This window comes from Rahnella perminowiae (assembly GCF_019049695.1).
Classification (GTDB): Bacteria; Pseudomonadota; Gammaproteobacteria; order Enterobacterales; family Enterobacteriaceae; genus Rahnella; species Rahnella perminowiae.
Genome location: NZ_JAFMOT010000188.1, coordinates 114350 through 172020 on the forward strand (window position 1 = coordinate 114350; position 57671 = coordinate 172020).

The following is a 57671-nucleotide window of genomic DNA, read 5'->3' on the forward strand; positions in this document are numbered from 1 at the left end:
CTGATGTGCCACTATCGCCAGCCTGCTTTCCTGCGGACGCAAATGCAACTGCTGCAAGGCCTGACGGATACGCGAGGTGAACGCCGTAAAGGATTCCCCCTGTGGCACCTCGGCCTTTTGCCAGTCCTGACACCAGGCCTGATAGCCTTCTGCCTGTGAGGCTTCGAGTTCATTGTGATGACGCATTTCCCACTCGCCAAACGCCATCTCCTGCAACAATGGCTGAGTCTCTATCGTCAGTTCGCGCCCGTGGGCAATGATACCGGCCATATCACGGCTGCGGCGCATATCGGTATGGATCAGGGCATCCAGCGGCGTAGCAGCCAGCTGACGCGCCACATGCTGCGCCTGTCGCTCCCCCTCCGCAGTCAGCACAATGTCGCTGCTGCCACAAAATACGCCGTTAACATTAGCCTGAGTTTGTCCGTGCCGTATCAGATACAGTTTCATTATTGAGTCCCTTTTCTCAGTGCCATAACAGGAAAAACAGGAAGAGCAGTTCGCTCAACTCGCACGCTGCGCCCAACGTATCGCCGGTCTGGCCACCGATACGCCGGGCGATAAAATACCGTAAGCCCAGCACACCTGTCAGTGTAATAAGTAGTGCAGGCAGTGTCGTGAATCCGCCGACAATCAGCGTCAGAAAGGCCATCAGCAACAAGGTGATATAAAAATGCCCCTCGCTGATTTTACCGATAAATAAATTGCCCATTCCCGACTCGCGGGCATAGGCCTGACGGTACATCATCACCGCCATCATGCCACGCCCGACCACCGGCGTGAGGATAAGACATGTCAGCACTGGCAGTCCGTCGGCGCTGAGCTGATAAATCAACGCAGTACGAAGCAGAACAGCCACAATCAGTGCCAGTGCGCCGTAGGTGCCAATGCGGCTGTCGCGCATAATTTCCAGGATCCGCTCCCGGCTGCGCACGGAGAATAAGCCGTCGCAACTGTCAGCCAGCCCGTCGAGATGTAAACCGCCGGTCAGCATGACATGTACGATGACAACGGCAATCGCCGCCGGTAGCGCCCCGACGTGCGGCAGCAGAAACAGCCACACCAGCGCGGTCAGTAACCCGATGACCAGCCCGACCAGCGGAAAGCACACAATACCGCGCGCATACGCTTTCAGTCCGATGCCGTCACACCAGCGTTCCCTGACCGGGATACGGGTGAGAAACTGCAACATTGCGAGAAACAGTCGCCATAAGGCCATAATAAATTCCCTTTCCTTCATCGTTTTATTCCGAGGTTTTCACCGGAACCGGGATGCCGGATACGATCAGGTAGACATCGTCCGCCGCAGCCGCCAGTTGCTGGTTCACCCGCCCGGCGATATCACGAAAACGTCGCGCCAGCAGGTTATCCGGCACAATGCCCATTCCGACTTCATTGGTGACGATAATCACTTCGGAGTCAGCCTGTTGCGCAACTTTCGTCAGTTGCGTGGTTTGCGCAAAAATATGCTGCTCTATCGCTTCAAAATCCATATCTTCCACCGATGTTTCACCGGCAATATCAAACAAAAGATTGGTCATCAGCGTCGTGATGCACTCGATAATAATGGTCGGAAACTGTACCTGATGCTCGAGGATGATGTTTCCCAGATCCCGGTAACTTTCAAACGTATGCCAGTGAGCCGGGCGTTGTTGCTGGTGATAACGGATACGCTCCGCCATTTCCGCATCGGTTACGACCGACGTGGCGATATACAATACTTCGCCCCCGCGTTTCTCTGCCACCTGCTCGGCAAAACGGCTCTTGCCGCTGCGGGCACCTCCGGTAATCAACATCATAATCGGCTCCTTGCGTTGTATTCATAAACAGGGTGTGTAACAGAAGATGGCTACGCCCTGAATTTTGAGCAAAAAAAACCGCAGTCACAGACTGCGGTTTATGAGCATAGACACAAGTGCCTCGCTTGTCAGCGATTAACCCCGTTTTGCCGGACCGGTAGTTCGACGGGCCGGTGCAACCTGAGTGTGGCGCTTAACAGCACGACGGATCTGGTTGGCTTTTACACGGCGACGGTCACGCTCAACCGGCAACTTACTGACGGTTTCTTCGGTCATGTCGACCAGTGTACGAAGATAGTTAATATCCGGCAGATCCAGCTCTTTGTAGCCGCCGCGAGGCAGGCCTTTAGGCAGGTTCAGATCCCCATAACGTACACGGATCAGACGGCTTACCTGTACGCCAACGGCTTCCCACAGACGACGAACTTCGCGGTTGCGCCCTTCTGTCAGGGTCACATTGTACCACTGGTTCAGACCTTCACCGCCCTGGAACTTGATCGAGCGGAATGCCGCAGGGCCGTCTTCCAGCTGCACACCACGGCTCAGTTGTTTGATTTTTTCATCATCAACCTGACCGAAAACGCGCACGGCATATTCGCGCTCAACTTCACGACTCGGGTGCATCAGGCGGTTAGCCAGTTCACCGTCGGTAGTGAATAACAGCAGACCCGAGGTGTTAACGTCCAGACGGCCTACTGCGATCCAGCGGGAACCGCGCATTTTTGGCAGACGGTCAAAAACGGTCGGGCGCCCTTCCGGATCACTGCGTGTACATAACTCGCCTTCCGGCTTGTAATATGCCAGCACGCGGCAAACGGTGTCCTGTGATTCCATCACTGACAGAACGTGGCCATCGAGACGAATTTTGGTGCCGCCGGTGACTTCCACGCGGTCGCCCAGCGTAGAAATTTTACCGTCGACGCTGACGCGGCCAGCCTGAATCATCGCTTCGACTTCACGACGTGAACCGTGGCCCGCACGAGCGAGGACTTTTTGCAGTTTTTCGCTTTGCCCTTCGGTGCTGTCCAGCGCGTTCTTCGGCTTCTGGTATTTCACTTCTTCTTCGTCACCGTTTTCATCAAACAGTGCTTCAGCTTTGGGTTTTGTCCCGCGCGGTTTCAGCGGCGCACGAGGCTTTTCACCACGGGCATTTTCCGGACGGCCGGGCTTGCCTGTACGTGGTTTTTCAATACGGGAATTTTCGATACGTGAATCGCCGCGGCCTGCGTCAGAACGTGGTTTGTCTGAACGCGGCTTGTCGCTGCGTGGTTTATCAGTACGTGGCTTTTCGCCGCGTTTTTCAGCCCGTGACGGCTCCGGACGGCTTTTTGCTGCGCCGGAATTTCTGCCACTTTTTGGCTTGTCACCAGATGGACGTGACCCTTTGGCTTTGTCGCTGGTGTGTTTCTGGGAATTATACTTCTCGCTCATTGAGCAGCCTCATTTGTCGCCTTCACAGGCGTCGGGGGGAGCCGGCAGCACGACGTTGACCCTCGTCTGCCCGCCAAAATTCAGTTATTACGTATTATTACAATGACTTATAAAAAAGCCAGCCCGCCATTATACACAGTTATCCGCAATTTGTATCCTGCAATGGTTTGTACGGGCTGTTTATTTTTCCAACAATCGTTACCGGAAAGGCGCGGGATCCCCCGCGCCTTCACGCACCACTTCCGGCGCCGCTTCGGTCAGATCAATCACTGTAGTAGGCTGCTGGCCGATAGAACCGCCATCGATCACCAGATCCACAACTTTACCCAAATGATCTCTGATATCTTCAGGATCAGATTCTGCAAAATCATTGCCCGGCAGCATCAGTGTGGTAGACATCAGCGGCTCGCCCAGCGCTTCCAGTAAGGCAATCGCAATCGGATTGGAGGGCACCCGCAGGCCAATCGTCTTACGTTTTTCGCTCATCAGGCGGCGCGGTACTTCTTTGGTGGCTTTCAGGATAAAAGTGTAATTACCCGGCGTGTTGTTTTTCATCAGCCGGAAAGCCGCGTTATCAACATGCGCGTAAGTCGATAGCTCAGACAAATCCCGGCATACCAGCGTGAAGTTATGGTTACTGTCTAACTGACGGATACGACAAATACGCTCCATGGCGTTTTTCTCTTCCAGACGGCAACCGAGCGCATAACCGGAATCTGTCGGATAGACGATAACCTGCCCTTTGCGCAGCAATTCTACGGCCTGATTAATCAGGCGGGGCTGCGGGTTTTCCGGATGGATATAAAAATATTGACTCATTGTTCCCTCTTAATTCTTCTTCTGCGGTCGTGCTTCAGACCGGTTCAATTTCAGGCTGTTCTCCCGGGGACGGCCAGTGTTGCCAGACCGGCTCTGCGCCTGCAGGAAGCCAAAGTTTTCGCCCCAGTTCAATCCACGAGCAAGGCTGATGGAAATCAGACCCCTGCGAGGCGAGCAACTGGTAATCACGGGCATAAGCCGCAAGTTGAGCACGCTCATTCGGTGCCTGCTGACATTGTGCGACTTCCATGGCATCGCCGCCTTGTTCGGCAAAGAACGCCAGTAAGCGTTTCAGCCATTTTGTGGACAGGTCATAACGTCCCGGGTGGGCGACCACCGCCTGTCCGCCAGACTGATGAATCGCATCAATCGCTTGTTCTATTGTACACCACTGTGGCGGAACGTAGCCGGTCTTGCCCTTGGCGAGGTATTTTTTGAACACCTGCGCAATATTGTCAGCCACGCCAGTTTCCACCAGATAGCGGGCAAAATGTGCACGGGTGACGGCGCCGCCATCGGCCAGACGTAATGCCCCCTCCCATGCCCCCTCGATGCGCGCTTTCGCCAGGCGTCGCCCCATTTCCCGGGCGCGCTGCTGGCGTAATTCCGCCTGTGCTTTCAGTAAATCCACCATCGCCTGATGGGCCGGGTCGATGCCCAGCCCGACAATATGAATCTCATGATTTTCCCACAGCGTAGAAATCTCGACACCGTTTACCAGTTGCAACGGCAGATGATTATCAGCTATCGCCTGCGCCGCGCGCGCCAGCCCTTCCGTGCTGTCGTGATCGGTGATCGCCAGTACACCGACACGCATTTCTACAGCACGCGCCACCAGCGCTTGCGGTGTTAAATAGCCGTCAGAGGCGGTGGTATGGCTGTGGAGATCGTAAAGAGTAAAGGCGGAGCGGGTTGTCTGGTCGTCTGCTGAAGGCAAAGTGTTTGTTGGCAAAGTCATCGTCACGTGCGGATTTAACCTGTTTCTGAATGCAGTGCATATCATAACGCGTTAGGACTTTACACGTTAGGGATGATTTCACCCGGCCATTACGCACTGTTACGGTGCTTTAACACTTTTTGCACCCTACAGGCGCACTGATGTTGGGAATGATGGAAAAAGAGGGTTGACTTTATACCGTTGAACTAGTTTACTAGTACGCAAGTTCACGGAGCAGTTCAGCAATGAACGGCGTGACAAACCGATTCAGAAAGCTTACGTTTTAAAGACGATAGCTTCTATAAACAAACAAGAGTGTCTGATGATGAAAACTCACATGATGGCGGTTCTCAGCTGGTGGCGTACTTCCCCTTGGCGGGCGGAGTAATCACGCATAGCTGTCATCAGACGCTGCAAGATTCCCGAAGCCCGCATAATGCGGGCTTTTTTGTGGCCGCCTATCAGAAATCCGTTTCACACAAACGTTGAAAAAATTTCAGGAAGCAAAATGACTATTCAGAAACCGCGTTTAGAATTGCTGACCGCAGAAGGATGTTACCGCGGCGACCCGACGGCCATTTTTCACCAGTTGTGTGGTGCCCGTCCGGCGACCCTGCTACTGGAGTCCTCCGAAGTGACCAGCAAAGAAAATCTTCAGAGCCTGCTGATTGTTGACAGCGCACTGCGTATCACTGCACTCGGTTCCCGGGTTTTAATTCAGGCACTGACGCCAAACGGCGCGTCATTACTCTCACTGATTGACGCCGCGTTACCGGCTGAAATTCGCAACGATGTGCGTCCGAACGGACGCGAACTGCGCTTCCCGTCCATTGACCAGATGCAAGACGAAGACGCCCGTCTGCGTTCACGCTCCGTGTTTGATGCATTGCGCAGTATCCTGACCTCGGTGGAAACGCCCGCTGATGAGCGCGAAGCGATGTTCCTCGGCGGTCTGTTTGCTTACGATCTGGTCGCTGGTTTTGAAGATTTACCGGTATTAGAATCCGACCAGCGGTGCCCGGATTTTTGCTTCTACCTGGCAGAAACACTGCTGGTGCTGGACCACCAGAACCGTTCATGCCGCTTGCAGGCCAGCCTGTTTACGCCGTCACCGGAAGAGAAACAGCGTCTGCATACTCGCCTTGAACAACTGCAACACCAGTTACAATTACCCCCTCATGCCATTCCGCACCAGAGCGTGCCGGAGATGCAACTGAGCGTAAATCAGAGTGATGAAGAGTTTGGTGCTGTGGTGGAGAAGATGAAAGTGGCGATCCGCGCCGGTGAGATTTTCCAGGTCGTCCCTTCCCGTCGCTTCTCACTGCCGTGCCCTGCCCCACTGGCAGCGTATGAAACACTCAAAAACAACAACCCAAGCCCGTACATGTTCTTCATGCAGGACAACGATTTCACCTTGTTCGGTGCCTCTCCGGAAAGCGCACTGAAATACGATGCGACAAACCGTCAGATTGAAATTTATCCGATTGCCGGGACACGTCCGCGTGGCCGTCGTGCTGACGGTTCACTGGATTTGGATCTCGACAGCCGTATTGAACTGGAAATGCGTACTGACCATAAAGAACTGGCCGAACATCTGATGCTGGTGGATTTAGCACGTAATGATCTGGCGCGTATCTGTGAGCCGGGCAGCCGTTATGTCGCCGACCTGACCAAAGTTGACCGTTACTCTTTCGTGATGCATCTGGTGTCCCGCGTCGTCGGCACACTGCGTCATGACCTGGACGTCCTGCACGCCTATCAGGCAGTAATGAACATGGGCACGCTGACCGGCGCACCGAAAGTTCGCGCCATGCAGTTGATTTCAGCCTCCGAGCAAACCCGTCGCGGCAGTTACGGCGGCGCAGTCGGTTATTTCACCGCTCACGGTGATTTAGACACCTGCATCGTAATCCGCTCGGCCTATGTCGAAGACGGCATCGCCACCGTACAGGCGGGCGGCGGCGTGGTTCTTGATTCCGTTCCGCAAGCCGAAGCCGACGAAACCCGTAATAAAGCCCGTGCTGTGCTGCGTGCCATCGCCACCGCCCATAATGCGAAAGAGGTATTTTAAGATGGCCGATATCTTACTCATCGATAACGTCGATTCCTTTACTTACAACCTTGTCGATCAGTTGCGTTCAAGCGGCCACAACGTGGTGATTTACCGCAATCAGATCCCGGCTGACGTCATTATCGAAAAACTCAGTCAGCTGGAAAAACCGGTGCTGGTGCTTTCGCCGGGACCGGGTACACCTTCCGAAGCCGGTTGCATGCCAGAGTTGCTCAAACGTCTGCGCGGTCAGTTGCCGATTATCGGTATCTGTCTCGGCCATCAGGCGATTGTGGAAACCTACGGTGGTTTCGTCGGGCAAGCCGGGGAAATCCTGCACGGTAAAGCCTCGGCAATTACGCATGACAATGAAGCGATGTTTGCCGGCATGCACAACCCGCTGCCGGTCGCGCGTTATCACTCGCTGGTGGGCAGCCAGATCCCCGACGGGCTGACCGTCAACGCCCGTTACGGCGATATGGTGATGGCAGTACGTCACGAAGAAGATCGGGTTTGTGGATTCCAGTTCCACCCGGAATCTATTTTAACTTCACAGGGCGCCCGTTTGCTTGAGCAGACACTGGCCTGGGCTTTGGCGTAAGGAGAACTGTCATGCAAACGCAAACTATTCCCGGCATTCTCGAAAACCTGTTTCGCGCTCAGACGATGACGCAGGAAGAAAGCCAGCAGCTATTTACCGCCATCGTGAAGGGCGAACTCGAACCGGCGCAACTGGCCGGGGCATTAATCAGCATGAAAGTGCGCGGCGAACAACCGGCTGAAATCGCCGGAGCCGCCAAAGCGTTACTGTCGCACGCCGAGCCGTTCCCGCGTCCTGATTATGCGTTCGCGGACATTGTCGGCACCGGTGGCGACGGCACCAACAGCATCAATATTTCCACCGCCAGCGCATTTGTCGCAGCGGCCTGCGGAGCCAGGGTCGCCAAACACGGCAACCGCAGTGTATCCAGCCGTTCGGGTTCTTCCGATTTACTGGCCGCGTTTGGCATCCGTCTGGATATGCCTGCGCAAGAATCACGGGCCGCGCTGGATGATCTGGGCGTGTGTTTCCTGTTTGCGCCGCAATACCACACCGGTTTCCGTCATGCGATGCCGGTACGTAAATCACTCAAAACCCGCACCCTGTTTAACGTGCTGGGTCCGCTGATTAACCCGGCGCGTCCGCCGCTGGCACTGATTGGCGTATACAGCCCTGAACTGGTGCTGCCGATTGCAGAAACATTGCGGGCGCTGGGTTATGAACGTGCAGCAGTGGTTCACGGTGGTGGGATGGATGAAGTGGCGATCCACGCAGCAACGCTGGTTGCGGAGCTGAAAGACGGTCAGATAACCACTTACGAACTGACACCACAGGACTTCGGTCTGGATAATTATCCGATTGAATCCCTGCTGGGCGGTGAGCCGGAAGAAAACCGTGACATTCTGGCACGCTTATTACAAGGTAAAGGAGATCCGGCCCATGAAGCTGCGGTAGCCGTCAATGTGGCGATGTTACTGCGTCTGTTCGGTCAGGAAGATTTAAAGCAAAACGCACAACAGGCTTTGGCCGTCATGCGCAGCGGTGAACCCTACCAGCGCGTGGTGGCACTGGCAGCAAGAGGATAAGTGATGCAGCAGGAAACGGTGCTCCACAAAATTGTTCGCGATAAAGAAATTTGGGTCGCGGCACGCAAAGAACAGCAACCACTGGCCAGCTTTCAGAATGACATAACACAGAGCCAGCGCAGTTTCTACCATGCCCTGCAAGGGGCAAGAACGGCCTTCATTCTGGAATGTAAACAAGCTTCTCCGTCGAAAGGTAAGATCCGCGAGAATTTCGATCCGGTAGAAATCGCCAGCGTGTATAAAGACTACGCTTCCGCCATCTCCGTTTTAACGGACGAGAAATACTTCCAGGGCAGTTTTGATTTCCTGCCGCTGGTGAGTAAAACCGTCACACAGCCGGTGCTGTGCAAAGATTTTATTATCGACCCGTATCAGATCCATCTGGCCCGTTTCTATCAGGCCGATGCCATTTTGCTGATGCTCTCCGTGCTCGATGATGCTCAGTACGTTCAGCTGGCGGCCGTGGCACACAGCCTGAACATGGGTATTTTGACGGAAGCCAGTAATGAAGAAGAACTGGATCGCGCCGTTAAACTGAAAGCCAAAGTCGTCGGTATCAATAACCGTGACCTGCGCGATTTATCCATCGACCTTAACCGCACCCGTGAGCTGGCACCGCGCGTACCGCATGGTGTCACGGTCATCAGTGAATCAGGTATTAATACCTACGGACAAATCCGTGAACTCAGCCGCTTCGCCAATGGCTTCCTGATCGGCAGCGCCCTGATGTCAGAACAAGACCTGAGCAGCGCCGTGCGTCGCGTGCTGCTGGGTGAAAACAAGGTCTGTGGCCTGACCCGCCCTCAGGATGCCAAAGCCGCGCACCAGGCTGGCGCTATTTATGGCGGATTGATTTTTGTACAAGCGTCACCGCGCTTCGTAACCCAAACGCTGGCGAAAGAAGTACAGAACGGTGCGCCGCTTAAATATGTCGGCGTATTCCGTGATGAGCCAGTCAGTAAGGTGGCAGAAACTGCGCAGACCCTGAATCTGACCGCCGTGCAACTTCATGGAGATGAAAGCCAGGCGTATATCGACGCACTGCGCACAGCATTGCCGCAAACGGTTCAGATCTGGAAGGCGCTGAGTGTCAAAGACACCGTTCCGGCACGCAACCTGAATCACGTCGACCGCTACGTGCTGGACAACGGTAAAGGTGGCACCGGTTATCGTTTCGACTGGAGCACGCTGGCCGGGCAGGATTTGAGCAATGTGCTGCTGGCTGGCGGACTAAGCGCTGATAATTGCGTCCAGGCCGCGCAGCTCGGTTGCGCAGGGCTGGATTTCAACTCCGGTGTTGAAAGCGAACCTGGCATCAAAGATGCTGAAAAAATTACCGCCGTATTCCAGACATTGCGGGCGTATTAAGCCACACGCAATGACGCAAAAATTGACAGACAGGACGCAATAACATGACTTTACTTAATCCCTACTTCGGCGAATTTGGCGGCCAGTACGTCCCGCAAATTCTGATGCCTGCGCTGGCTCAGCTGGAAGAAGCTTTTGTCAGTGCGCAGCGCGACCCTGAGTTTCAGGCTGAATTCATTGATTTACTGAAAAACTACGCAGGCCGTCCGACGGCGCTGACCCTGTGTAAGAACCTGACAGCAGGAACCAAAACCAAGCTTTATCTTAAGCGTGAAGATTTGCTGCATGGCGGCGCACATAAAACTAACCAGGTGTTGGGTCAGGCATTGCTGGCCAAACGCATGGGCAAAACGGAAATCATCGCCGAAACCGGTGCAGGTCAGCATGGCGTGGCATCGGCACTGGCCTGTGCACTGCTCGGCCTGAAATGCCGCATTTATATGGGCGCAAAAGACATTGAGCGTCAGTCGCCAAACGTATTCCGTATGCGTCTGATGGGGGCTGAAGTCATCCCGGTGCACAGCGGTTCTTCCACGTTGAAAGATGCCTGTAATGAGGCGCTGCGTGACTGGTCCGGCAGCTATGAGAAATCGCACTACATGCTCGGGACGGCAGCGGGTCCCCATCCGTATCCGACCATCGTACGTGAATTCCAGCGCATGATCGGCGAAGAAACCAAGTCACAAATGCAGGAACGCGAAGGCTGTCTGCCGGATGCCGTCATTGCCTGCGTCGGCGGGGGGTCTAATGCGATCGGTATGTTTGCCGATTTTATCGACGATACCAGTGTGAAGCTGATTGGCGTCGAACCCGGCGGTCTGGGCATTGAAACCGGCCAACATGGTGCCCCGCTGAAACATGGCCACGTGGGCATTTACTTCGGCATGAAAGCGCCAATGATGCAAACTTCAGAAGGCCAGATTGAAGAGTCTTACTCTATTTCTGCCGGTCTGGATTTTCCGTCCGTTGGTCCGCAACACGCCTTCCTCAACAGCATTGGCCGTGCAGAATATGTCTCAATCACCGATGATGAGGCGCTGGACGCGTTTAAAGAATTGTCCCGCCATGAAGGGATTATTCCGGCCCTGGAATCCTCTCATGCGCTGGCTTACGCGCTGAAACTGATCAAGGAAACGCCTGAAAAAGAACAGATTCTGGTGGTTAACCTGTCCGGACGCGGCGACAAAGACATTTTCACCGTACACGACATCCTGACTGCCCGGGGAGAAATTTAATGGAACGTTATCAGCAATTATTCAAGCGTCTGGAAAGCAAAAAAGAAGGGGCGTTTGTTCCTTTCGTCACGCTGGGCGATCCGGGCGTTGAGCTGTCACTGTCAATTATCGATACGCTGATTGAAGCCGGTGCCGACGCACTGGAACTGGGTGTCCCGTTCTCCGATCCTCTGGCTGATGGCCCGACCATTCAGAATGCAAACCTGCGCGCGTTTGCTGCGGGTGTGACGCCGACACAATGCTTCAATATGCTGGCACGCATCCGTGAAAAACATCCGGATATCCCGATTGGGCTGCTCATGTATGCCAATCTTGTGTTCCACAACGGCATTGAAACCTTCTATCAGCGTTGCGCTGAAGTGGGTGTTGATTCGGTGTTGGTTGCCGATGTGCCATTTGAAGAGTCTGCGCCATTCCGTGCTGCCGCGTTGCGCCACGGCATCGCCCCTATCTTTATCTGCCCGCCAAATGCTTCTGATGATTTGCTGCGTGAAATTTCGTCCCATGGCCGCGGATATACTTATTTGCTGTCACGCGCAGGTGTGACGGGGACGGAAAAACGTGCACTGACGCCGTTGAATCACTTAGTGGATAAGCTTCGTGAATACCATGCAGCGCCGCCTTTACAGGGTTTCGGTATCTCCGAACCTGCGCAGGTGAAAGAAACGCTGGCTGCGGGAGCTGCCGGGGCTATTTCCGGTTCAGCGACCGTGCGCATTATCGAAAACAATCTGCATCAGCCTTCCGAAATGTTGGCCCAGCTTTCCCGTTTCGTCAGTGAAATGAAAGCGGCCACACGTCCTCAGTAAATATTCTCTGACAGAACCTCAGCCACAGAGTGACTAAGGTTCTGTTTCTTTTAATTTCTTACTATTTTTAACCCCGCTTAATTTGTATTACTCCTTTTAATAATCCACACTAAAATTACTCTGTACATCAATGATATTTTGCACGATGTGAATATCGCTGATTCCGTAAGAGTTTGTTTCTTTTGGTTTTATAACAAATCATGGAGAGTTATTTATGAAGCTATTCAAAACATTGTCCGCGTTCTGCATGGCAGCGGTTGTGGTCATGGCTGTTGCCGCTTGTGCGCCGACTAAAAAATCAGAAGGAACAGGGGGTTATATCGATGACACCGTCGTGACAACCAAAGTTAAATCTGCACTGCTGGCAGATAAGAGCATTAAATCCACTGAGATCAGCGTAGAGACCTTTAAAGGCCGTGTGCAGTTGAGTGGTTTTGTGACATCAACAGCGGATGCAAACCGTGCAGTTGAAGTCACTCGCGGCGTGGCCGGTGTGCGTTCTATTGAGAATGACATGCGGCTGAAATAGTCAGTAAGTCTCTAAACAGAAAATCGAAGAGGCGCCGAAGCGCCTCTTTTTTGTGCCGTCTTTTTAAAGATCAGAAACGATAGCCGACGCCAAACATAAAGACCCATGGGTCGATCCGGGTGTTGATGTTTTGCTGCTCGCCACCGGCTTTGAATTTAACTTCCGTATCAATATCCATCCACCAGACAGACATGTTAATCAACCAGTTATCGTCCAGGTTGTAATCGAGACCGGCTTGTGTGGCCACCCCCCAGGAATCTTTGACACTTAAATCTGAAAGCCCGGCATCACGACCCGTCTGGTTGAAATCCGTGTCATAAAAGGTGGTGTAGTTGATACCCACACCGAGGTACGGACGCAATTTATCCTGCCGGTCACCAAAGTAATACTGTGCCATCAGAGACGGGGGTAACTGTTTCACTTCTGCAATCGTTCCGGTACTTTGCAGACCGACTTTGTGTTGGAACGGTGTCGCTGCCAGCAACTCCATGCCGATATTGTCCGTAAACATGTAGCCAAGGGTTAACCCCATCTGCGTGTTGTTATTGATATTAAAAGAACCCAGGCCCAGTACATTGTCCGAACCTTCGGTCGGACGAACCGTGGCTGTCCCTACGCGAAAAATCACATCCCCTGCCTGATGTGCGCTTGAGACTGCCGGAAATGCCGCTGCTGCGACTAATGCCCAATATGCTGCTTTCATTGTCCCTTCCCTTAGTGTGGATTATTTATCAACGGCGCGCATGATACCTACTCTTTGGTATGGTTTGATCAATGCGGGATCACATCTTTAAAACAAAAAGTAAGAAAATGCATCTTCCGCAAAGCGATCTAAATCTATAAAAACAAAGGAATTGATCTGAATCAAAAATGAGGAGATTTTGATGTTTTGTTAACACGTGATATTTCAGTTGCTAAAAAAAATAGCGCTGAGTAATTTGCTTACTCACTGTTGGTTTTGGTTGGGTGCCGTAAGGAGTCGGTAGCTTCCAAGATGGGCGAAATTAACAATCCTTGTATGACCTGTGGCGCATGCTGCGCTTATTTTCGCGTTTCATTTTACTGGGCTGAGTCTGAAGAGGCTGGCGGATGTGTTCCGCAGGCATTGACAGAACAGGTCACTCCTTTCCTGAGCTGCATGCAAGGCACAAACAGTAAAACGCCGCGCTGTGTTGCCCTGGAGGGAGAAGTGGGACACGCGGTTTCCTGTTCTGTTTACCTCAACCGGCCCACACCGTGTCGCGAATTCGATCAGTCAGGGTTGAATGGTGTCACCAATGCCGCCTGCGATCGTGCCCGGGCTCAATATGGTTTACCTCCTCTGAATGTCGATTTGCCGACCATTGATCTCACCCACCTCAGTTGCGTTCCGGCAGAGATTCATCGACAGGTCTGATAGGAAAACAGCGCAAAACTATCGGCGGGAGGCATTTAAAGGGTACAATCCCCGCCTTATTGATTTTTGCTTTTTGCCAAGGAGCGTCCATGTCTATCACGGCCAGTACATTGTACCGTGACAGTTATAATTTTTTGCGTAATCAGATGAGTAGCGTTTTGGCGCTTTCGGTTCTGGCCGCACTAATCACCGTCATATTAAGCTGGGTGTTAAGTCCCTCAGCTGAACAGATCGAGGCTATCGGGCAACTGATGAGCAACATCACCGGCATGAACGTCGGCGATATGATGGGATACATTGAACAGCAGGTAACTCCGGAGCAGCAAAGCGCGATTTTCCGTTACAGCCTGGCCGCTTTGCTGTCAACGCTTGCCGGAAACGTTATTCTGGTTGGCGGTGTCCTGACGTTGATCCAGCTGGTTTCCCAGGGCATTCGCGCCAGTATCACGCAAATTATGACCGCGTCGCTGCCTGTCTTGCCACGTCTGGCCATTTTGTTGTTTATTTACAGCATCATGTTCCGTATCGGCCTGGCGCTGCTGTTTGTTCCGGCCTTCCTGATTGCGATTGCATGGTCAATGGCACCGGTTATTTCCTGTAAAGAGAATGCGGGCGTGTTCAAAGCGATGCGTCTGAGCACCCGTCTGGCCTTCAGCCATGTCCGCCTGGTTGCCCCGGCCGTGATGCTGTGGATCGTTGCCCAGGTCGTACTGATGTTGTTTGTTGGCGTGCTGAGCGCGTTGAATCCAATGATTGGGGCAGTGATACTCGGCGCACTGAGTAATATTATCAGTGCCTTCATGCTGATTTATCTGTTCCGTCTTTACATGAAATTACATGCTTAACAGAGACATCACTTTTTCAGGGGCGCTGCGGCGCCCTTTTCTTTTGTCCGCGAAATGATTCCGGTATAGTCATACCATACGTAAAACATGGAATGAAGTATGAAGCAGCTCCTCGATTTTCTTCCCCTGATTGTTTTTTTTGTGGTTTATAAGCTTTACGACATTTTTGTCGCTTCTGGCGCATTAATTGCTGCCACTGCGTTAGCGTTAGTCATTACCTGGATTCTGTATCGCAAAATCGAGAAGATGACGTTAATCACCTTCGCGATGGTCGCTGTTTTCGGCACCCTGACACTGGTTTTCCATAATGATGAATTTATCAAATGGAAAGTGACAGTTATCTATGTTCTGTTCTCCGGCGCACTACTGATTAGCCAGCTGGTGCTGAAAAAGCCTTTAATCCAGCGCATGTTGGGCAAAGAACTGACTTTGCCGGATCACGTATGGAATAAACTGAACGTCAGCTGGGCCATCTTTTTCCTGCTGTGCGGGCTGGCTAATATTTACGTGGCATTCTGGTTACCGCAAAATATCTGGGTTAACTTCAAGGTCTTCGGCCTGACCGTGCTGACATTGGTCTTTACGCTGTTAAGCGGTGTTTACATTTACCGGCATATGCCGGACGATGAAAAAAAATAAGCATTCTTCTGCACGGGCCTTTCTTTGAAAGGCCTTACTTATTATTAAGCCCCACATGATTCGGGTGACTGAATGCAGCCAACACGTCTGCGGCCTGAAATATGGCGGGCTTTGTGTGAAGCCACTTTATGAACGAAAAACATAGCTTACCCAATGGTGAAATGGTGTTGCGTACGCTGGCTATGCCAGCAGACACCAATGCGAATGGTGATATCTTTGGCGGATGGCTGATGTCACAGATGGATATGGGCGGTGCGATTCAGGCGAAGGAAATTGCCAAGGGTCGCGTAGTGACCGTACGCGTTGACGGCATGACGTTTCTTAAACCGGTGGCTGTCGGTGATGTGGTGTGCTGTTATGCACGCTGCATCCGTACCGGTAACAGCTCGATCACCATCAATGTGGAAGTATGGGTGAAGAAGGTCTCTTCTGAGCCTATCGGTCAGCGTTACAGAGCCACTGAAGCGGTATTTACTTACGTCGCTGTGGATGACGAAGGAAAATCGCGCCAGTTGCCTGATGGTCGCAGCAATTTCAGTGTCGATTCCGAGGGTGTTTCTCAGGATTAAGACGGTTTTACACTACCGTTAAGTAAAAAGGTCGCCTCCCGGGGCGACCTTTTTTGCATATAAATCACAGGTAATGCCAGCTTGCGGCTTATTCGACAGCAGAACCGCCTTTAATTCTGAACACCAGGTTCACAACAAGATTACTGGCAGCCTTCGGTTCATAGCGCCATTTGCTCATCGCCTGTTTCACTTCGCGCTCAAACATATTGCGCGGCTCAGCGGAAAGAACACGTATGTTCTGCACGCGGCCATCACTGTCCACATCAAACTGCACGCGGACACGCCCTTCGATACGTAAAGCCAGTGCACGCGCCGGATAAGCCGGTTCGCCTCGTTGCAATGGCCGCGGGCCGGTATCGCTCTGCGCATTGGCAGATGCCGGTGGCTGGCTAACAGGTTTCGTGAACGGCTGGTTGCTGGTGACGGGCGCAGTTTTTACTGTTTGCGTCGGCTTTTCGACCGGCCGTTCAACAGGCTTCACCTTCGGTTTAACAACCGGCTTCTTCACCGGTTTTGGCTTCGGCTTAGGGGGTTGCGGAATGACAACAGCCTCAGGCGGCGGCGGTGGTTCTGGCACGACTTCAGGTTGCGGTTCCGGCGCCGGTGGTGTCGGTTCAGGTTGTGGCGGTGGCGGCGGCGGTGCAAAGTCGGCCGGATTGACCATCGTTACGCTCATCACCTTTTGATCCTGGTTGGGCAATTTGATGGACTTGCCCACCGTCATATACAACACACCGGCAATGACTGCGACATGTAAACTGACAGCAAGGACCACCGGCACTGTCACCTTGCGGATAAATCTAAACTTTTTTAGCGGCATAATGATTCATTTTCCCCGTGAAGCCGCAAGTTTAAATGTAAATAGCAATCATATTCAACACCGAGATGACAACTATTCTCAAATAACCTCTGGTTTGATCCTACGCAAAGCGCTTTCCCCGGACTTCAGGTTTAGCTATGTTAATTCTGCAAAATGGTCAGGCAGCATCTTGTTGCCTAAAATTGCTCAATAACCCCCCTTTAAAGGTGACTCATGCTTTACGTTATTTATTCTGAAGATGTTTCTGACTCGCTGGAAAAACGCGCTGCGGCACGCCCTGCTCATATCGAACGCCTGAAAAAATTACATGAACAAGGCCGCGTGCTGATTGCGGGCCCGACGCCGTCCATAGACAGCGAAGATCCAGGTGCGGCCGGAATGACCGGTTCCGTACTGATTGTCGAATTCGAGACGCTGGAAGATGCCAAAGTGTGGGCGGATGCCGACCCGTACGTTAAAGCGGGTGTATATAAAGCCGTGACCGTCAAACCATTCAAACGCGTATTTTGATGTTTTACGGGCAGTTTACCGGGCTGCCCGTGGTTCTCCGCACCTTCCTGCCCTCTCTTTAATCAACTTTACTTTTGCTTACGTCAGTTGATTGTCTAAATATCCGGTTACTCAAACAGTTACCTGCGGCCTTTTCCTTTAACAACAGAGCGGAGAATCCGATATGCAATGTCCGGTATGTAAAGAAAGTCAGTTAGTGATGTCCGAACGTCAGGGCATTGAAATCGATTATTGTCCTGACTGTCGCGGTGTATGGCTGGATCGCGGTGAGCTGGATAAAATCATCGAGAAATCTGCTGCGTCACAGCCCACAGAACGGCCTGCAACGGCACGCTACGAAGAACATGACCGTCGGGATGATCATCGGCCGCAAGGCAATTACGACAACCGCGGGCATTACTCGTCTCAAAAGCCCTATAAAAAGAAGAGCTTCCTTTCAGAGCTTTTCGACTGATTTCTGTCATCCCACGCCATGACATCACACCTCATGGCGTGATTCCCCGCATGCCGTCACATTGTATTCATCGCTTCTGTGTTAGAATGTTTACCCCTGCCCATGAGGTAAGCATTATGTCATTCTTCGACGGACTGAAGTTTCTAACCAGCACGACCACGAAGGTCACCTGCCCGGAATGCGGTTATGTTTCGGAACAGATAAGCGCGAAGGTGCGCAAAAACTCCACTCTGGTCTGCAAAAAATGTGGTGCGCTTTTTCAGCCTAAATCCCGCTAATCAGGCATTCCATTCGTAGTTCACGGCATACAGCGCAAGACGCTGGTGCTGCTGATGATGGATTTGACGGATACGATAAATGTGGCGATAGCGCCTTGACTGCCCTTCCAGCCAGCGACTTCTCCTGCGTTGAGACTGGCGCAACATCCGCCACCGGCCGACTTCATTTTTACTGCGTTTCATTCACTTGTGTCCCGTAATGCCCGTGGCTGCTTCTTTAACGAAAGCGCTTCTTTTACAGAAAGTGTCTTAAGCGGAAAAACTGCGGAACATTATAGGCCGATGACGTTGTGATCCAAGTCTTGTTTTCCTCCTGCTTCCACGTTATCAGCTAACATTGATATCAGGACGATGACCCTTTTATTAACCGGAAACATATTACAGAGGTAGCTGATTGATTAGCAGGATAAAGTTAGTTAAAAGGTTTCTCCTTTCACGTACACTCATGCCGATGGCTTGCGAACAGGACTTTTCGCCTTTATGACAACATTTTATACGGTAATCAGTGGCCTTCTGGTTTTCGGTTACTGGTTACTGATTGCCGGCGTCACCTTACGCATTCTGATGAAGCGCCGCGCAGTTCCGTCAGCCATGGCATGGCTGTTGATCATCTACATCATTCCGCTGGTCGGTATTATTGCCTATCTCTCATTTGGGGAATTGCACTTAGGCAAACGCCGTGCTGAACGGGCAAAAGCCATGTGGCCTTCCACTGCCCGCTGGCTCAATGATCTCAAAGACTGTAAGCGTATTTTTGCCACTGAGAACAGTGAAATTGCCGCCTCACTTTTCCAGCTCTGCGAGCGCCGTCAGGGTATTGCCGGCGTAAAAGGCAATCAGTTGCAATTGCTGACCACCAGCGATGACGTGCTTCACGCAATGATGCGAGATATCGGGCTGGCGCGCAGCAACATCGAAATGGTGTTCTATATCTGGCAGCCGGGCGGTCTGGTTGATCAGGTCGCGGAATCTCTGATGGCGGCTTCACGCCGTGGTATTCATTGCCGTCTGATGCTGGATTCTGCGGGCAGCGTTGCCTTTTTCCGCAGCCCCTATCCGGCAATGATGCGCAACGCCGGTATCGAAGTCGTTGAAGCGTTACAGGTGAATCTTTTCCGTGTGTTCCTGCGTCGTATGGATCTGCGCCAGCACCGTAAAGTGGTACTTATCGACAACTATGTCGCCTATACCGGCAGCATGAATATGGTTGACCCGCGTTACTTTAAACAAGATGCTGGCGTTGGCCAGTGGGTTGATTTGATGGCCCGTATGGAAGGCCCTGTCGCGACCACGATGGGCATTGTATATTCGTGCGACTGGGAGATTGAAACCGGTAAACGTATTCTGCCGCCGGAACCGGATCTCAACCAGATGCCGTTCGAGCAGGAGAGCGGCCATACTATTCAGGTGATCGCTTCCGGTCCGGGCTTCCCGGAAGATATGATCCATCAGGCGCTGCTGACCGCCACCTATTCTGCACGCGAACAGCTGGTTATGACGACGCCGTATCTCGTGCCAAGTGATGATTTGCTGCACGCAATTTGTACCGCAGCGCAGCGCGGGGTGGATGTCAGTATCATTCTGCCGATGAAGAACGACTCAATGATGGTGGACTGGGCAAGTAAGGCTTTTTTTGGCGAATTGCTGGAAGCCGGTGTCAAAATTTATCAGTTCGAAGACGGTCTGCTGCATACCAAAAGTATCCTGGTCGATGGTCAGCTCAGTCTGGTCGGTACCGTGAATCTGGATATGCGCAGCCTGTGGCTCAATTTTGAGATAACGCTGGTCATTGATGACGCCGGATTTGGTGATGATTTAGGCCATGTGCAGGAAGATTATATCGCCCGCTCACATTTGCTGGATGTGGAAGCCTGGCTTAAACGTCCTTTCTGGCACCGCATCGTCGAACGTTTGTTCTACTTTTTCAGTCCGCTGCTGTAAAAGCCGCGGCGGGCATGATGTAATATACGCAGTACCGGCTTGAACCAGCCTGAATACACTCATCTGTAAACGAGAATGATATGGACCTGAATAATCGCCTGACCGAAGACGAAACGCTTGAACAAGCCTACGACATCTTTCTGGAACTGGCCGGAGATAACCTTGATCCTGCAGATATTTTGATCTTCAATCTGCAATTTGAAGAACGTGGTGGCGCTGAATTATATGATCCGGCTGAAGACTGGGTTGAGCATGTGGATTTTGACTTAAATCCGGACTTCTTTGCTGAAGTAGTGATTGGTCTGGCTGATGCGGAAGACCAGCCTATCAATGATATCTTTGCCCGTGTTCTGCTGTGTCGCGAGAAAGACCATAAACTTTGCCACATTTTGTGGAAAGAGTAATCTTCTCCGTCGACCTTCAGACTGGTTCTGTGTGGCTGCTTTCATTCCCCCCTGAGGCTCACCCTGCGGGCCAGCGCTAGCGCTTTTAAAATCGTTTCCTGACCGATTTGTCATTCAGTTGCCGCCTTGACCCAATCTGAATGACTTAGCAGAAGAATACGAAGATGAAAAAAAACCTGCCAGTGGCAGGTTTTTTTATGCTTTCCGTTCAGATCAAATCATCAGAGCGGATCCACTTTCAGGCAGGATACCGCATGGCGGAAGCTGCCTTCCAGCAACGGACGGGTGATTGCACATTCAGGTCCGGCAATCGGACAGCGGGTGCGGAACACACAGCCTGAGGGTGGATTGATGGGTGAAGGTAATTCCCCTTCAAGCAACTGAATCACTTTGTTGCGCTCTTTGTCCGGGTCCGGCACCGGCACTGCAGACATCAGTGCACGGGTATACGGGTGCTGAGGATTGTTATAGACCTCATCATAAGTGCCCAGTTCAACGGCGTGCCCGAGGTACATCACCAGAACACGGTCAGAGATGTGCTTCACCACGGCCAGATCATGTGCGATGAAAATCAGTGACAACCCCATTTCACGCTGCAACTGCTGAAGCAGGTTAACCACCTGCGCCTGAATAGACACATCCAGTGCCGAGACAGGTTCATCACAGATAATCAGTTTCGGCTCAAGGATCAGTGCACGCGCAATGCCAATACGCTGACATTGCCCCCCGGAGAATTCATGGGGATAACGGTTAATCAGGTTAGGCAACAGCCCGACCTTTAACATCATTGCCTTCACTTTTTCCTTCACTTCAAGGCGAGGCATTTTCGGATTATACGTTTTCAGGGGTTCAGCGATGATTTCGCCGATGGTCATCCGCGGGTTCAGGGAAGCCAGCGGATCCTGGAAAATCATCTGGATATCGCTGCGTGTATGACGCCACTCGCTGTCCGACATATTCAGCAGATCTTTACCCAGCCAGGCAACACGGCCGTCAGTGGCTTTCACCAGACCAATCAGTGCACGGGCAAAGGTCGATTTACCGCAACCTGACTCCCCCACCACGCCCAGCGTTTCCCCTTCATAAAGGCGCAGGGTCACACCGTCAACGGCTTTCAGGGTCTTCGAAGGCTGCCAGAACCACTGTTTACCGTCTTTGATGTCGAAATGGACTTTAAGATCTGCCACTTCGAGCAGAACTTTTTTCTCAGGCGCATGGGTATTTATTGCCGCACTGTTCATGATTGTGTTGTCTGTCATACCAGTTCCTCCAGCGGCTTATAGCATGCACGCAAACGGCCATCGCCGAAACGCTCAAGCGGCGGTGCCGAAGAGCAGATATCCATCGCATGCGGACAGCGGGGCTGGAACGGACAGCCTTTAGGCAGACGCAGCAAGTTTGGCGGATTGCCCGGAATAGTCAGCATCGCGCCACCTTCAGCATCAAGGCGGGGAACCGCATTGAGCAGACCGATGGAATAAGGATGACAAGGTTCATAAAACACATCCCGTGCACGGCCATATTCCATGGTGCGCCCGGCATACATCACCAGTACTTTGTCGCAGATACCGGCCACCACGCCAAGGTCATGGGTAATCATAATGATTGCTGTGTTGAACTCAGATTTCAGTTCATTCAGTAATGTCATGATTTGCGCCTGCACGGTCACGTCCAGCGCTGTGGTTGGCTCATCGGCAATCAGCAATTTAGGGCGGCACAGCAACGCCATTGCGATCATCACACGCTGGCGCATGCCACCGGAGAATTCATGCGGGAACATTTTCATACGTTTGCGGGCTTCGGGCATTTTCACCGCGTCCAGCATGCGTACGGATTCTTCAAACGCTTCACGCTTGCTCATTTTTTTATGCAGGATAAGGACTTCCATCAACTGTTCGCCCACACGCATGTACGGGTTGAGAGAGGTCATCGGATCCTGAAAAATCATTGAAATCTGTTCTGCACGCAACTTATTAAGCTGTTGTTGCGGCAGATTGAGGATTTCGCGTCCGTTAAATTTCGCCGAACCGCCGATGCGGCCATTACTGGCCAGCAACCCCATCAGGGCAAAAGCGGTCTGTGATTTACCGGAACCGGACTCACCCACAATGCCCAGCGTCTCACCGGCACGCAGATCGAAATTCAGGTCATTGACCGCAGTCACATCACCGTCTGGTGTTTCGAAGGTGACGCGCAGATCCTGAACGTCAAGCAAGATTGGCGGGACTTTACCGTCAACCGCAGCGGGTGCCGCAAAAGTGGAATGTTCAATGGTGCTCATGGTGGCACTCCTTAACGATCTTTCGGGTCGAGGGCATCACGCAAGCCATCGCCGATAAAATTGAAACAAAACAGAGTTACCACCAGGAAGCCTGCCGGGAACAGCAGTAACCACGGTGAAACTTCCATCGAGTTGGCGCCATCACTTAACAATGCGCCCCAACTGCTCAGTGGCTCCTGCGTACCCAGTCCCAGGAAGCTCAGGAAGGATTCAAACAAAATCATGCTCGGCACCAGCAGCGATGCATAGACCACGACAACGCCCAGCACATTAGGAACAATGTGGCGCAGGACGATATTGCGCGTGCTCACACCACTCACCAGCGCCGCCTCGATGAACTCTTTACGCTTGAGACTGAGTGTTTGTCCACGCACGATACGCGCCATATCCAGCCAGGATACCATCCCGATTGCCACGAATATCAGCAGGATGTTTTGCCCGAAGAAGGTCACCAACAGGATAACGAAGAACATAAACGGGAAGGAGTTGAGAATTTCCAGCAAACGCATCATTGCGGAGTCTATTTTACCGCCCAGATAACCGGACAATGATCCGTAAAGCGTGCCGAGAATAACGGCCACTAACGCTGCCGCCACACCGACCATCAGGGAAATACGTCCGCCGATCGCCACACGCACCAGCAAATCACGGCCTGAAGAGTCAGTCCCGAAATAATGGTGAGAAGCAAAGTCAGGCGCGGCTGACATCATATTCCAGTCGGTATCATCATAGGAAAACTGGGATAACATCGGCGCAAATGCCACGAATAAGGCAATAAATGCCAGCACGATCAGACTGGTGACCGCCGCACGGTTGTGCATAAAACGGCGTCGTGCATCCTGCCACAGACTGCGGCCTTCAACTTCAAGTTTTTCGCTGAAGTTTTCCACGACGTCGCTATTTTTCTTACTTAACATCATTGACGTACTCCGGCATTAATAACGGATTTTCGGGTCGATGACGGCGTAAAGCACGTCGACGATCGCATTGAACAGAATGGTCAGTGCGCCCACTAAAATGGTCAGGCTCAGGACCAGTGAATAGTCACGGTTTAATGCCCCGTTAACAAACAGCTGGCCAATGCCTGGCAATCCGAAAATGCTCTCGATGACCATCGAACCGGTTATGATCCCAACGAAGGCCGGTCCCATGTATGACAATACCGGCAGCAGCGCGGGTTTCAGCGCATGGCGCAAAATGATGCGACGCAGTGGCAACCCTTTCGCACGTGCGGTACGGATGAAGTTGGAATGCAGGATTTCGATCATTGAGCCACGGGTAATACGCGCAATACTGGCAATATAAGCCAGTGACAACGCCACCATCGGCAAGATCATATATTTGGCACCACCACCATTCCAGCCGCCGCCAGGCAACCATTTAAGCGTGATGGCAAATATCAGTACCAGTAACGGCGCAACCACGAAACTGGGTATAACTACCCCGGTCATCGCCACACCCATTACCGTGTAATCCCATTTGGTGTTCTGGTTCAGTGCTGCGATAACGCCCGCACTCACTCCAAACACAATCGCCATGATAAATGCCGCCAGACCGAGTTTCGCAGAAACCGGGAAAGAGGCCGCAACCAGATCATTAACGGTGTAATCCTTATATTTGAACGACGGGCCAAAATCGCCTTTCGCCAGTTGTTCTAAATAATGGAAATATTGCTTATACATTGGGTCATTGAGGTGATATTTCGCCTCAATGTTCGCCATCACTTCTGGCGGAAGATTACGCTCACCCGTAAAAGGGCTGCCGGGTGCGAGACGCATCATAAAAAATGAAATGGTGATCAGAATGAATAGCGTCGGAATCGCTTCCAGACAGCGGCGTAAAATAAACTTTAACATTGCCCGTACCTGTTTCTAAGCCTGTCACTACAGCTTGATAGTTTTGGCTTGCTCACGGCGGCTATCGGGTGATGGCCGCCGTGGTGGCTCTTTGTTTCAGCACCGAAAACCGGCACTAAAAACATTACCTTCATCAATAAATAAGGCGCAAGGCAGCTCGGGGTTGCCTTGCCCTGACACTGATTAATTAGTGTTTGATGATGTATAAGTCTTTAACGTAGACGTTATCCTGCGGATCTTTACCGGTGTAACCGCCAACGTATGGTTTCACCAGACGCGCGTTCACGTAGTAATAAACAGGAACAATGGCAGAGTCTTTATCCAGCTGGGTTTCCGCTTTCTGATACAGCGCTGCACGTTCTTCGTCAGTTTTCACGGTCAGAGTGTCCGCGATGTCTTTATCAAAGGCAGGGCTCTTATAGTGAGCGGTATTGTTGCTGCTGTCAGACAACATGGTATTCAGGAAGGAAGAAGGTTCGTTGTAATCAGAACACCAGCCGGCACGTGCGATATCAAAGTTGCCCTGATGACGGCTGTCCAGGAAGGTTTTCCATTCCTGGTTAACGAGTTTCACGTCAACACCCAGATTTTTCTTCCAGATAGCGGCAGCGGCGATAGCCAGTTTTTTGTGCAGATCAGAGGTGTTATACAGCAATTCAAAGGTCAGCGGCTTAGCCGGGGTATAACCTGCTTCAGCCAGCAATTTTTTAGCCTGCTCGTTACGCTGCACCTGAGTCTCTTTGAACCAGGCCGGAGGCGTCAGTTTTGCACCATCAGTGTAAGGAGGGGTATAGCCATAAGCCGGCAGATCGCCCTGCGCCTTCACTTTATTCACGATGATGTCGCGATCCAGACCCAGTTTCAGGGCTTCACGGACGCGTGAATCAGTAAATGGTGCTTTCTGATTATTGATTTCGTAGTAATAAGTACACAGATACGGGTCAACGTGGACTTCGGTAGGAATTTCTTTTTTCAATTTCTGGAACAGTTCAATCGGCATGTTGTTATAAGTCATGTCGATTTCGCCGCTGCGGTAGCGGTTAACATCAGTAACTTCAGAAGAAATAGGCAGGTAAGTCACCTGATTGATCACTGTCCTGGCGTTATCCCAATAGGTCGGGCTGCGCTCAAGCACAATACGTTCGTTAACGGTCCAGGTTTTCAGTTTATACGCGCCGTTGCTCACATAGTTTTCAGGTTGGGTCCATTTGTCGCCAAATTTCTCAACTGTTTTTTTGTTTACCGGCTTCATTGCGGTGTGAGACAGCATTTTAACGAAATACGGAACCGGTTCGGTCAGCGTCACTTGCAGGGTATGATCATCGAGCGCTTTTACACCCAGAGTATCCGGGCTTTTCTTACCGGTGATGATGTCATCGATGTTTTCGATATGACCATATTGCAGATAGCTTTCGTAAGGAGAGGCGGTTTTAGGGTCAGCCAGACGCTGCCAGCTGTACACGAAATCTTCAGCTGTTACAGGATCGCCATTTGACCATTTTGCTTCCGGACGCAGGTGGAAGGTCCAGACTTTAAAATCTTTATTTTCCCAGCTGGTTGCTACACCAGGAATAACGCTGCCGTCTTTGCTGTCGGTATTCACCAAACCCTCAAGCAAGTCACGGATAACGTTCGATTCTGGTACGCCTTCGACTTTATGCGGGTCGAGAGACTGCACTTCTGAGCCATTGTTACGAACCAGTTCTTGTTTGGCTGCCAGGGTTACACCTGCAGGTACATTAGCTGCAAATGCATTATTTACTGACACCGCGCCGACCGCAGCCATAATGCAGGCAGCCAGCAGATTTTTTTTTGTGATGTTGGTCATTTTTATTCAACTCCAGTTTTTATTATGAACTTGCACGCTCGGGTGCAAGATAAACCCTTGCTGGGCCAACGGATTTCAAAAGCAGGAACGAATTGCTTAAGAAAGGTCCCCATGTAGTGGCCATCCGCAGATGGCTGTCCCCTATTACTGCATGTATTACTCGATAACGCTGGAAACGTCAGGCTGTTGTTCGCCGTTTGGTTTCCGGGATCCTTAAGGTTGATCCCACCCCATTTGATTTACCCCGTGTACAACAAAAAAAGGTTCTGCGTCACACCGGGTAATCACATACTGTTATTCCTAACCTTAACAATATTATTTTCTTATTCGCCTGACTGACAGCGATAGAAGGTCCTTCACTGTTAAGCGTGAGAATTCAATTAATGAGAAGAAGATCTGAAGATTTGTTTCGCTGAAGCGGCAGGTTCAACAAAAGGCCGTGTAATCCTGCCCGCCGAATGTCCGGCTTTCTTTTGGCAAAAAGCGCCTGATGATAATTTTGTGTTCCGCATGGCGACACGACACTCTCCAAAAACAAATAAAATGGCTTCAATCTTTCTGTCTCTAGCAAGATTCGTTCTCACTCAGAGCATTCCGCTTAACAAAATTCCATTTTTGAAGGCGATTTGAAAATTATCAGAAGCCAGATACAGGCGCCAATAAATTTTGCAAATTTGTTACGCAATTCTCTTTTACAGGTTACAAGCACACTGAGGCAGTGGCCTGAAAACAGGCTAACATATAGTTCAACTTATTGTTTTTAAGAGTTTTTATAATAATTTTCGCTGCGAAATTTACGCTACGCGTTGCTTAAGAACTCGCCTGACACAATCCGTTAACATTAAGATGTTTTCAAGGATAAACGCCTGTTAACTGCGTTGTTAACACTAATAACATCTCGATACAGCATGCACAAGCCTTACAGAATGATGTGGGCAAATTAGCGTCAAAACGGGCAGGAAAGAAGGGTATTTAGCTAAAAAATCGCTAAGTTTATTAGAAGAAATGAAGACTTGGGGTGAAAACAATAATGAGACGACGCTTTATGCCACATTAGGGTGCAATTGCGCTTAATGAAGTCATTAGGTGCACTATATTAATGCATTACATTATAAGTGCAGGTAATAATTATCACGGAAACTCATCGCAGTTTCCGTGATAACCGATGGTTAAGAATCAAAGCAGGCCGGGGAAAATAGCCTTAATCCCTGTCACAATGAATTCGATACCCAGCGACATCAGCAAAAGCCCCATGATACGTGTAATCACGTTAATGCCGGTTTGTCCCAGTAAACGCACCAGTAAAGGTGCCGCCCTGAACAGTAACCAGCAACAGAATGCAAAGAAAATGATAGCGAGCGTCAGCCCCAGCAGATTTGGCCAGCTGTGATAGCGTGAGCTCCATACAATAGTCGAACTGATGGCGCCGGGTCCTGCCATCAGAGGCAATGCAAGCGGAACAACCCCGACATTTTCACGTATTGCTGTTTCTGATTTTTCCTGCTTGTTCTGTTTATCTTCGCCCAGTTTCCCGCTGATCATCGACATGGCAATGGTGACGACCAGAATGCCCCCCGCGATCCGGAACGAGTCAATGGAGATACCAAAAAGATGTAAAATGGCATCGCCGAGGAAAAGTGCGGTCGACAATATAATGGCAACCGACAAATTCGCCGTCATATTGGTTTTATTACGTCCGGCTGCCGCCTGATAGCTGGTCATGCTGATAAAGACAGGTAAGATCCCCACAGGGTTGACCAGTGCAAACAGCCCGACGAAGAATTTGATATACCCTGAAAAATCTAATAACGATTGGCTCACGCAGAACTCCGCACAACTATGCCAGCAGATGAAGGTTTTGATGGGCGCTAATGTACTGGAATCCCCGTAAAGGCGCCACGCCGTTTGATGGTTTTTATCACCAGATTTTCAAATAAAAGCAGTGAATACCACTTTTGTTAAAAATCATCTTTTTAATTGATAACTTTAGATACAAAACTGTATTATCCAAGAGCAAATTTGATAATCATTCTCAGGATCAAGTTGCTGAAAGGTGTCAGCATCAGTATTTAATGATCTAGATCAAATGAATACTGCCTACAAATAGGTAATCTCTGTGCATAGTCACTCAACGTTACTTGAAACATATAAACATCGGGTGATGAATGTGATTTAAACGTTATCTGCTTTATCCGGTGCTTCACAACTGAAAGCTCTTTGAGCAAATAAAGAGACAAAGACAACTTATTGAGAATCTTAGAGTTAATTAGTTTCTCACGGTGACTGATAGCAGGTCTATACTAGTCTTTGGCAGGTTATTTACTAAAAGAGTTTAACTTTATCAGGAGAGCATTATGGCTGTAACAAATGTCGCTGAACTAAACGCACTCGTTGCTCGAGTCAAGAAGGCACAGCGCGAATATGCCAACTTCAGTCAAGAGCAGGTAGATAAGATTTTCGCTGCCGCCGCTCTGGCTGCTGCCGATTCTCGAATTCTGCTGGCTAAACTGGCTGTTGAAGAATCCGGAATGGGTATTGTTGAAGACAAAGTGATCAAAAACCACTTCGCTTCTGAATACATTTACAATGCTTACAAAGATGAAAAAACCTGTGGCATCCTGGGCCAGGATGACACCTTCGGTACCATTACTATCGCTGAGCCAATTGGCCTGATTTGCGGTATCGTCCCGACTACCAACCCAACTTCTACTGCAATTTTCAAGGCACTTATCAGCCTGAAAACACGTAACGGTATTATCTTCTCCCCACACCCACGTGCCAAAAATGCAACCAACAAGGCTGCGGATATCGTTCTGCAGGCCGCCATTGCTGCCGGTGCGCCAAAAGATATCATTGGCTGGATTGATGAACCAAGCGTAGAGCTTTCCAACCAACTGATGCACCACCCGGACCTGAACCTGATTCTCGCCACCGGCGGTCCTGGTATGGTGAAAGCAGCTTACAGCTCCGGCAAACCAGCCATTGGTGTAGGCGCGGGTAATACTCCAGTTGTAGTCGATGAAACCGCAGATATCAAACGTGTGGTGGCTTCCGTTCTGATGTCTAAAACCTTTGATAACGGTGTCATCTGTGCTTCTGAACAGTCCATCATTGTCGTTGATTCAGCTTATAACGCAGTCCGTGAACGTTTTGCTTCTCACGGTGGCTACATGCTGCAAGGTAAAGAGCTGAAAGCCGTTTCAGATATCATTCTGAAAAATGGTGGCCTCAACGCCGCTATCGTCGGTCAGCCAGCGGTGAAAATTGCTGAAATGGCTGGTATCAAAGTCCCTGCAAATACAAAAGTGCTCATCGGTGAAGTCACCGTCGTTGACGAGTCCGAACCTTTTGCGCATGAAAAACTGTCCCCTACCCTTGCTATGTATCGCGCGAAGAATTTCGAAGACGCCGTCACTAAAGCAGAGAAACTGGTAGAAATGGGCGGTATCGGCCATACCTCTTGCCTGTATACCGATCAGGACAACCAACCAGAACGTGTGAATTATTTTGGCAACAAAATGAAAACCGCACGTATTCTGATCAACACCCCGGCTTCACAGGGTGGTATCGGTGACCTCTACAACTTCAAACTTGCTCCGTCTCTGACGCTGGGTTGCGGTTCCTGGGGTGGTAACTCCATCTCCGAAAACGTCGGTCCTAAACACTTGATCAACAAGAAAACTGTAGCGAAGCGAGCAGAAAACATGTTGTGGCATAAACTTCCGAAATCTATCTACTTCCGTCGTGGCTCACTGCCAATCGCACTGGAAGAAGTGGCGACCGATGGAGCAAAACGCGCCTTCATCGTAACTGACCGCTTCCTGTTCAATAATGGCTATGCTGACCAGATCACCAGCGTTCTGAAAGGTCATGGTATTGAAACTGAAGTGTTCTTCGAAGTTGAAGCTGACCCAACGCTGAGCATTGTACGTAAAGGCGCTGAGCAGATGAACTCCTTCAAACCAGACGTTATCATCGCACTGGGCGGTGGTTCACCAATGGATGCCGCGAAGATTATGTGGGTTCTGTATGAGCACCCGGATACTCAGTTCGAAGATTTGGCACTGCGTTTCATGGATATCCGTAAACGTATCTACAAATTCCCGAAAATGGGCGTGAAAGCGAAAATGATCGCCGTCACTACCACTTCCGGTACCGGTTCAGAAGTGACGCCATTCGCTGTGGTGACTGACGATGCAACTGGCCAGAAATATCCACTGGCAGATTATGCACTGACACCTGACATGGCTATTGTAGACGCCAACCTTGTCATGAATATGCCGAAATCACTGTGTGCCTTTGGTGGTCTGGATGCAGTGACTCATGCACTGGAAGCGTATGTTTCTGTACTGGCGAACGAATATTCCGATGGCCAGGCTCTGCAGGCACTGAAACTGCTGAAAGAAAACCTGCCAGCCAGCTATAAAGAAGGCGCAAAAAATCCGGTTGCCCGTGAACGTGTTCACAATGCGGCAACTATTGCGGGTATCGCGTTTGCGAACGCCTTCCTTGGGGTTTGTCACTCAATGGCCCATAAACTGGGTTCAGAGTTCCACATTCCACATGGTCTGGCTAACGCCATGCTGATTTCAAACGTTATCCGTTATAACGCTAACGACAACCCAACTAAACAGACTGCTTTCAGTCAGTATGACCGCCCGCAAGCGCGTCGTCGCTACGCAGAAGTCGCTGACCATTTAGGTCTGGGCGCGCCGGGTGACCGTACTGCGCAAAAAATCCAGAAACTGCTGACCTGGTTGGATGAAATCAAAGCGGAGCTGGGTATCCCAACCTCTATCCGTGAAGCAGGCGTTCAGGAAGCAGACTTCCTGGCTAAAGTAGACAAACTGTCTGAAGATGCGTTTGATGACCAGTGTACCGGTGCTAACCCACGTTACCCGCTGATCGCCGAACTGAAGCAGATTCTGATGGATACTTACTACGGCCGTGAATTCAGTGAGGACGCAGCAGAAGAAATTGCTGCTCCGGCACCAAAAGCTGAAAAGAAAACCAGCAAAAAATAACTTGCTGAGATGCTGATAGTAAAAAACCCGCTGAAAGGCGGGTTTTTTTATGGTCCGAATTTGCGATTTATCGTTCAACAATCACTCGCAGGCCTTAGTCAACGCCCGGGGCTCAGAGAGGCTTGGGCTTACTTTCGTCTATGACATCACACGCAGCCATCGCTTCTTTGTAATGCTTACGGCACACCGAAACATAGCGTTCATCACCACCAATAACGACCTGTGCGCCATCATGCAAGGCGTTACCGTTCTCATCCAGTCTGAGATTGCGATTAGCCTTGCGGCCACAATGGCAAATGGTTTTAAGTTCAACCAGCTTATCTGCCCAGGCCAGCAAATATTCGCTGCCTTCGAAAAGTTCTCCACGAAAATCCGTTCTCAGACCATAACAAAGTACCGGCACATCCAGATCGTCTACAACGTCCGTAAGCTGCGATACCTGTGTTTTAGTGAGAAACTGGCACTCATCAATCAGAACGCAGCTTAAACGCTGTGTGCGGTTCTCCTGTGCCACCAGATTAAAGAGTTCGGTCTCCCTGTTGTAAAGCTCCGCAGGCGAAGACAAACCGATTCGTGAGCTGACTTTACCCAAACCATACCGGTTGTCGAGTTCTGCCGTTAGCACCAGCGTGCGCATTCCACGTTCTTGATAATTATATGAAGATTGCAGTAACGAGGTAGACTTACCGGCATTCATCGCCGAGTAATAGAAATAAAGCTGAGCCATAAAACAGTGACCCCATAATGTAATGGATGGCATAAATTTTCGGCATGTATTGTATCACATGCCTGCCAGACTATAACAACGGCCGGATAGCGCTCATGCCTGCCCCCGCAAGACATTCACTCCGGGTAAAATCATAGAAACTTACAATGAAAAATTATAACGGTATGAGATAATTATTCCCTGCGGTCAAGCCAGAATACCCGCAATAAAAGGGGAGTTAATATGTCTTCATTGACGAGTAAGGATTTGTCTATACATTAAAGAAGTCGATGGAAATGCTACCCACAAAGAATCATTTTTCTGAGTTCGTACTTCGTCCGCCCGCTTTTTTTTCATATCCTTACATTACATGGCTTCACGGATGCTTTAATTTTATGAACAATAACTGCCTTAAAAAACTACTTACGCAAACCATCAACAATCCTCAACAGAGTATTGAAATTAGGGTTATCACCCCCAGATAAATAGCGCTAAGCAGCCTGACTATATTTCGTAGTGACTAAACATTATTTGCTTTAAATGCGTAAATTAAGGTCAAGCAAACAAATTCGCTATTGCAGAATACAGAAGAGCATTCTATTATTATCCAAACGCCCCCCACCAATATAATTCGAGACTAGTATAATGAGCGAAGCATTAAAGATTCTGAACAACATCCGTACTCTGCGTGCACAAGCGAGAGAATGCACTCTGGAAACGCTGGAAGAGATGCTGGAAAAATTAGAAGTTGTTGTGAACGAGCGTCGTGAAGAAGATTCTCAGGCAGCTGCAGAGATTGAAGAGCGCACCCGTAAACTGCAACAATACCGCGAAATGCTGATTGCTGACGGTATCGATCCTAACGAATTGCTGCAAACGATGGCTGCGACTAAAGCGACCGGTAAAACAAAACGTGCAGCACGTCCGGCTAAATACAAATACGTTGATGAGAACGGCGAAAACAAAACCTGGACAGGCCAGGGTCGTACTCCAGCTGTAATCAAGAAAGCAATCGAAGAGCAAGGCAAGTCACTGGACGATTTCCTGCTGTAATTGCCAACATTAACGTCACTGTTAATGCTAAAAAGCCCATCGCTCTGATGGGCTTTTTGTTTTATTACGCTGTAATATTGATCCGGCAAATACAAAACTGACACAGCCTGTTGCATAAACATCCATAAGATTTAACTGATTCCATTAAAAAAGGCCGCATTTGCGACCTTTGGTAAAACAATACAATATTAAATCTGATAAAAGTCGCGATACCAGTCCACAAAGCGCTGTACGCCCTGCTCTACAGGCGTTTCAGGCTTGAAGTCAATAGCCTTAGCCAGAGGCAACGTGTCTGCGCTGGTCTCGTGTACATCGCCTGGCTGCATTGGCAGCATATTCTTACCTGCAACTATTCCCAACGCCTTTTCCAGCGCACTGATATACGTCATCAGCTTCACCGGGTTACTGTTGCCTATATTATAAACGCAATAAGGCGCGGAACTGCTGGCTGGCGAGCCGTCTTCTACCGTCCAGTCTGGATCCGCTTGCGGAATAACGTCTTGTAAACGAACAATGGCTTCGGCGATATCATCGATATAAGTAAAGTCACGACGCATTTCGCCATGGTTATAAACATCTATGTTTTGCCCGCCAAGTATTGCTTTGGTGAACTTGAACAATGCCATGTCCGGGCGCCCCCACGGGCCATATACAGTAAAGAAACGTAACCCGGTGGTGGGAATTTTATAAAGATGTGAATAGGTATGAGCCATTAATTCATTGGCTTTTTTCGTAGCCGCATACAGCGAAACCGGATGATCGACAGAATCATCCGTTGAAAAAGGCTGTTTTTTGTTCAGACCGTATACTGAACTGGAAGAAGCATAAAGCAAATGCCCGACGTTATTATGACGACATCCTTCCAGGACGTTAACAAATCCTATGAGGTTGGAATCGGCATAAGCCAGAGGGTTTTCGATAGAATATCGGACACCGGCCTGCGCAGCTAAATGGATAACACGTTCAAACCTCTGTTCCGCAAACAATGCGGCCATGCCCTCACGATCGGCTAAATCCAGCTTAATAAACTCAAAGCCATCTTTATTTTCCAGCTGAGCGAGACGGGCCAGTTTCAGATTGACGTCATAGTAGTCATTCAGATTATCAATGCCGATAACGCAATGACCTGCTGCCAGCAAACGTTGTGACACAAAGAAGCCAATAAAGCCCGCTGCGCCAGTGACCAGATATTTCATGCAAACTCCTTACAGAACCGGATTGATTGATGCGCCACGACCTATGCCGTAGTAAGTAAATCCGCGTTTCTCCAAACGTTCAGGATCGAATAAATTACGACCATCAAAGATAACCGGCTCTTTTAACGCTTTTTTGATCACATCAAAATCCGGAGCACGGAAGTTCTGCCATTCCGTACAAATAATCAGCGCATCGGCATTATGCAATGCAGATTCTTTGGTTCCCATCAATTCCAGATCATCACGGTGACCGTAGATCCGCTGCGTTTCGTTCATGGCTTCCGGATCATAGGCTTTGATTTTCGCGCCCGCTGCCCAGAGTTGTTCCATTAATACGCGACTCGATGCTTCACGCATGTCATCGGTATTTGGCTTAAATGACAGCCCCCACAGCGCAAAGGTTTTCCCTTTAAGGTCGTCGCCGAAGTGGCGCTGAATGAAGGCAGGCAATTTATATTTTTGCTGGTAATTGACTTGTTCCACAGCCTGCAACAATTTCGGCTGATAGCCAATGTGTTCAGCAGTGCGGATTAACGCCTGGACGTCCTTAGGGAAACAGGAACCACCGTAGCCGCAGCCAGGATAGATAAAGTGATAACCAATGCGTGAATCAGAACCGATGCCCTGACGGACTTTCTCGATATCCGCACCCAGCATTTCTGCCAGATTAGACATTTCATTCATGAAACTGATTTTGGTTGCCAGCATACAGTTGGCAGCGTATTTAGTCAGCTCTGCACTGCGGATATCCATCAGGATCATGCGATCGTGATTACGATTAAAAGGTTCGTAAAGTTCACGGATCGGATCAATAGCGTCAGGATTATCCGTACCGATAACAATACGTTCAGGTCGCATACAGTCTGCGACTGCCGCCCCTTCTTTGAGGAATTCAGGGTTAGAGACAACATCGAAGCTGATGTCCACGCCGCGTTCTTTGAGTTTCTCTGTCATCACTGCACGGACTTTATCCGCAGTACCCACCGGAACGGTGGATTTATCGATAACCACTTTTGGTCCGGTCATATGCTCAGCAATCGTACGCGCAACGGCAGTCACATATTTCAGATCAGCGGAACCATCTTCATCAGGTGGGGTACCCACCGCGATGAATTGTACCGTTGCATGCGCTACACCTTCAGCCGCATTGGTGCTGAACAGCAAACGCCCTGCTTCATAGTTGCTCTGAACCAGCGGTGTCAGGCCCGGTTCAAAAATTGGGATCAGCCCGTTTTTCAGGTTTTCTACTTTCTTTGCATCTACATCGATACACAAAACTTCATGCCCAACTTCAGCAAGAACCGCCGCCTGAACAAGTCCGACGTAACCGATACCAAAAACTGTTACTTTCATCAGCGAATTCCTATTTGTTATTTTAAACAATGTAAAATAGACAGCCAAATTTTCCGGAACGGATTATAACAGTTTCAGGCACAAGTGCGCCTGGAAAGGCATATTTTGCATTGAGATACGTCTTAGAAGATTGAAATAATGTATGAAGGTAAAACATCGTGCGGGGAAAATGCTCAGGATTATTAATAAATTATTATCAATAGTAATAGATTTGCTCAATCAGCAGACAGCATTAATCTCAGACGCCCACCCGAACCCCAGACCTGACATTGCCAGGCATCACATTTCTGACTGATTTGATTGGAGTATGTGGCGCCGGTGGTGCCGAGCGGCACACCATTGCTAAGCTGGATCATATTGGTGCCGGTATTGACTGTGGCATGTAATCCCGCTGAAACCAGAATGAGATTCTTATACTCGGCATGATAATAGCCCAGCAATAATGGGAATTGTCCGTCGAGATTTGCCTGCTTGAATAAATGATTGACCTGTTTAAGCAGCGTCGACATTTGCGGTAACCGCTGATGCTGATCACTTAAGTGCTCACGTAATAAGCTGTTAAAAATAGCCCGCAGCAAGAGTGCAGCCAGTACCCCATTCTCGTTGGCCCGGGTCACATCCAGACAATAGAAACCGAGATCTTTGGAAGAAAGCGCGGCGATATCCAGCACCAGCCCCGGACTTTCTGCTGACGTCAGTTGCCGGTAATTGATGCGGCAATGCGCCAGCTTCTGCTGAACGGGTGGCTGTAATTCCTGCAACAAGCGCTGTGCTTCGTTGGGATTCCGGCACAGCGCTTCCCAGTCCTGAACCAGTGAGCTTTCCTCCATAGCCTGTGATGAAAAAAGCTTCGGGTATAAAGAAGAAAGTAACGCCTCGCGTAACCGGTTAAGATCGTTTATGGGTTTGAGGAGGACATCTTCCACACCGAGCCGCAGCATTGATGCAACATCTGTCATTTTATCAGTGGCGGAAATCACCAGAACAGGGATTTTACTCCCCTGTAATCGCAGGTTTTCGACGAACTCCATCCCTCCCATCTCAGGCATCGCTAAATCGCAGAGGATCAGGTCAGGCGGGTAATCTTCGACCAGAGACAAAGCCTCAAGGCCATTTTCGGCCTCCGTGAATGTCGCACCCAGGGAACTTACATAGCCGGCAAGTATAGATCGGAAAACGGCTTCGTCTTCAACGATGAGAATATGCTTGCTTGTAAGTGGCTTGTCCATCAGGGTCCCCCAGTATTTCTTATTCTAATAGTGGCTCATAAAGCCTGTTTTTGCTTGGCAGAATTGTCAGATTAGGCCAAACACATTTTAAGCCATTCAGAACTGTCTATTTTTAATCAGGGGCAGCAACTGATCTCTCTGTTTTTCAACGGCAAGACGCCCGGCCTCGATCGCTTCTTCCGCCCGATGAAAATCCAGCGTTGAGATTTGCGGACAATAAGGCTGGATCAGCACATCCGGCGGGTCGCCTGCCATGCGGTTACGCTTGAGCCGGTTTTCCAGCACCTGAATGGACGTCGACATTATTTCCATAGCCGAGGGGCTGACGTTAGGTTTTCGGGCATTTGGCCGGGTTAAACGCTGGCGTATTCTGTCACGCCAGCTTACATCTGTCTCAGTATCCAGTGCTTCGCCTGTCGGTTGTACCGTCAGTAAATCCTGCTGCATCAGATGCGCGTCGTGCTGAAGATCGACGGCGATAACGATATCCGCGCCAAGCGCGCGGGTCAGCGAAACCGGCACAGGATTCACGACCGCCCCGTCAACCAGCCAGTAACCGTTATGCCAGACCGGTGCCAGCAGCCCGGGCATACTGCATGAGGCGCGGATAGCCTCATGCAAATCCCCTTTTGTCAGCCACAGTTCGCGGCCGGTGCTCAGATTGGTGGCCACTGCGCCAAACTTCTTCGAGCACTTTTCAAACTCATCAATGCGGATTAACTGCCCCACGGCATTGAATACACGCTCTCCGCGCAATAATCCTCCGCGCTTCCAGGAAAAATCCATCAGCCGCAGCACATCCCAGTAACTGAATGAACGAACCCAGTTTTCTATTGCCGGCAATCTGTCACTGACATAGGCTGCGCCGACCAGTGCACCGACCGAACAACCCGCCACGACATCGACGTCGATATCCATTTCTTTCAGGGCATTAATCACACCAATGTGCGCCCACCCTTTCGCGGCTCCTGAGCCGAGGGCAAGACCAATGGTGACTTTTCTGCTCATCTGATGACCTTATATTGCACATAGCGTTAGAATCAGCGGGCAAGCGCATTGTCACCCGGCGAGTTTGTTAGGTAACATATCAGTTTGGTGCATTCAATAGCGCAACCTGCGTTGTTAAATGTATTAGCCCTGAGATGCAGGAGTTTCCGTGTCAGAACTTTGCCCATGTTGCAGCAGCCTTTCCTTCGAAGAGTGCTGCCAGCCATACATCGCTGAGCGTAAAGTGGCGCCGACACCGTCTGCGCTGATGCGCTCGCGTTACACCGCCTATGTCCTGAAAAATGCGAGTTATCTGATCGCCACCTGGCACCCGGATTGTCAAGCAGAGCAATGGCGCAACAGTTTACAGGAAGGCTTCACCACTACCCACTGGCGCGGTTTGCAGGTCATCGGCCAGTCAGACGGGCGTCATGCAGATGAAGGTTTTGTTGAGTTTGCCGCGCGGTTTACCGAAACCGGCGATGAACATATTCATCTGATCCACGAGCGTTCGCGATTTCTTCGTTTGAACGAACGCTGGTACTATATCGACGGAATTAAACCGCAGACAGGCCGCAATGACGCCTGCCCGTGCGGATCGGGTAAAAAATATAAGAAGTGCTGCGGTAAATAATTCAACCGTATTATTTTAAGTCTTGGACAGGATCCACACCCTCATGCCGCAACAGAACGTACAAACCAAGGTATTACGCACCATTTGCCCTGACGCAAAAGGTCTGATCGCCAAAATCACCAACATTTGCTACAAGCACGAACTTAATATCGTGCAGAACAATGAATTCGTCGATCACCGCACCGGGCGCTTCTTTATGCGTACCGAGCTGGAAGGGATTTTCAATGACACCACATTGCTGGCTGATCTCGACAGTGCGCTGCCAGCGGGCTCCGTGCGTGAACTGAACAGCACCGGCCGCCGCCGTATCGTGATCCTGGTGACCAAAGAAGCCCATTGTCTGGGCGATCTGCTGATGAAAGCTGCTTACGGTGGTCTGGATGTCGAAATCGCCGCTGTGATCGGTAACCACGATACCCTGCAAACGCTGGTTGAGCGCTTCGATATTCCGTTCCATCTGGTCAGCCATGACGGCCTGACCCGCGAACAGCATGACAGCGCGATGATTGCGCAAATTGATCAGTATCAGCCGGATTATGTGGTGCTGGCTAAATACATGCGTGTGCTGACGCCGGGCTTTGTGCAACATTATCCGCATCAGGTGATCAACATACACCACTCATTCCTGCCGGCATTTATTGGTGCCCGCCCGTATCATCAGGCGTACGAGCGCGGCGTGAAACTGATTGGTGCCACCGCGCATTACGTGAATGATAACCTGGATGAGGGTCCGATCATCATGCAGGACGTGATTAACGTCGATCATACTTATACCGCAGAAGATATGATGCGCGCCGGGCGTGATGTGGAGAAAAATGTGCTTAGCCGCGCGTTATACCGCGTACTGGCGCAACGTGTCTTCGTTTACGGCAACCGCACTGTCATTTTGTAATTCGCCTTGTGACGGTGCTTTTCGTTCAGAGAAGCACCGTTAAGAACAAAAAACCCGCAAACAAACTTTATTATCGCTTTCAGCGCTTTACAGCCCTGAACCATTTGGTATTATGCGCCCCGTTCGCAGCTAACCGCTGCAGCGACAAAAATCATCCATGTAGCACATGATGGTTTTGGCCAGAAAGTATGTAGTAAATGCCACAAAAATTGTGGTGGGGTTCCCGAGCGGCCAAAGGGAGCAGACTGTAAATCTGCCGTCATCGACTTCGAAGGTTCGAATCCTTCCCCCACCACCATCTTCAAGATATTCCCGCTTCTTCCGAAAATTCCAAACTAAAATAAAAATACAAATCGGGAAGGATAGAGAACCTTCGACCCGAAGGTTTGAGCCGAGCGAAGCGAGACAGCGTTGCGCAGCAACGACCTGCAGGGCGAGGCCACAGGCCGAGTCATCCTTCCCCCACCACCATCTTCAAGACTCAACCACTGAATCCCTGCTGCACAAAATCCCTTTCCAGTTAAACATCAAACCTGAACAAAATGTCCTGCTGACACTTCCTGATATTGCCGTTGCGGCGGAATGTAGCCGTTATCACGCACCGGGCTTTTCAGCTCATCGACCTGCATTTGACGTTTCAGCATTCTGCGCGACGGATCAGGTACCGGCACTGACGCCATTAATTTTCGTGTATATGCATGCTGCGGATTATCAAATATCGCTGCGCGCGGGCCGATCTCTACAATCTCACCCAGATACATCACCGCCACGCGATGGCTCACCCGCTCGACCACTGCCATATCGTGCGAAATAAACAGGTAGGAAAGATGCATGCTTTCCTGCAAATCGAGCAACAAATTCACCACCTGCGCTTTCACCGACACATCCAGCGCGGATACCGATTCATCGGCGACAATCACTTTCGGATCGAGCGTCAGTGCGCGCGCAATACAAATTCGCTGGCGCTGACCACCGGAAAACTCATGCGGAAAACGACGCAACATATCCGGCGACAATCCGACTTTTTGCAGCAACGACGCGGCTTTCTCTTTTGCATCGCTGCGGTTATGCAGTTTATGTTGCAACATAGGTTCGATCAGCGCGTCACCAATGCGCATACGCGGATTCAGGCTGGCAAACGGATCCTGAAATATCATCTGAATGCGCTGCCGCATCTGTAAAATATCGCGCCGGCCCAGATTCATTACATCAAAACCGTCGAAATCAATTGCACCGCTGTGTGGTTTCAGCAGCCGTGTTACCGCACGTCCGGTCGTCGATTTTCCGCAACCGGATTCCCCGACCAGCGACAACGTTTCACCCGGATATAAATCAAAGCTGATATTTTCTACCGCGTGAACCGCCCCAACCTGACGGCTAAATATGCCGCCATACACCGGAAAACGTGCACTGAGGTTTTTCACCGAGAGCAATGGCGTCAGCCCCGAACCGACCGTTTCTGCCACTTCCGTTGGCTCGCGTGTCTCACCGGTTTGCAAATTAATTTGCGGGAAACGCAACGGCCAGGCACGCCCCTGCATCGACCCGAGTTTCGGTACGGCGGCCAGCAAAGCGCGGGTATAAGGATGCTGCGGGCGATGAAAAATATCCTCCGTGACCCCGCTTTCCACCGCCTCACCGCGATACATCACCAGCGTGCGGTCTGCGATTTCAGCCACCACGCCCATATCATGCGTGATAAACAACACCGCCATCCCTTCTTCTTCCTGCAACGTTTTAATCAGATCCAGAATCTGCCCCTGAATCGTCACATCCAGCGCCGTCGTGGGTTCATCGGCGATCAGTAGCTTAGGTTTCAGCGCCAGTGCCATCGCAATCATCACGCGCTGACGCATACCGCCGGAAAACTGATGCGGATACTCGTCGAAACGCGCGTTGGCATTCGGGATCCTGACTTTCTCCAGCAAACGCAGGGTTTCCGCCCGCGCCTGAGCGGATGACATGCCCCGGTGCCGCTTCAGGCTTTCCGCGATTTGTCTGCCGATACTGAATGTCGGATTCAGCGACGTCATCGGCTCCTGAAAAATCATCGCCATGTCGTTGCCCCGGATATCACGCATCTGCTTATCCGAAAGGGTCAGCAAATTGCGCTGATTCAGCCAGACTTCACCTTCAATTTTACTGCCCTGCGCTTTAAGCAAACGCATCACCGACAGCGATGTCACGCTTTTCCCCGAGCCGGATTCGCCGACGATCGCCAGCGTCTCGCCGGGATAGACATCAAACGACAAATCACGTACCACCGGCAACCAGTCGTCTTCGCCGCGAAATGAGGTAGTGAGATGTTTCACGCTCAGCACGGGCTGACGGTTTTCCGGTTGTCCGCGGGTCAGGTTCATTTCATTTGCTCCTGGAAGAAAGCTGCACCTGCGGCGCGTAGCTGAAGTTACGGTCAAACGGGAAGGTTTTACGCGGTTTGCGCAGGCGCGGCAGGCGTTCGACAAACTGATCGACCACGCCGTTAGACAGCGCCATCAGATTCGGGCTGGCAAGCGGGGCCAGTTCCGGCGACAGATAGCCGGATTTAACAACAACAATATCTGCGGTATACGGATCCAGTCCCAGCACGGTGAAATCGCTGATGTTGTGATAGGGGCGACGACGCGCCGAAACGACCACGTCAATCCCGCCGATACGAAGTACCGCCTGACGGTCAGCCGGAGTCAGTGCATCGAGCAGGAAGATAACGTCGAATTCGCCTTTCACCTGCGGGCTGGAATGATCGAGTGACGCGCCGAGTGTCAGCATCAGTGTTGATCCGACACCGGCATTGAATGCCGCGTCGGTGGCCGGGGCATCGGCAATACCGGCCACAATCGTATTCTGCGCATACTGTTTGATCAGCTCCTGCAACACATCGGCGCGATCGCCAACGCCACCGCCGGTCGGATTATCGCCGGAATCCGCCAGCACCACCGGCCGCGTTTCACTGGCAATGGCCTTTTTCACACAGGCTTCCACGGTGTCGGTTTCACAGCCAAACACAAAATCTTCACGGGCGTCCCAGTAAGCCTGTGCCAGTTGCGTGGCCTGCTGTTCCAGCACGGTGCGGTCGGTCCCGGTCATGATTACGGCGGCGGTCGCACGCGGCTCATCCGCCCACACGTAACCGACCATCAGCGAACTGTCCCAGACGCCTTCCACTTCATCCATTTCCGGCAGGCGGGCGTATAAACTTTTCGCCGGTTCATCTTCCGTGCTGGTCCGCTCACCTGGCAACACTACCGGTACCGGCACCCACAGCAATATTGGTTTCACGCCACTTTGCAGATGCTTCACCAGCATGGCGACAGAACGGCGCATGGTTTCTTCCACATCAATATGCGGCGCGGTGCGGTAGGTCGAAAACATATCAATGGCGTCAATAATGCGCTGTGAAACATTCCCGTGCAGATCGTAACTGACACTGATCGGGCAATCAGGCCCGACGGCTTTGCGCGCCGCAGCAATCCAGTCACCTTCAGCATCTTCTAATCCTTCAACATACATCGCGCCGTGCATCGCCAGATACACGCCGTCGAACGGCTTTTGCGCCTCTAATCCTGCCAGCATTTCCGCTTTAAATTTATCGTAAGTGGCACGGGCTACCGGTCCGCCGGCGATAGCACGGGCGTGAATGGTCGGTAAAAAGGTGGCCGGATAGTCCTGTAAAAAACGAAAGCGCGGTGACGCCAGCAACTGCGCATCCCGCACGACAGTGAAATCCTTTTCCTCGTTAAGCACCGGATTGTAAGTACTGCATTCAATGTGGATACCGCTGACAGCTATACGCATATTGCTCATTCCTCAGACAGGCTTCAGACCGACCAGAAAGCGGTGGGCGGCAATGCTTGCTGCCGCGCGCGCCCAGGTGTCGTCGTTTAGGGTAAAAGTGCGGACGGGCGTTTTACCGGCATTGCCCGGCAAGACGTTGGCTTCAACGGACTGATGCATAACCGTGCCAAACAGCCCGGAAAAATCGGCGTCCTGATGTGCAATCAGGATCAAATCCGGATCATTGATTTGAATCAGGTGCGATATCGCTAAGCCGAGCGCAGAACCCGCACGGTGCAAAATGCGGATCGCCGCACTCTGGCCCTGCATCGCCAGTTGTTCAAGCCCGCCGATGGTGGTGACCTCCAGCCCTTCGGCTTTAGCCATGTCGGCAATGGCATTGAGTGAGGCTAACGTATCAAGGCAACCCCGCTTGCCACAGCGACACGGCGAACCGTTCAGCTCCAGCGTGCAGTGCGCGATTTCCCCTGCTCCGCCGTGTAACCCCCGATGTAACTGCCCGGCGATGAAATGTGCGCTGCCAATCCCCGCGCCGTGACTGACCAGCGTAAAGCTGCTCAGATCCCGCGCCTGACCGAAGCTTTTTTCGCTCACCGCCAGCGCTTTGGCATCATTTTCAATCGCCACATCCATGCCGGTCGCCTGTGAAATCAGCTTCGCCAGCGGCACATCCCGCCAGCCCAGCAATGCCGACTGCACGCAGGTTGACTGATGTTCATCAATCAGTCCGGATAGTGTCACACCAAGCCCGACCAGCTTTTTCGCCGCTTCGGGATGTGGCCCGAGCAATACCGGTAATGCGCTGGCGATATTCGCCGCCAGTTGTTGAGGATCCGTACCGGCCGCGAACGACACACGTGACAGTATTTCGCCATGCAGATTAATCAGCGCCATCTGCGCCGGATTTTGCAGCAAAGATACCCCGGCAAACCACGCGCCGTCAGGATGGACGACCAGACGCACGGAAGGTCTCCCCTGCCCGCTGCCCGGCACCGTTTCCGCCTCATGCAGGAAACCGGCCTCAATCATCTCGCGTACCACGCCACCGATGGCCGCTTTACTCATCCCTGAGAACTGCGCCAGTTCGGTACGGCTTAAACCGCCTGCGGCATTCACTGCACCCAAAATCTGACGTTGCAAAGTTGTTAGCATATTCGTTTTGGCGCTCTCAGTTTTCGCTCATCTGCATTGACATTAAACGGTAGAAATGGATATATCAATGCTAATTAGTTCACAAATTAAACTAAATGTTTGGATATAAGTATTTCATATGAACTATTTGTTAAATCTGTTTGTTAAAACAAACTGTCATTAAAACCGGCGTTTTACCGAACCGGCAGAATAAATCAGAGCCATTTAATCCGCTTTTTCACGCAGAGGGCAGAACATGAAGATTACCCGTTACATCCGGCGTCCCGTGCAGTTATCGCTGCTGAGCAGCGCACTTCTCGCCGCGCTTTCGCTGCCGGTTTTTGCCGCCACGCTGAACGTGATGCAGAACGAAGCACCGCGTAGCATGGATCCGGGCAACCAGACCGCGACGTTTACCGGCACGGTACTCGACCCGATGTACGAAGGTCTGTTGCGCATGTCGCCACAACTCAAACCGGAAGCGGCTCTGGCAACGTCATGGAGCAGCGATGAAAGCGGCCTGGTGTGGACATTCAAACTGCGCAGCGGTGTCACATTCCACGACGGCACACCGTTTAACGCCGACGCCGTCGTCGCCAACTTTGCCCGTCATCTCGATACCAAACGCGGGCTGGCCGCCAGCGGACGTCTGCGCACCTTCCTTGACAGCGTGACCAAAACCGATGACTCCACGGTGGTGTTCAGACTTAAAAAACCCTATCCGGCTTTCCTCAATTTACTGACCACCGGCGCCTGTCTGATGGTCAGTCCGGCGGCAGATAAAACCGGTACGCTCGACAGCAAAGCGGTCGGCACCGGCCCGTACAAAATGGTGCAATACAAAACCGGTGAATTTGTGCTGGAAGAAAAATATCCGGGTTACTGGGGCGATAAATCCGCCGGGCCGGACGACATCAAATGGACCTGGAGCGCAGAGCCTTCGGTGATGAACATGGCGTTGCAGGCCGGTGAAGCCGACGTCATCAACCCGGTGCCTCCCCAATTTGCCCGCGTACTGAAAAACAATCCTAAATTCAGTTTGCATGAAAGCCCGGGTGCCGCCGTGTTCTGGGTTGCACTCAATACCGATCTGAAACCCCTGAGCGACGTCCGCGTCCGTCAGGCGCTGAACTTCGCAACTGACCGCGACGGACTGGTACGCGCCATCATGTCCGGTTTTGCCCAACCGGCGAATTCCCCGCTGGCACCGGTGACCGCCGGTTATGACAAAACGCTGGATCCGTATCCGTTGGATCTGGCAAAAGCCAAAGCATTGCTCAAAGAAGCAGGCGTTGCCGACGGCTTTACGATGTCAATTGCCGTGCAGGGTCAGGACGCGCGTATCGGTCAGGTGCTGCAAAGCATGTGGGCAAAAATCGGCGTGAAACTTGATGTGCGGATTATGGAAAGCGGCGTGTGGACCAAAGCCGCGTTTGCCGATCAGGCGGGTAAAAAGGCCGATAACACCGGCGCGGTGCTGGCCTCCTGGTCTTCCGGTGCGAACGGCGCAGATCTGCAGCTTCGTCCGCTGTATTACAGCAAAAGCTTCGCCCCCGGCGGCGCGAATCTGGGATTCTTCAGTGATCCGAAACTGGATGACATGTTAGACAAAGCGGCTTCTACGCTGGATGAAAATACCCGTAACGCGATTTACGTTGACGCTCAGAAAGAAATTAATCAGCAGGCACCGCAGGTTCTGTTGTATTACCAGAATGATTTGTACGCTACCGGTACGCATATTTCAGGCGTCACAATGATACCCGGTGGTCAAATTGTGGTGAAAGATGCACAGAAAAAATAACCGCGGCATTTACAGTGGAAAAGCGCCATGAAAGCCTATCTTGCCAAAAAACTCATCGCTTTCCCGATCATTCTGATCGGGGTATCGATGCTGATTTTTGTGTCTATCCGCGCGCTGCCGGGGGATCCGGCGCGTCTGATGGCCGGGCCTGAAGCGACGCAGGAAGCGGTGGATGCCATGCGTGTGCGCCTCGGGCTGGATCAGCCGCTGGTGACGCAATATGTGCATTTTGCCGGGGAAGTGTTGCAAGGCAATCTCGGCGTCTCGTTGCAGTCGCAACAGCCGGTCACACAGGAAATCGCTGAGCGGATGCCGTATACGCTGATGCTGGCCGTGCTGGCGTATTTTCTGGCAGTGGCGGTGGGCGTTCCTGCGGGCATGATAGGTGCAGTTTACCGCAACCGCTGGCCTGATTTTGGCGTGATGTTACTGGCCATTGCCGGTGCCTCTGTCGCCAACTTCTGGCTGGGGCTGATGGCGATGAACACTTTCTCGGTCACGCTTGGCTGGCTGCCGTTGCTCGGTGCCACTTCATGGAAAAGCTATATTCTTCCCTCAGTCACGCTGGCCGTTTTACCGATGGCGGTCATGGCGCGTATGACGCGTTCGAGCATGCTGGATGTCTTGTCGGAGGATTATATCCGTACCGCGCGCGCCAAAGGGTTGTCCGCCACTACCGTGTATTGCAGCCATGCATTCCGCAATGCATTGATCCCGATTGTCACTATCGTGGCGCTCAATTTCGGCAGTCTGATTGGCGGGGCAGTTGTCACCGAATCCGTCTTTAACTGGCCGGGTATCGGCCGCCTGCTGGTGGATTCCGTACGCTATCGTGATTACCCGGTTATTCAGGGCGTGGCACTGGTCGCCGTCTGCGGCGTGGTGGTCATGAACCTGCTCGGTGAATTGCTGATCGCTTTCCTGAATCCAAAAATAAGGTTTGATTGATGTCTGCCGTTATCACGCAATTACCCCGTCGCAAACCGCGCACGCTGCGGTTTTTCCGCTGGTTATGGCGACATCCTGCCGTGGCCCTCGGCGGATTTATTGTCAGCCTGATCGTGCTGATGGGACTGTTCGCCCCCTTGATTGTCCGTCATGACCCGTACGCACAAGACCTGATTGATACCCTGCTTTCACCCAGTGCCGATCACTGGTTCGGTACCGATGATTACGGCCGCGATATCTTCGCGCGGGTGATTTATGGTGCGAGGATTTCGATTATCGAAGTAGTGCTGAGCGTCGGGCTGGCGATGATCATCGGCATTCCGCTGGGGATTATTGCCGGTATGGCGGGGCGATATACTGACATGATTATTATGTGGTTTATGGACATGCTGTTTGCCTTCCCCGGCATCGTGCTGGCCATTCTGGTGGTCAGTATTCTCGGCGGCGGGCTGGTAAACTTGCTGATCGCGATTTCACTGTTTGCCATCCCGGTATACGCACGTCTCAGCCGTAACCTGACGCTCGGTTTAAAGCAGATGGAATACGTTGAAGCCGCGCAGGCGCTGGGTTTATCAAATTACCGCATCATCGTGCATTATATTTTGCGCAATGCCATCGGGCCGATTATCGTGCAATCGACGCTGACCGCAGGTACGGTTATTCTCGCTGCCGCCAGCCTGTCATTTCTGGGGCTTGGTGTGCAACCGCCGATGCCGGAATGGGGTACCATGATGAGCGATGGCCGGAACTTCCTCGGCATAAATATTTACCTTTCGCTGTTCCCGGGTCTGGCCATTATGCTGACCGTGCTTGGTTTTAACGTACTTGGCGACGGGCTGCGAGATTTACTGGACACACGCTCATGAGTTCTGCCGTTTTTTGCGCCGATATCGGCGGTTCGTTTATTAAATTTGGTGTTTCACGTTATTCAGGCAAAGTAGAAGAATGCGGCAAAGTGCCCACACCCGTCGCCTCATGGCAGGATTTCGCCGACGCAATACAACAACTGATCGACAGATATGGCGCTGATTTGCCGGCATGCACGCCGCTGGCTATTTCCACCGCAGGATTAGTTTCGCCACAAACCGGCGAAATGCTCGCAACCAATATTCCGGCCTTTACCGGTCATTCGCTGGCGAAAGATCTGAGCGCGGCGCTTGACCGTCCGGTCACTGCCGCCAACGATGCCGACTGTTTTGCCCTTGCCGAAGCCCATGCAGGAAACGCACAAAATCAACCCGTCGTGGCGGCGATTATTTTAGGTACCGGCGTCGGCGGGGGTCTGGTCATCAACGGCCAGTTGGTTCGGGGTCACGGTGGCGTTACCGGCGAATGGGGCCACGGTGCGATTACCCGCACGGAGTTGACGATTGACGGCAAAAATTATCCCATTCCGCGCCTGAAATGTGGCTGCGGCCAGACCGGCTGCCTCGATATGCTCGGCGGTGCGCGCGGTATGGAACGTTTGCATCAACATTTTCACCATCAGGAAAATACCAGTCTGGACATTGTGACTGGCTGGCTGAACGGGGATCCTGGCAGTTTGCTGACCGTTAACGCCTGGCTGGAACTGGTTGCCGAACCGCTGGCCTTGCTGGTCAATATCCTCGGCCCTTCGCGGATCATCGCGGGTGGCGGGCTGGCCTCGGCAAAAGAACTTATCGCCGCGCTGGATGTAAAAGTACGCGGCGGTGTACTGCACACTTATGCAGAACCGTTGCTGATACCGGGGAAATTTCTGACCGACGGCGGATTAGTGGGGGCATCGGTGCTGGGGAGGATGGAATGATGAGCCCTTCCGGCCTCTTTTAAATTCAAAATCAAAATCAAGGTCATGGGTTGCCACCCACACCGGCCTCAAGGGTGGCTTATCGCCACCACCCTTGAGAATCCCGGGCTCTTTTACTGCGCGCTTCGCTGGAGGCTATGTTTCAGCGAGCGTGGTGATTGCCGCAAAATCCCGCCGCTGCGCGGTGCCCTCCCGTCGGGTTACAACCCGCGCAAAAAGACGCGCGGCTTTACACCTCTCCCTCCGGCGTTATTTTGGAACCGGCCTCAACCTTATAGGACGTAACCTCACTGCTTGTGATTTTGTCTTTTAAAAAAGCCAAAGGCGATTCAGAAATCTTGCTGAACGGAGCGGCCTGAAGACCTATGGCTTCAGGACCGAGTGAAGGCATCGCGCAGCGACAAGATTTCCAGCCTGTCACAGTGATACCTGAAACATAGCCAACCCGTGGATCACGTGTTTGAAAAAGCGAGGGGAGTTCAGAGGGGAAAAGCCTTTCCCCTCTGGTCGGTTTCGGCGCGAAAGGCCGTGTGATAACCGTTATTGAGAAACCGAAACTTACATCGGACTCACCTTACACGCTATATTTGGTAATGTTTCCTATTAAAGCTGTTCACATCAATTTTAAATATGCAGGGAATATCATTATGATTTTTCACCGCTATCACGGACTGGGTAATGATTATCTGGTCTGCCATCACAGCGTCGCCGCCCTGCTCAGCCATCAGCAAATTAAGCGCGTCTGCGACCGCCATTACGGCATCGGTTCCGACGGTCTGCTGATCGACAACGACGGTGCTGACATTCCCTCCCTGCGCATTATTAATCCCGACGGTTCAGAAGCCGAGAAAAGCGGCAACGGTCTGCGTATTTACGCCCGCTATCTGTTTGATATCGGACGCGTAACGCATAAACCTTTTCTGGTGAACACGGCGGGCGGACAGGTGCGCTGCGAAGTCACCGAAGATGCGCATCAGGTGATTGTGGATATGGGGCAGGCAAAATTCTCGCCAGCCGCGTTACCCGCAACGGTTGAAGGCGATGAAGCTCTCGCGTTACCGCTGGTGGCTGGCGGGCACAATCTCAGCGCAACGCTGGTGTCGATGGGCAATCCGCACTGTGTGATCCGGGTGGAAAAGCTGGATCTGGATTTGGTCAGGCAGCTCGGTGCTGAAATTGAAACGCTGGCGATTTTTCCGAAACGTACCAACGTGCAGTTCGTGCAAGTCATTGATCGCAATACTATCCGCATCGGCATCTGGGAACGGGGCGCGGGGTATACGCTGGCTTCCGGCAGTAGCAGTTGTGCGGCGGCCAGCGCAATGCGCAAGCTCGGGCTGGTGGACGACACGGTTACCGTGCAGATGCCCGGCGGTGAACTCGCCATCCGTTTCAGCGGCGATTTTCAGGTCAACATGCGCGGGCCGGTGCAGAAAATCGCCACTGTGACTCTTGATAGTGACTGTTTCCGGGATATGCCGGGGTAGCGTTTTGACCAGCTGAACTTCCCGGTCTTACTGCCCGGGCATCACCCGGTGACACCTCGCCACCACGCCGTTTGGACCGCACACCAAATCCTGCGGCATCTGACAACCGTCTCCGGCCAGCGGGCAACGTTCGCGGAAATAACATCCCATTGGCAGGTTGCGGTTGCCCGGTAATTCCCCTTTTCTATCGACTATCCCTTCATCAAGCTGACGTCCGGCACGGGGAACCGAATCGAGCAACAAACGGGTGTAGGGATGTTGTGGCTCTGACAGGACGTTTTCCGCCGCCCCCAGTTCAACGATTTGCCCGAGATACATCACGGCGACACGGTCACTCATATGGCGGATAACGGAAACGTTATGAGAAATCAGCACATAGGTGAGATTACGCTGGCGTTGCAGTTCCACCAGCAAATTGAGGATTTGCGCCTGCACCGAAATATCCAGCGCCGAGGTCGGTTCATCCAGCACGATGATGTCCGGCTCTGAGGACAGCGCACGGGCAATGGAGATACGCTGACGCTGGCCGCCGGAAAACTCATGCGGCAGACGGTCGAGGTATTCCCTGCGGATACCCACCTGCTCCGCCAGCGTGGCGGCCAGTTCACGGCGCTCCCGGCTGCTGTTGTGTTTTTGCACAAACACCGGTTCGGTAATGATCCGCCAGACCGGCAGGCGCGGGTCCAGCGACGATTGCGGATCCTGAAACACCATTTGCATACCGGAGCCGAACCAGGAATTGTCATGGCGTGCGCGATGCACTTCACCGCTGCTGGGCTTTTGCAGCCCCATCAGCAACTGCGCCAGCGTGCTTTTCCCGCAACCGGATTCCCCGACAATACCTAAGGTTTCGCCGCGGATAATATTGAGATCCAGCCCGTTCAGCGCGTGCACATAACCGGTCGGTTTACCGCGCCAGTTATAGCTTGCGGGAAACCGTACACGCACGTCCTGCAGTTCAACCAGTGCCTCAGCAATCATCAGGAATGCTCCTCAATACGTTGGATGTAGATGTCACCGGCACGGCGTTGCGGATGCCAGCAGGCCACGGATTGCTGCGGGAAGTGCGGCAGTGAAGCCAGCGCCGGTGTCTCGATGCAATGCTCATCGGCATGATCGCAGCGCCCGCGAAACGCGCAGCCCTGCGGCAGTTTTGCCAGATTCGGCACGGTGCCGGGAATGGCTTTAAGCAGACTGCGTGGCTCACCGTTTTCAGGTGCGGCCTGCAATAAACCGATGGAATACGGGTGCGACGGCGTGTCGATCACATCCGCTGTCGTGCCGCTTTCGATCACATGCCCGGCGTACATCACATAAACCCGGTCACAAAGCTGTGACACGACGGCCATATCGTGCGTGATAAATAAGACCGCCGTGCCGCTGGCGCGGGCTTTGCGCTGGAGTAAACGCAATACCTGCCGCTGCACGGTGACATCCAGCGCAGTAGTCGGTTCGTCGGCGATAATCAGCTCCGGTTCGCAGGAAAAGGCCATAGCGATCAACACACGCTGGCGCATCCCTCCTGAAAGCTCAAACGGGTAGCGTGACATTATCTGCTCCGCATCGGCAATCTGCATATCCTGTAACAGGCCGACGGCTTTTTGCCATGCCTGTGTCTTGCTGATTTTCTGATGCAGACAGATGACTTCACACATCTGACGGCCGATTTTACGCGTCGGATTTAGCGCATTCATCGGCTCCTGAAAGATCATCGCCACCCGCGCGCCGCGTAAGGTACGCATCTGTTCTTCCGTGGCCTGAACCACATCAGTACCGAGCATGCGTAACGTGCCGCCGGTGACAGTAAAGCCGTCGGGCGGCAGCAGACGCATCGCCATCATTGCCGTGACGGATTTACCTGAGCCGGATTCACCCACCACGCCGACGATTTCTCCGGCACTGACCGACAGTGATACCTGATTCAGCGCTTTCACTTCACCGCCGTACACCGGAAAGACCAGTTGCAGATTGTCGATTTCCAGTACCGGCGTCCGGGATTGTTCAGTCATCTCAGCGCCCTCTGCTTTTCGGATCCAGCAGGTCGCGCAGACCGTCGCCGAACAGATTAAAACCGGTGGCCGTGATCAGAATAGCCACGCCGGGAAAAGCTGAATACCACCATTGATCGAGAATATAATTGCGGCCATTGGACACCATCGCACCCCATTCTGCGGTCGGTTGCTGTGCGCCAAGGCCGATAAAACCTAATGTCGCTGCCATCAGAATTGAGGTGCCGATATCCAGCGACGCCTGCACTATCAGCGGCGGCATCACATTGCGCAGCACGTGCCAGGTAATGAGATGCCAGCGCGACGCGCCGAACGTCCGCGTAGCTTGCATATAAGCCTGATGGCGCAGCATCAACGTTTGCCCGCGTGCAAGCCGCACGTAAAACGGAATGCGCACGACGGCAATCGCCAGCATAGCGTTAAATAAACTCGGTCCGAGCGCGGCCGCCAGCGCCATGGTTAATACCAGCGACGGCACCGACAGCATAATATCCATGCAGCGCATGATCAGCGCATCCACCACACCGCCGACCACGCCGGAAAAACAGCCAAGCAGCGAGCCGGTCGTACCGGCAATGATGACCACCGCCAGCCCGGCGGCGACGGATTGCTGGCTGCCAGTCAGCACCCGACTGAACAGATCCCGCCCGACTTCATCGGTACCAAACCAGTGCAACGCGGAAGGTGCCTGCAATCTGTCGGTCAGGCTGATGGCATTCGGGTCGTACGGTACCAGCCACGGCGAAAAAATCATGATGAAAAGCACGACCAGCATGATCGCCAGCCCTAACATCGTCAGCGGGCTGCGGCTCAGTAAATGGAATGTGCGCCGCCAGCTGGCGAAACGCGGTTTGACATCCGGTGCCACAATATCGGCCCGACGATTATTGACGCCCGGTTCAATCACTGACATTGGCTCACCCCTCACGTCCGATGCGCGGATCGATCCACACATACAGCAAATCCACACACAGATTGACGATCACGTATGCGAACGACACCACTACCGCAAAGCCCATCACTGCCGGGAAGTCCAGCGCCTGAATCGAATTCACGACATACGCCCCCATGCCCGGCCAGGCAAAAACGGTTTCCGTCAGCACCGCACCGTAGAGTAAATCCCCCATCGCCAGCCCGAGCACGGTCACGGACGGGATCAGTGCATTCGGCAAGGCGTGGCTGAGGATCACCCGCCAGCGGGAAAGCCCGTTGGCACGCGCCGTACGGATGTAGTCTTCATTCAGTTGCTCCAGCATCGCCGAGCGGATCTGACGCGCCACAATCCCCATATGCACAAACGCCAGCGTCAGCGCAGGCATCGCCAGATGTTGCAGACTGTTCCAGAAAGCCTCCCGGTTGCCGGTCAGCAAAGAATCGAGCACATAAAAACCGGTGATATTGGCTGGCGGATCCATCCAGTCATCTAACCTTCCGCCGCCCGGCAGTAAGTTCAGATGGCCGTAGAACAGGATGATGACACCCAGCCCCAGCCAGAAGGCAGGCGTGGAGATACCCAGCACCGAAAGCAGACGCACCAGATGATCGGGGAATTTATTACGGTAAACTGCCGACAGCACACCCAGCGGAATACCGAGCACAATCGCCAGAAACAGCGCACTGACCGCCAGTTCTAACGTCGCCGGGAAGAAGGCTTTCAGGTCTTCCAGCACCGGACGACCGGTGCGGATTGAAGTGCCCAAATCGCCGTGCAGCAGGTCGCTGACGTAACGGAAAAACTGCACATACAGCGGCTGATTCAGCCCCAGTTGCTCACGGATATGTTCAACCATTTCATTGCTTGCGCGATCGCCCGCCAGCAACCGAGCCGGATCACCAGGGATCATATGCGAGATGATAAAAGTAATGACGCAAACCCCCGCCATCACCAGTATCAGCCCCCAGCAGCGCTGGCGGATCAGAGTCCAAAAAGTCATAGTTTTTCCCCGTAAAACCCTTTCAGGTCGTGAAAGGGGTTTTCGTGAATGATATTGCGGTTACTGTTTATGCATTTGACCAACGTTGAACACTTGTTCGAGCATCGGGTTGAAAACAAAGCCCTTCACGTCTTTGTTCATCGCCACCTGGTAGTTTTTCTGGAACAAATACACATACGCCGCTTCGTCGATAACAATTTTCTGCGCCTGCTGGTAGTACTCGGTGCGCTGTTTCTGGTCGGTCACCGACACGGCTTTTTTCAGCAACGCATCAACCTGCGGATTGGAATAGAAGGAACGGTTACCCGGCAGGCCTTTCTTGTCGGACTCAAACCAGTAGTTCATAAACATGTACGGGTCGGCAAAATCCGGGCTCCAGTTACCGATTGAGATGTCGTAATCGCCCTGCCCGATACGGTCGCGCATGGTAGCGTTAGCCAGCTTTTCCAGTTTCACGTTAATCCCGGCCTGACCCAGGCTGGCCTGCACGGAAAGTGCGATAGCTTCCCAGTTCGGATCATTATCGGAATACAGGAAGTCCAGCGTCTGCGACTTGTCTTTGACTTTCCCGAGGTCGGCTTTGGCCTGCGTCAGATCCAGACTGTATTGTTTTGCCGTCGGGTCGAAGCCCCACATACCGTCAGGGATCGGCCCGCGCATCTGTTTAGCGTTACCGCCAAGAATACCTTTCACCATGCCCTGATAATCCACGGCAGAGGAAATCGCGCGGCGTAAATCCACCTGACTGAGCGGTGCTTTGCCGTTGTTGAGATACAGATACGTCACGCGCAACGACGGAAATTCCTCAACGGCGACTTTGTCTTCTTTCTTCAGCGCAGCCAACTGGTCCACCGGCAGGGAATCAGCGATATCCAGATCCCCGCGTGAAAGTTGCAGACGGCGGGTAGCGCTTTCACCGATAATTTTCACGGTCACGCGTTTGAAGGCTGGCTTTGCGCCGCTGTAATACGGGTTCGGCACCAGCACCAGTTGCTGACCTTTCTGCCAGCGATCGAGCTTATAAGGGCCGGAACCGGCGGTATGACCGGCCAGCCATGCCTTGCCTTCATCGGCTGGATTGGCTTTAGCAATCGCCGGATTGACGATCCCCGCACCGTCATTCGCCAGCGTGTAGAGGAATGGCGCGAACGGCGTTTTGAGCGTGAACGTGACCGTCAGCGGATCCACCACCGAGACCGTCATGTCTTTCGGGAAGGCTTCCGACGGGCCCTGGCCGATTTTCATCAGACGATCGAATGACCATTTCACGGCATCGGCATTAACTTCAGTGCCGTCATCAAATTTGGCGCCCGGCTTGAGTTTGAAGGTCCAGACGAGTTGATCCGGTGAAGCCGTCCAGCTTGCCGCCAGATCGCCTTCGACCTGCGTCGAGCCTTTACCGCCTTCGGTTTTATACTGCACCAGACGCTGATACGCCGGATACGTGACCGTCCAGTCGTTGTTGTCGATGGTCACTGCCGGATCCAGCGTTTGCGGATCGGCTGCTTTACCGATCACCAGCATGTCTTTCGGCACGGCGGCCTGCGTGGCAAAACTTAAGCCTGACAAGGCGAGAAAAATGGCACCGGCGACCTGTGTTTTCGTATTTTTGCGGAACGTTTTGATTGCTGTGTTGCTCATCGGGGAACTCCTGGCTCTGTCAAAAAGTGATAAGAGACGTGCAATGATTACGCGGCATTAACCGGCGGATAGCAGCCGAACCGCTCTTCTAACAACGGATACGTATTGGCATCCGGTAATTCAAAGTGCCACCACTCGCTGGCGATACCTTTAAAGCCACCCGCTGCCATCACGGCGTTGAGCAACAAGCGGTTACGCTGGATGTGTGGCGGTAAATCGGGATAAAACGGATGCGATACTTCCGTCATTTCATCGAAACCCGCGCCCATATCCACGACTTCCCCCTGCTCATCCAGCAAGGTGAGATCGACGGCCACACCGCGGCTGTGATGCGAGCCGAGCCTGATATCCACCACATAATCCGGATTCGGAAACGCCGCCCATAAACAGGCCTGCGCCGCCTGCGGCCGGTAAGCGTCATAAATTTTCAGGGTAAAACCTGCCAGTTTCGCCACTTCATTGCAGCGAACTAAAGCCGAGGCGGCATCGGGGTGCAGCAGGCAACGCGATTCACAATAAATCGGCTGACCGGTCAGGTTATCTGCGGTGGCATACTTCAGGTCAATCACGGCATCGGGCAAAACTTCGGCCAGATCAGTCAGTGCGATGTCAGGTGTTTTATTATTGATGGTCATGATTAATGTCTTTCCGTTCCTGTCGTTGCAATGAATTTACGATTCAAATTGTCCGAGCTGTTTTTGCAAAATCCGGTTATTTGCCAGCCGTTGTTCAACATCGTTACCGCGCAGTTCGAGCACTGCCGAGCACAGCAAGTTGAACAGGCAACTGAGCGGTGCCATCGAGTCCCAGAACTGGCCGGTGTCGGTTTTCACCTGCAACAGATCTACCGGATAATCGCGCGCCCACGGGCAATAAATGTCAGTAATCAGTGCCACGTTCAGACCGCGTTCACACGCAGCTTCGCAATAGGTTTGCGCCATCTTCGAATATGCACGGGTATCGGTCACCACCAGATAGGGCTGCGTGAATTCCGAATTCAGGGATTCAACATAGGTGCCGGAAAGCCCGTCGGCGAAATAAACTTTCGGACGTAAGTATTCGAGATAACTGGCGAAGTTATTGGCAATGCCGCGCACCGACTGGATACCGAGAATAAACACCGCTTCAGCCTCAGCCAGGCGACGGCTGATCTGCGCAAAACTGTCAGTTTGCGCCAGCTGATAGACGTGATTAATGGCGCCAAGCTCGAGCGTCAGCGACTGCTGCAACTTTTCCTGCTGCGGCTGTTTGCTGCGTTCGCGGTAAGCACCCAGACGATCGGTAACCACCCACGGCTGATAGGATGTGCCGCTTTGCAGACGCAGCATTTGCTTGAAATGATCGAGATTACGATAGCCCAGGCTGCGCAGATAGCGCCCGACAGAAATGCCGCTGGTCGCCGCGCTACGCGCAATGCTGTCCGCCGTTTCAAACGGGATCTGTGCAAGATTTGCCAGCAGGTAGCTGGCAATGCGTTTGCCCGTCGGCGTCTGTCCGGCAAACGAGGCTTCGATTTGTTCAATCACATCCTGCGCTGGCTGCATCAGTGCATCCTCTGTTGCTTCATTGTCAAAAAGCTAGACGTTGTTAGTAAAATAACAATGCACGGGATGTGCCAGTTTCGGGAAATGAATGAAA

Annotated in this window: 53 protein-coding genes, 1 tRNA gene, 1 other RNA gene, 1 pseudogene and 1 other annotated feature (1 of these 57 cut by a window edge); of the genes and pseudogenes, 26 read left to right on the forward strand and 30 right to left on the reverse strand. The window is 52.0% G+C overall.

Going from position 1 to position 57671, the window contains the following annotated elements:
* The 6 genes from cobC to rnm form a co-directional block, all read right to left on the reverse strand.
* Positions 1 to 450 carry the 5' portion of an alpha-ribazole phosphatase gene (gene cobC, locus J1781_RS24055; RefSeq protein ID WP_129951561.1) on the reverse strand. 147 nt of this gene lie to the left of the window's left edge, so only the first 450 of its 597 coding nucleotides appear in the window; the start codon lies at positions 448 to 450; its stop codon lies off the left edge, out of view.
* 16 nt (positions 451 to 466) lie between these two features.
* Positions 467 to 1219 (reverse strand): adenosylcobinamide-GDP ribazoletransferase, encoded by a 753-nt coding sequence (cobS, locus tag J1781_RS24060; protein WP_217234299.1) that lies wholly within the window; start codon positions 1217 to 1219, stop codon positions 467 to 469.
* Between the two features lie 25 nt (positions 1220 to 1244).
* Positions 1245 to 1799 carry a bifunctional adenosylcobinamide kinase/adenosylcobinamide-phosphate guanylyltransferase gene (gene cobU, locus J1781_RS24065; protein WP_129990392.1) on the reverse strand — a complete coding sequence of 185 codons (555 nt, stop codon included), beginning with the start codon at positions 1797 to 1799 and terminating at the stop codon, positions 1245 to 1247.
* Between the two features lie 135 nt (positions 1800 to 1934).
* Complete coding sequence (gene rluB / locus J1781_RS24070) at positions 1935 to 2855, reverse strand: 23S rRNA pseudouridine(2605) synthase RluB (protein WP_233432907.1); 921 nt, start codon at positions 2853 to 2855, stop codon at positions 1935 to 1937.
* Between the two features lie 573 nt (positions 2856 to 3428).
* Positions 3429 to 4049 (reverse strand): L-threonylcarbamoyladenylate synthase, encoded by a 621-nt coding sequence (locus tag J1781_RS24075; RefSeq protein ID WP_129951565.1) that lies wholly within the window; start codon positions 4047 to 4049, stop codon positions 3429 to 3431.
* A gap of 34 nt (positions 4050 to 4083) precedes the next feature.
* Complete coding sequence (gene rnm, locus J1781_RS24080; protein WP_129952123.1) at positions 4084 to 5007, reverse strand: RNase RNM; 924 nt, start codon at positions 5005 to 5007, stop codon at positions 4084 to 4086.
* 328 nt (positions 5008 to 5335) lie between these two features.
* Positions 5336 to 5438, forward strand: a sequence feature (Trp leader region).
* Between the two features lie 56 nt (positions 5439 to 5494).
* Between rnm and J1781_RS24085 the strand changes: the two genes are divergently transcribed.
* From J1781_RS24085 to J1781_RS24115, 6 genes and pseudogenes are all read left to right on the forward strand, one after another.
* Positions 5495 to 7057 carry an anthranilate synthase component 1 gene (locus tag J1781_RS24085; RefSeq protein WP_129951566.1) on the forward strand — a complete coding sequence of 521 codons (1563 nt, stop codon included), beginning with the start codon at positions 5495 to 5497 and terminating at the stop codon, positions 7055 to 7057.
* Between the two features lies 1 nt (position 7058).
* Positions 7059 to 8662 (forward strand): annotated as a pseudogene (gene trpD, locus J1781_RS26275) (bifunctional anthranilate synthase glutamate amidotransferase component TrpG/anthranilate phosphoribosyltransferase TrpD).
* A gap of 3 nt (positions 8663 to 8665) precedes the next feature.
* Entirely contained in the window at positions 8666 to 10030 is a 1365-nt protein-coding gene (gene trpCF / locus J1781_RS24100) for a bifunctional indole-3-glycerol-phosphate synthase TrpC/phosphoribosylanthranilate isomerase TrpF (protein ID WP_217234300.1), read from the forward strand.
* A gap of 44 nt (positions 10031 to 10074) precedes the next feature.
* Entirely contained in the window at positions 10075 to 11265 is a 1191-nt protein-coding gene (trpB, locus tag J1781_RS24105) for a tryptophan synthase subunit beta (protein ID WP_129951570.1), read from the forward strand.
* Positions 11265 to 12074, forward strand: coding sequence for a tryptophan synthase subunit alpha (trpA, locus tag J1781_RS24110; protein WP_217234301.1), 810 nt, complete (start codon positions 11265 to 11267; stop codon positions 12072 to 12074). The genes trpB and trpA overlap by 1 nt, the downstream gene beginning before the upstream one ends.
* Before the next feature lie 214 nt (positions 12075 to 12288).
* Complete coding sequence (locus J1781_RS24115; RefSeq protein ID WP_129990395.1) at positions 12289 to 12603, forward strand: BON domain-containing protein; 315 nt, start codon at positions 12289 to 12291, stop codon at positions 12601 to 12603.
* Between the two features lie 70 nt (positions 12604 to 12673).
* Here the strand turns inward: J1781_RS24115 and ompW are convergent, their stop codons facing one another.
* Positions 12674 to 13306 (reverse strand): outer membrane protein OmpW, encoded by a 633-nt coding sequence (gene ompW, locus J1781_RS24120; RefSeq protein WP_217158980.1) that lies wholly within the window; start codon positions 13304 to 13306, stop codon positions 12674 to 12676.
* A gap of 291 nt (positions 13307 to 13597) precedes the next feature.
* On the opposite strand from ompW, the gene J1781_RS24125 reads away from it, so the two are divergent.
* The 4 genes from J1781_RS24125 (at position 13598) to yciA (ending at position 16052) form a co-directional block, all read left to right on the forward strand.
* Positions 13598 to 13999, forward strand: coding sequence for a YkgJ family cysteine cluster protein (locus J1781_RS24125; RefSeq protein ID WP_129951603.1), 402 nt, complete (start codon positions 13598 to 13600; stop codon positions 13997 to 13999).
* An 89-nt stretch (positions 14000 to 14088) separates the two neighbouring features.
* Positions 14089 to 14844 carry a YciC family protein gene (locus J1781_RS24130; protein ID WP_129951604.1) on the forward strand — a complete coding sequence of 252 codons (756 nt, stop codon included), beginning with the start codon at positions 14089 to 14091 and terminating at the stop codon, positions 14842 to 14844.
* A 99-nt stretch (positions 14845 to 14943) separates the two neighbouring features.
* Entirely contained in the window at positions 14944 to 15483 is a 540-nt protein-coding gene (locus tag J1781_RS24135; protein ID WP_015697091.1) for a septation protein A, read from the forward strand.
* A 128-nt stretch (positions 15484 to 15611) separates the two neighbouring features.
* A complete protein-coding gene (gene yciA, locus J1781_RS24140; RefSeq protein WP_095921650.1) occupies positions 15612 to 16052 on the forward strand; it encodes an acyl-CoA thioester hydrolase YciA in 441 nt (146 codons plus the stop codon).
* Positions 16053 to 16140: 88 nt separating this feature from the next.
* Here the strand turns inward: yciA and J1781_RS24145 are convergent, their stop codons facing one another.
* Positions 16141 to 16872, reverse strand: coding sequence for an energy transducer TonB (locus J1781_RS24145; protein WP_129951605.1), 732 nt, complete (start codon positions 16870 to 16872; stop codon positions 16141 to 16143).
* Positions 16873 to 17085: 213 nt separating this feature from the next.
* Between J1781_RS24145 and J1781_RS24150 the strand changes: the two genes are divergently transcribed.
* The 3 genes from J1781_RS24150 (at position 17086) to J1781_RS24160 (ending at position 18114) form a co-directional block, all read left to right on the forward strand.
* Positions 17086 to 17382: a YciI family protein gene (locus tag J1781_RS24150; protein WP_129951606.1), complete on the forward strand. Its 297-nt coding sequence runs from the start codon at positions 17086 to 17088 to the stop codon at positions 17380 to 17382.
* A gap of 163 nt (positions 17383 to 17545) precedes the next feature.
* On the forward strand, positions 17546 to 17836 hold the full coding sequence (locus tag J1781_RS24155) for a TFIIB-type zinc ribbon-containing protein (protein ID WP_217234302.1): 291 nt from the start codon (positions 17546 to 17548) through the stop codon (positions 17834 to 17836).
* A 116-nt stretch (positions 17837 to 17952) separates the two neighbouring features.
* Positions 17953 to 18114: a YnfU family zinc-binding protein gene (locus tag J1781_RS24160; RefSeq protein ID WP_217138343.1), complete on the forward strand. Its 162-nt coding sequence runs from the start codon at positions 17953 to 17955 to the stop codon at positions 18112 to 18114.
* Here the strand turns inward: J1781_RS24160 and J1781_RS24165 are convergent, their stop codons facing one another.
* Positions 18115 to 18297, reverse strand: a complete 183-nt coding sequence (locus tag J1781_RS24165; RefSeq protein ID WP_129951608.1) for a YciY family protein — start codon at positions 18295 to 18297, stop codon at positions 18115 to 18117.
* 297 nt (positions 18298 to 18594) lie between these two features.
* On the opposite strand from J1781_RS24165, the gene cls reads away from it, so the two are divergent.
* Together cls and J1781_RS24175 are read left to right on the forward strand one after the other, a co-directional pair.
* Complete coding sequence (cls, locus tag J1781_RS24170) at positions 18595 to 20055, forward strand: cardiolipin synthase (RefSeq protein WP_129951609.1); 1461 nt, start codon at positions 18595 to 18597, stop codon at positions 20053 to 20055.
* Between the two features lie 80 nt (positions 20056 to 20135).
* Positions 20136 to 20459: an HI1450 family dsDNA-mimic protein gene (locus tag J1781_RS24175; protein WP_013575941.1), complete on the forward strand. Its 324-nt coding sequence runs from the start codon at positions 20136 to 20138 to the stop codon at positions 20457 to 20459.
* 221 nt (positions 20460 to 20680) lie between these two features.
* On the opposite strand, the gene oppF is transcribed toward J1781_RS24175, so the two are convergent.
* From oppF to J1781_RS24205, 6 genes are all read right to left on the reverse strand, one after another.
* Complete coding sequence (gene oppF / locus J1781_RS24180; protein WP_205951566.1) at positions 20681 to 21700, reverse strand: murein tripeptide/oligopeptide ABC transporter ATP binding protein OppF; 1020 nt, start codon at positions 21698 to 21700, stop codon at positions 20681 to 20683.
* 14 nt (positions 21701 to 21714) lie between these two features.
* A complete protein-coding gene (gene oppD, locus J1781_RS24185; protein ID WP_235172940.1) occupies positions 21715 to 22740 on the reverse strand; it encodes an ABC transporter ATP-binding protein in 1026 nt (341 codons plus the stop codon).
* An 11-nt stretch (positions 22741 to 22751) separates the two neighbouring features.
* Positions 22752 to 23660 carry an oligopeptide ABC transporter permease OppC gene (gene oppC / locus J1781_RS24190; protein ID WP_013575944.1) on the reverse strand — a complete coding sequence of 303 codons (909 nt, stop codon included), beginning with the start codon at positions 23658 to 23660 and terminating at the stop codon, positions 22752 to 22754.
* A gap of 15 nt (positions 23661 to 23675) precedes the next feature.
* Positions 23676 to 24596: an oligopeptide ABC transporter permease OppB gene (gene oppB / locus J1781_RS24195; protein WP_013575945.1), complete on the reverse strand. Its 921-nt coding sequence runs from the start codon at positions 24594 to 24596 to the stop codon at positions 23676 to 23678.
* 187 nt (positions 24597 to 24783) lie between these two features.
* Positions 24784 to 26424, reverse strand: coding sequence for an oligopeptide ABC transporter substrate-binding protein OppA (oppA, locus tag J1781_RS24200; protein WP_129951611.1), 1641 nt, complete (start codon positions 26422 to 26424; stop codon positions 24784 to 24786).
* Between the two features lie 1176 nt (positions 26425 to 27600).
* Positions 27601 to 28245 (reverse strand): YchE family NAAT transporter, encoded by a 645-nt coding sequence (locus J1781_RS24205; RefSeq protein WP_013575947.1) that lies wholly within the window; start codon positions 28243 to 28245, stop codon positions 27601 to 27603.
* A gap of 533 nt (positions 28246 to 28778) precedes the next feature.
* On the opposite strand from J1781_RS24205, the gene adhE reads away from it, so the two are divergent.
* On the forward strand, positions 28779 to 31448 hold the full coding sequence (gene adhE, locus J1781_RS24210) for a bifunctional acetaldehyde-CoA/alcohol dehydrogenase (protein ID WP_217220376.1): 2670 nt from the start codon (positions 28779 to 28781) through the stop codon (positions 31446 to 31448).
* A gap of 112 nt (positions 31449 to 31560) precedes the next feature.
* Here the strand turns inward: adhE and J1781_RS24215 are convergent, their stop codons facing one another.
* The gene (locus J1781_RS24215; protein ID WP_217220374.1) at positions 31561 to 32175 is read right to left on the reverse strand and encodes a thymidine kinase; all 615 of its coding nucleotides are present in this window, start codon (positions 32173 to 32175) and stop codon (positions 31561 to 31563) included.
* Positions 32176 to 32799: 624 nt separating this feature from the next.
* On the opposite strand from J1781_RS24215, the gene hns reads away from it, so the two are divergent.
* A complete protein-coding gene (gene hns / locus J1781_RS24220; protein ID WP_129951614.1) occupies positions 32800 to 33207 on the forward strand; it encodes a histone-like nucleoid-structuring protein H-NS in 408 nt (135 codons plus the stop codon).
* A 188-nt stretch (positions 33208 to 33395) separates the two neighbouring features.
* On the opposite strand, the gene J1781_RS24225 is transcribed toward hns, so the two are convergent.
* The 4 genes from J1781_RS24225 to rssA all read right to left on the reverse strand — a co-directional run bounded on the left by J1781_RS24225 (position 33396) and on the right by rssA (position 37993).
* Positions 33396 to 34403: an NAD-dependent epimerase gene (locus tag J1781_RS24225; RefSeq protein WP_217220373.1), complete on the reverse strand. Its 1008-nt coding sequence runs from the start codon at positions 34401 to 34403 to the stop codon at positions 33396 to 33398.
* Between the two features lie 9 nt (positions 34404 to 34412).
* Positions 34413 to 35756 carry a UDP-glucose dehydrogenase family protein gene (locus tag J1781_RS24230; RefSeq protein WP_129951616.1) on the reverse strand — a complete coding sequence of 448 codons (1344 nt, stop codon included), beginning with the start codon at positions 35754 to 35756 and terminating at the stop codon, positions 34413 to 34415.
* Between the two features lie 215 nt (positions 35757 to 35971).
* Positions 35972 to 36985 (reverse strand): two-component system response regulator RssB, encoded by a 1014-nt coding sequence (gene rssB / locus J1781_RS24235; protein WP_129951617.1) that lies wholly within the window; start codon positions 36983 to 36985, stop codon positions 35972 to 35974.
* Positions 36986 to 37081: 96 nt separating this feature from the next.
* Positions 37082 to 37993 (reverse strand): patatin-like phospholipase RssA, encoded by a 912-nt coding sequence (gene rssA, locus J1781_RS24240; protein WP_217138347.1) that lies wholly within the window; start codon positions 37991 to 37993, stop codon positions 37082 to 37084.
* 148 nt (positions 37994 to 38141) lie between these two features.
* Between rssA and J1781_RS24245 the strand changes: the two genes are divergently transcribed.
* From J1781_RS24245 to J1781_RS24260, 4 genes are all read left to right on the forward strand, one after another.
* Positions 38142 to 38606, forward strand: a complete 465-nt coding sequence (locus J1781_RS24245; RefSeq protein WP_129990399.1) for a YchJ family protein — start codon at positions 38142 to 38144, stop codon at positions 38604 to 38606.
* A gap of 43 nt (positions 38607 to 38649) precedes the next feature.
* Complete coding sequence (purU, locus tag J1781_RS24250) at positions 38650 to 39498, forward strand: formyltetrahydrofolate deformylase (RefSeq protein WP_013575956.1); 849 nt, start codon at positions 38650 to 38652, stop codon at positions 39496 to 39498.
* 213 nt (positions 39499 to 39711) lie between these two features.
* A tRNA-Tyr gene (locus J1781_RS24255) sits at positions 39712 to 39796 on the forward strand.
* Between the two features lie 43 nt (positions 39797 to 39839).
* A non-coding RNA gene (locus J1781_RS24260) (RtT sRNA) lies at positions 39840 to 39969 on the forward strand.
* Positions 39970 to 40025: 56 nt separating this feature from the next.
* Here the strand turns inward: J1781_RS24260 and J1781_RS24265 are convergent.
* From J1781_RS24265 to J1781_RS24275, 3 genes are read right to left on the reverse strand one after another with little or no spacing between them, the layout of a single operon-like run.
* Complete coding sequence (locus J1781_RS24265) at positions 40026 to 41858, reverse strand: ABC transporter ATP-binding protein (protein ID WP_217234303.1); 1833 nt, start codon at positions 41856 to 41858, stop codon at positions 40026 to 40028.
* Between the two features lies 1 nt (position 41859).
* Positions 41860 to 43293, reverse strand: a complete 1434-nt coding sequence (locus tag J1781_RS24270) for a M81 family metallopeptidase (RefSeq protein ID WP_217234304.1) — start codon at positions 43291 to 43293, stop codon at positions 41860 to 41862.
* Positions 43294 to 43305: 12 nt separating this feature from the next.
* Entirely contained in the window at positions 43306 to 44445 is a 1140-nt protein-coding gene (locus J1781_RS24275; RefSeq protein ID WP_129951622.1) for an ROK family transcriptional regulator, read from the reverse strand.
* Positions 44446 to 44680: 235 nt separating this feature from the next.
* Between J1781_RS24275 and J1781_RS24280 the strand changes: the two genes are divergently transcribed.
* The 5 genes from J1781_RS24280 (at position 44681) to dapF (ending at position 50449) form a co-directional block, all read left to right on the forward strand.
* On the forward strand, positions 44681 to 46225 hold the full coding sequence (locus tag J1781_RS24280) for an ABC transporter substrate-binding protein (protein WP_217234305.1): 1545 nt from the start codon (positions 44681 to 44683) through the stop codon (positions 46223 to 46225).
* Between the two features lie 27 nt (positions 46226 to 46252).
* Complete coding sequence (locus J1781_RS24285; protein WP_129951624.1) at positions 46253 to 47173, forward strand: ABC transporter permease; 921 nt, start codon at positions 46253 to 46255, stop codon at positions 47171 to 47173.
* On the forward strand, positions 47173 to 48039 hold the full coding sequence (locus J1781_RS24290; protein WP_129951625.1) for an ABC transporter permease: 867 nt from the start codon (positions 47173 to 47175) through the stop codon (positions 48037 to 48039). Before J1781_RS24285 ends, J1781_RS24290 begins: the two co-directional genes overlap by 1 nt.
* On the forward strand, positions 48036 to 48962 hold the full coding sequence (locus J1781_RS24295) for an ROK family protein (RefSeq protein ID WP_217234306.1): 927 nt from the start codon (positions 48036 to 48038) through the stop codon (positions 48960 to 48962). The genes J1781_RS24290 and J1781_RS24295 overlap by 4 nt, the downstream gene beginning before the upstream one ends.
* Before the next feature lie 647 nt (positions 48963 to 49609).
* Entirely contained in the window at positions 49610 to 50449 is an 840-nt protein-coding gene (gene dapF / locus J1781_RS24300; RefSeq protein WP_217220361.1) for a diaminopimelate epimerase, read from the forward strand.
* Positions 50450 to 50476: 27 nt separating this feature from the next.
* Here dapF and J1781_RS24305 read toward each other — a convergent pair whose 3' ends face one another.
* From J1781_RS24305 to J1781_RS24335, 7 genes are read right to left on the reverse strand one after another with little or no spacing between them, the layout of a single operon-like run.
* Positions 50477 to 51430 (reverse strand): oligopeptide/dipeptide ABC transporter ATP-binding protein, encoded by a 954-nt coding sequence (locus tag J1781_RS24305; protein ID WP_129951628.1) that lies wholly within the window; start codon positions 51428 to 51430, stop codon positions 50477 to 50479.
* On the reverse strand, positions 51430 to 52458 hold the full coding sequence (locus J1781_RS24310; RefSeq protein WP_129951629.1) for an ABC transporter ATP-binding protein: 1029 nt from the start codon (positions 52456 to 52458) through the stop codon (positions 51430 to 51432). Before J1781_RS24310 ends, J1781_RS24305 begins: the two co-directional genes overlap by 1 nt.
* Position 52459: 1 nt before the next feature.
* Entirely contained in the window at positions 52460 to 53371 is a 912-nt protein-coding gene (gene ddpC, locus J1781_RS24315; RefSeq protein ID WP_129951630.1) for a D,D-dipeptide ABC transporter permease, read from the reverse strand.
* A gap of 4 nt (positions 53372 to 53375) precedes the next feature.
* Positions 53376 to 54392, reverse strand: coding sequence for an ABC transporter permease (locus J1781_RS24320; protein WP_217138357.1), 1017 nt, complete (start codon positions 54390 to 54392; stop codon positions 53376 to 53378).
* 60 nt (positions 54393 to 54452) lie between these two features.
* The gene (locus J1781_RS24325) at positions 54453 to 56033 is read right to left on the reverse strand and encodes an ABC transporter substrate-binding protein (RefSeq protein ID WP_217138358.1); all 1581 of its coding nucleotides are present in this window, start codon (positions 56031 to 56033) and stop codon (positions 54453 to 54455) included.
* A gap of 47 nt (positions 56034 to 56080) precedes the next feature.
* Positions 56081 to 56668: a D-alanyl-D-alanine dipeptidase gene (gene ddpX, locus J1781_RS24330; protein WP_217138359.1), complete on the reverse strand. Its 588-nt coding sequence runs from the start codon at positions 56666 to 56668 to the stop codon at positions 56081 to 56083.
* Positions 56669 to 56704: 36 nt separating this feature from the next.
* On the reverse strand, positions 56705 to 57577 hold the full coding sequence (locus J1781_RS24335; RefSeq protein ID WP_129951634.1) for a MurR/RpiR family transcriptional regulator: 873 nt from the start codon (positions 57575 to 57577) through the stop codon (positions 56705 to 56707).
* Positions 57578 to 57671: the final 94 nt, after the last annotated feature.

Excerpts from the sequence above, each read along its gene's own strand:
- trpA (WP_217234301.1), top strand. The coding sequence starts at position 11,265 with ATGGAACGTTATCAGCAATTATTCAAGCGTCTGGAAAGCAAAAAAGAA.
- J1781_RS24310 (WP_129951629.1), bottom strand. The coding sequence starts at position 52,458 with ATGACTGAACAATCCCGGACGCCGGTACTGGAAATCGACAATCTGCAA.
- hns (WP_129951614.1), top strand. The coding sequence starts at position 32,800 with ATGAGCGAAGCATTAAAGATTCTGAACAACATCCGTACTCTGCGTGCA.
- rnm (WP_129952123.1), bottom strand. The coding sequence starts at position 5,007 with ATGACTTTGCCAACAAACACTTTGCCTTCAGCAGACGACCAGACAACC.
- trpB (WP_129951570.1), top strand. The coding sequence starts at position 10,075 with ATGACTTTACTTAATCCCTACTTCGGCGAATTTGGCGGCCAGTACGTC.
- J1781_RS24335 (WP_129951634.1), bottom strand. The coding sequence starts at position 57,577 with ATGCAGCCAGCGCAGGATGTGATTGAACAAATCGAAGCCTCGTTTGCC.
- J1781_RS24160 (WP_217138343.1), top strand. The coding sequence starts at position 17,953 with ATGTCATTCTTCGACGGACTGAAGTTTCTAACCAGCACGACCACGAAG.
- dapF (WP_217220361.1), top strand. The coding sequence starts at position 49,610 with ATGATTTTTCACCGCTATCACGGACTGGGTAATGATTATCTGGTCTGC.
- J1781_RS24325 (WP_217138358.1), bottom strand. The coding sequence starts at position 56,033 with ATGAGCAACACAGCAATCAAAACGTTCCGCAAAAATACGAAAACACAG.
- cobS (WP_217234299.1), bottom strand. The coding sequence starts at position 1,219 with ATGGCCTTATGGCGACTGTTTCTCGCAATGTTGCAGTTTCTCACCCGT.
- J1781_RS24165 (WP_129951608.1), bottom strand. The coding sequence starts at position 18,297 with ATGAAACGCAGTAAAAATGAAGTCGGCCGGTGGCGGATGTTGCGCCAG.
- purU (WP_013575956.1), top strand. The coding sequence starts at position 38,650 with ATGCCGCAACAGAACGTACAAACCAAGGTATTACGCACCATTTGCCCT.
- oppD (WP_235172940.1), bottom strand. The coding sequence starts at position 22,740 with ATGAGCACCATTGAACATTCCACTTTTGCGGCACCCGCTGCGGTTGAC.
- oppF (WP_205951566.1), bottom strand. The coding sequence starts at position 21,700 with ATGAACAGTGCGGCAATAAATACCCATGCGCCTGAGAAAAAAGTTCTG.
- J1781_RS24130 (WP_129951604.1), top strand. The coding sequence starts at position 14,089 with ATGTCTATCACGGCCAGTACATTGTACCGTGACAGTTATAATTTTTTG.
- J1781_RS24150 (WP_129951606.1), top strand. The coding sequence starts at position 17,086 with ATGCTTTACGTTATTTATTCTGAAGATGTTTCTGACTCGCTGGAAAAA.
- J1781_RS24155 (WP_217234302.1), top strand. The coding sequence starts at position 17,546 with ATGCAATGTCCGGTATGTAAAGAAAGTCAGTTAGTGATGTCCGAACGT.
- J1781_RS24305 (WP_129951628.1), bottom strand. The coding sequence starts at position 51,430 with ATGATTGCTGAGGCACTGGTTGAACTGCAGGACGTGCGTGTACGGTTT.
- J1781_RS24115 (WP_129990395.1), top strand. The coding sequence starts at position 12,289 with ATGAAGCTATTCAAAACATTGTCCGCGTTCTGCATGGCAGCGGTTGTG.
- J1781_RS24290 (WP_129951625.1), top strand. The coding sequence starts at position 47,173 with ATGTCTGCCGTTATCACGCAATTACCCCGTCGCAAACCGCGCACGCTG.
- J1781_RS24135 (WP_015697091.1), top strand. The coding sequence starts at position 14,944 with ATGAAGCAGCTCCTCGATTTTCTTCCCCTGATTGTTTTTTTTGTGGTT.
- J1781_RS24215 (WP_217220374.1), bottom strand. The coding sequence starts at position 32,175 with ATGGCTCAGCTTTATTTCTATTACTCGGCGATGAATGCCGGTAAGTCT.
- yciA (WP_095921650.1), top strand. The coding sequence starts at position 15,612 with ATGAACGAAAAACATAGCTTACCCAATGGTGAAATGGTGTTGCGTACG.
- adhE (WP_217220376.1), top strand. The coding sequence starts at position 28,779 with ATGGCTGTAACAAATGTCGCTGAACTAAACGCACTCGTTGCTCGAGTC.
- ddpC (WP_129951630.1), bottom strand. The coding sequence starts at position 53,371 with ATGTCAGTGATTGAACCGGGCGTCAATAATCGTCGGGCCGATATTGTG.
- J1781_RS24295 (WP_217234306.1), top strand. The coding sequence starts at position 48,036 with ATGAGTTCTGCCGTTTTTTGCGCCGATATCGGCGGTTCGTTTATTAAA.
- oppA (WP_129951611.1), bottom strand. The coding sequence starts at position 26,424 with ATGACCAACATCACAAAAAAAAATCTGCTGGCTGCCTGCATTATGGCT.
- J1781_RS24230 (WP_129951616.1), bottom strand. The coding sequence starts at position 35,756 with ATGAAAGTAACAGTTTTTGGTATCGGTTACGTCGGACTTGTTCAGGCG.
- rssB (WP_129951617.1), bottom strand. The coding sequence starts at position 36,985 with ATGGACAAGCCACTTACAAGCAAGCATATTCTCATCGTTGAAGACGAA.
- J1781_RS24075 (WP_129951565.1), bottom strand. The coding sequence starts at position 4,049 with ATGAGTCAATATTTTTATATCCATCCGGAAAACCCGCAGCCCCGCCTG.
- J1781_RS24275 (WP_129951622.1), bottom strand. The coding sequence starts at position 44,445 with ATGCTAACAACTTTGCAACGTCAGATTTTGGGTGCAGTGAATGCCGCA.
- J1781_RS24280 (WP_217234305.1), top strand. The coding sequence starts at position 44,681 with ATGAAGATTACCCGTTACATCCGGCGTCCCGTGCAGTTATCGCTGCTG.
- J1781_RS24175 (WP_013575941.1), top strand. The coding sequence starts at position 20,136 with ATGGACCTGAATAATCGCCTGACCGAAGACGAAACGCTTGAACAAGCC.
- rssA (WP_217138347.1), bottom strand. The coding sequence starts at position 37,993 with ATGAGCAGAAAAGTCACCATTGGTCTTGCCCTCGGCTCAGGAGCCGCG.
- oppC (WP_013575944.1), bottom strand. The coding sequence starts at position 23,660 with ATGATGTTAAGTAAGAAAAATAGCGACGTCGTGGAAAACTTCAGCGAA.
- ddpX (WP_217138359.1), bottom strand. The coding sequence starts at position 56,668 with ATGACCATCAATAATAAAACACCTGACATCGCACTGACTGATCTGGCC.
- J1781_RS24285 (WP_129951624.1), top strand. The coding sequence starts at position 46,253 with ATGAAAGCCTATCTTGCCAAAAAACTCATCGCTTTCCCGATCATTCTG.
- J1781_RS24085 (WP_129951566.1), top strand. The coding sequence starts at position 5,495 with ATGACTATTCAGAAACCGCGTTTAGAATTGCTGACCGCAGAAGGATGT.
- ompW (WP_217158980.1), bottom strand. The coding sequence starts at position 13,306 with ATGAAAGCAGCATATTGGGCATTAGTCGCAGCAGCGGCATTTCCGGCA.
- J1781_RS24145 (WP_129951605.1), bottom strand. The coding sequence starts at position 16,872 with ATGCCGCTAAAAAAGTTTAGATTTATCCGCAAGGTGACAGTGCCGGTG.
- trpCF (WP_217234300.1), top strand. The coding sequence starts at position 8,666 with ATGCAGCAGGAAACGGTGCTCCACAAAATTGTTCGCGATAAAGAAATT.
- cls (WP_129951609.1), top strand. The coding sequence starts at position 18,595 with ATGACAACATTTTATACGGTAATCAGTGGCCTTCTGGTTTTCGGTTAC.
- J1781_RS24265 (WP_217234303.1), bottom strand. The coding sequence starts at position 41,858 with ATGAACCTGACCCGCGGACAACCGGAAAACCGTCAGCCCGTGCTGAGC.
- J1781_RS24320 (WP_217138357.1), bottom strand. The coding sequence starts at position 54,392 with ATGACTTTTTGGACTCTGATCCGCCAGCGCTGCTGGGGGCTGATACTG.
- cobU (WP_129990392.1), bottom strand. The coding sequence starts at position 1,799 with ATGATGTTGATTACCGGAGGTGCCCGCAGCGGCAAGAGCCGTTTTGCC.
- oppB (WP_013575945.1), bottom strand. The coding sequence starts at position 24,596 with ATGTTAAAGTTTATTTTACGCCGCTGTCTGGAAGCGATTCCGACGCTA.
- J1781_RS24270 (WP_217234304.1), bottom strand. The coding sequence starts at position 43,293 with ATGCGTATAGCTGTCAGCGGTATCCACATTGAATGCAGTACTTACAAT.
- J1781_RS24125 (WP_129951603.1), top strand. The coding sequence starts at position 13,598 with ATGGGCGAAATTAACAATCCTTGTATGACCTGTGGCGCATGCTGCGCT.
- J1781_RS24225 (WP_217220373.1), bottom strand. The coding sequence starts at position 34,403 with ATGAAATATCTGGTCACTGGCGCAGCGGGCTTTATTGGCTTCTTTGTG.